Origin of the sequence: Spongiibacter sp. UBA1325, from assembly GCF_002306875.1 — a bacterium.
Lineage (GTDB): Bacteria > Pseudomonadota > Gammaproteobacteria > Pseudomonadales > Spongiibacteraceae > Spongiibacter > Spongiibacter marinus.
The window spans coordinates 1-57,671 of record NZ_DBTD01000006.1 but is presented as its reverse complement, the minus strand read 5'-3'; the positions used below and the strand labels follow the sequence as shown (position 1 = coordinate 57,671).

Sequence of the window (57,671 nt, the reverse complement as noted above, 5' to 3'; positions counted from 1 at the left end):
AAAGCGGGTGACCACCTCGCTCCCGATGCGGCGTCATTGCCTGAAGACACCCAACACCGCGAGATAGACGAGCACCCGGAATAACGCCGCGCGCTAGGCCAGCAGCGGGAGGTCGGTAAAGCCCACTTCTCGCTCTAGCTGCCCTGCCAAGCTAAACAACAACTCTTCTTCACACATACCGGCGATAAATTGCATACCAAACGGCAGCCCGGTGCTGGTTTTATACAGCGGCACCGACATGCAAGGCAGGCCCGTAATATTGCCAAGCAGGGTGTAGGCCATTTTCCCGAGCACCGGCAAGGCCATTTTTTCCACCAATCCGCTACGCATTAACGCTCGGCCTATATTCATACGGTGAGACGCCAGCATTTGTGCAGCCTCCCAGGGTGACGGCGGTAACTGACCGTGTGGCACAGCAGCGGTGGGCGTTGTCGGGCAAAGTATGACATCGTAATCGGCCATCAACTCACCCGCGGCACGTTGCACTTTGTGCCAGCCGTAGCGCGCCTCCACGAGGTCTGCCGCGGAAAAGGAGCGCCCCATCATTGCCAGATTTTTGGTTGAGGGTTCACAGCGGCGGATGTCACTGCCGGGGTAATCTCGTTGAATACGGCGCAGCAAACCGGCTACCTCTGCCCCGACAATAACCAGAAAGTCGCGCCACATTTGGTCTCGATCGACCGACAGCTCAGCTTCCTCCACCCGGTGTCCCAGCGCCGCCAGTTGCTCAGCGGTTTGTTCCAGCCCTGTCAGTACCTCGGGGTCAACATCGGTCGGCACCAGCGACTCTCGGCACAGGGCAATACGCAAAGGCTTTGGGTCCCGCTCAGCGGCCGCAAGGAAACTGCCCTCAGGCGGCCGAATATTGTAGGGCGCCCCCAGCTCCGGCCCGGCTGTGCAGTCGAGCATGGCGGCACTATCGCGAACGGTTCTACTCAACACATGCTCTGCCACCGCCCCCTGCCAATCCTCCCCCAGATCAGGGCCCATTGGGTTGCGGCCTCGTGACGGTTTTAAACCAAACACACCACACCAGCTCGCAGGGAAGCGAATCGAGCCGCCACCATCACCACCGTGGGCAATGGGTACAATGCCCGCCGCCACAGCTGCTGCACTCCCCCCTGAGGAGCCACCCGTGCTGTAACCCTGCCGATGCGGGTTGTGAGACGGGCCAAAACGCTTGGGCTCGGTGGTGATAATCAGCCCAAATTCCGGCGTATTCGACTTCGCAAAAATATTCAGTCCGGCCGCTTTATAGCGCTTTACCAGCTCGCTGTCATAACGGGGGGTATAGGACAACGCGCGACTCCCCATACAAATCGGTTCACCGGCGAACATCGCCATTAGATCCTTCAGCACAAAGGGCACACCTTGAAAGGGCCCCTCTGGCAGACCATCAATAATCTGCTGTCTGGCGCGATCGGCAAAACTATGGATCAGCACATTTAACTGCGGGTTACAGGCGGCGGCCCTGGCCAGTGCCGCATCCAATAATTCCTGTGCCGACACCTCTCCACGGCGCGCCAGAGCCGCCAATTCCATCGCGTCGAACTGAGAGTATTCGCTGAACATGATCGTTATCCTAGTTAGTGTCGCGGCCCGAACGCCGAACAATGGAAAAGTTGCTCGATGCTGGCTACATTGATTCAGGCCTGCCAGTTTTTGTTAATTTGGAGCCTTCGCCCATGAGAATGTCGGACAGTATCTTGCAAGAAATTCGTGTGCTTTCCCAGTTCAATCCCGCCTCGGGCCTGGAGGGCATCAAGGTCCATCACGATGCCGACCCCGCGCTGATTGCCGCGACCGAACGCTTGTTTAGCAAAGGCATCATCAGCCGCATAGACGGTGGCTATCTCACCGACGCCGGCATTGAGCTTATGCGTCACCTGGATAGCCTGACAACGGTCTTGGGTACCCATATGGAAAGCGCGTCGCTGCACTAGGTGTAACAATTCACTCACTGGCGACCACACTGGCGGAAATCGCGTTACACTGAGGGCTTTGCTTCCCTGAGCCTGATATGGATCCACTCACACAAGGGTTACTTGGCGCCAGCGCCGCGCAAAACCTGTCGCCACCGCGGCGCTATGCCGTTGCCGCCGCCACGCTGGGCTTCCTGTCTGGTATGGCGGCAGATTTAGACGTACTGATTCGCTCTCCTCACGACTCGCTGCTGTTTTTGGAATTTCACCGCCAATTCACCCACTCGCTGGTCTTCATTCCCGTGGGCGCCCTACTCTGCGCCGCAGTGCTGAGGCTATTCTTCCGGCGCCGGTGGCCAATTTCCTTCGGCCGCAGCGCACTATTCTGTTGTGCCGGCTACGCCACCCATGCGCTCCTCGACGCCTGCACGACCTATGGTACGCAGCTACTCTGGCCATTTAGCGACACCCGCATTGCGTGGAATATCCTGTCGATTATTGACCCCCTATACACCCTGCCCATCGCCGCGCTGGTCGCGCTGGCATGGAAGGGCAATCGCCGCTGGGCTGCGCGCCTTGCTCTGGCCTGGATACTCACCTACCCATTGCTGGGTGTTGTGCAGCGCGAACGCGCAGAGGCCGAGGGCTATCGGCTGGCAGCGAGTCGCGGCCACGAGGTCGAATCACTGGAGGCCAAACCCTCTTTCGCCAACTTAATACTGTGGAAAACGGTGTACCGCAGTCACGACCGCTTTTATGTGGATGCCGTGCGCGTGGCCCGGGATATCCGTATCTACCCCGGCGACTCGATTGCCGCGCTAAATATTCCGCGCGACCTGCCCTGGCTGCCGTCAGTCTCGCGTCAGGCGAATGACGTAAAGCGCTTCGACTGGTTTTCCAAGGGCTATACCGCCCTGCAACCCGGTAATCCAAGCAAGATCATCGATATTCGCTACTCGATACTACCCCACGAACTCGATGCCCTGTGGAGCATCCAACTCTTCCCCGATGAGCCACAACGCGGCGTTGAGTATCAGGCGCACCGAAATAGTCGAGAAAAAACCGCTCTGTTCTGGGCAATGCTTCGCGGTGAAGACCTTCCCTCTGCCCCGGGGCAATCGCTGGCAGCAAGTGGTAATGAAAACGCTGAGGAAAACAAAGCACTGTGACCAAGCTCTCCGTACTCGATCTGGCACCTGTCGCGCAAGGCAGCGATGTCAGTGAAACACTAGCGCGCAGCGCAGAACTGGCCCAGCGCTGCGAATCCCTCGGCTATCAACGCTACTGGATCGCCGAGCATCACAATATGCCCGGTATCGCCTCCGCCGCCACTGCCTTGGTCATTCAGCACGTGGCGGCAGCCACCTCGCGCATTCGGGTAGGCGCGGGCGGTATTATGCTACCCAATCACGCACCGCTTATTATCGCCGAGCAATTCGGCACGTTGGCATCACTGTATCCAGGGCGCATTGACCTCGGTGTGGGCCGCGCGCCCGGCACCGACCCCGCCACGGCTCGTGCGCTGCGACGCAACTTACATGCAGATGTTGAGCAATTTCCGCAGGATGTTGTCGAGCTGCTTAATTACTTCGACGGCGACCCCCAAGCAATGGTGCGAGCCATTCCCGGTGTCGGGCTGGATATTCCGGTGTGGGTTCTGGGCTCTTCGCTTTTCGGCGCGCAACTCGCTGCGCAACTCGGCCTACCCTACGCCTTTGCCTCGCACTTTGCGCCTGGGCAACTGCAGCAGGCTATTGCTCTGTACCGCCAGCAGTTCACACCATCAAAGTACCTCGATGCGCCCTACGCGATGGCGGGTTTCAATGTGTTTGCCGCCCCGGAGCAGTCTGAAGCAGAGTACCTTGCCAGCTCGATGCAGCAAGCCTTCGTCAACCTGCGTCGCGGTACACCTGGCCAATTGCCGCCACCAATACCCAACTACCTGAATCAGCTCGCCGCCCCTGAGCGCGCGCTGATTCAGTCAGTGATGAATTGCTCCGCAATTGGCGATGCCCAGACTATTGCCCAGCAGACCCGGCAGTTCATTGAAGAAAATAATGTCGATGAGCTGATTATCAGCTGCCAAATGCACAGCCACGACGCCAGAGTGCGCAGCTATGAAATACTGGCTACCGCACTCGCCGACTGCGTTTAGCCCTTGGGAATCGCGTAGCTGGCCGATGCATAGGCCACCGGGTGTTCGTCACCCTCAGAGAAAATTTCAACGTCGGCAACCGCAATGCTGCGCCCGCATTTAATTAGCCGACAGTGCGCCAGTAAGTCTTTTCCGGCGGCGGGCTTCTTTAAGAAGTGAATATTGAGGTTGGTCGTCACGGCCAGCGGCACAATGCCGATACGCGACAACACCGCCACATAGACAGCAAGGTCGGCCAGCGCCATCAATGTTGGCCCGGAAACCGTGCCACCCGGGCGCAACGAGCTGTGGTCAACCGCCTGCCGCACCACCGCTCGGCCGTCGCTCAGGTCTTCGATAACTGCGCTGCACTGGGGGAATTCCTGTAGCAGAAACTGACTTATTGCTTCCTTACTTGCCATGAATGGACGCTCCTTGGAAATGGGGCTTAGAGAAAAAACAGCGAGTAGACGACCACAACCCCGATCAGCACCAGCAATGGCACTTTGCCGCTACGCAGCGCTGCAAACAACATAATCGCCATCCCAATGCTGGCCGCCTCTCGGGGCAACTCTAGCAGTAAGGGGTCGACCCAGGCCGCAGCCAACATACCCACCGCCACCGCATTGACGGCGGCCACAGCGGCGCGCACCCGCGGCCGCGCCGCCAGCGTATGCCAGGCCCGCGACAAACCCAGCACCAACAGGAAACCGGGCAAAAAAATTGCCGTGCAGGCAGCCAATGCGCCAACGAGCGGTTGCGCCGGACTCAACATCGCCCCCAGGTATGCCGACATAGAAAACATCGGGCCCGGAACGGCCTGCGCCGCCGCATATCCCAAAATAAACTGCTCGCTACTCAGCGAGTCACCCACAAAGGCATTGAGCAGCGGTAGCGCGACGTGACCACCGCCAAAGACCATGCTGCCAACGAGATAGAATTCGCTGAACACGGCGTCGGGAATCAGTGCTGCCACCGCCAACAAGACAACAAATAACAGCAAGGGAATGCGTGCCGGCCGCGCCGAGGGTAGTGGATCGCGCTCGACCTTCGGCGACCGAAAATAGGCCACCAGCGCCGCGCCAAGCATTAGCGACAACTGCAAGGCAGGGTGCATCTTAAACAGCAGCGCCAGCGCACTTAGCGATGCGGTGGCCCAAAGCCAGGGCCCTGAACAAAATTGTCTGGCCATATTGATTAGCGCATCTGCGACCACCACCAGTGCTAATAACTTCATCCCTGCCACAAGGCTCTGCATCCACAGCGGTGTCTGCGCCAAGCTGAACACAGCAAGGCCGTACATTAATAGAAACGATGGCAGCGTAAAGCCGATGAAAGCGGCGAAAGCGGCAGGAACGCCGCCGCGTTGAAGGGCTATGGCAAAGCCGAGCTGGCTCGATGCCGGCCCCGGTAGAAATTGACACAGCGCCAACTGACGGGCGAAGTCTTCGTCACTGAGCCACTGGCGCTGCTGAACAAATACTTTGCGAAAGTAGGCGATATGCGCCGTAGGCCCGCCAAAGCTGACGCAGCCCAACAGAAGAAAGTGCAGAAAAATCCGCGCGCTCACAGCACACCCTCTCAAAAAACTCGCGGAGAGTGTACGTGAGCCGAGCGGCAGAACCTAGCCCCTAGTCTTTATTGCGGAGCTTGATCGGCCGTTTGCTAGGCGCTTTTCCCGTCGTTTTCGCCTTGGCGCCAGGCTTGTCAGCTTTGCGCGGTTTTTTGCCCGACGGAGACGGTCCCTTGCGGTGCTTGCGCACAGGGGTGTCTGGCAGTTCTCCGCTAAACCGAGACATGGTCATTGGCTGCCCCGCTACGCGAGGAGACTGCAAAGCGCTCAACACATCGTCGGGCATTTCCGCAGGCAGGTCGACCGTGCTGAAGTTGTCGAAGAGCTGGATACGGCCGATATAATCACTGTCGATCCCCGCTTCATTCGCAATTGCGCCGACAATGTTGCCCACACCAACACCGTGCTTGCGGCCCACTTCTATGCGGAAACGCTCCATCCCCGACTCCGGCCCGGCACCGCGAGGGCTGCGGCGCTCAGTGCGAGTGGCTTTACCAGGAGCAGGCTTGTCCGCCAGCGCTTTGCTGGGTTTCGGGTCGCCTTTAAGCAGCAGGTCTTTATCGCCTTGAGCCAAGCGAGCCAATGCTGCAGCAACATCCAGAGGATCGACACTGTGCTCTTCACAGAAAGTCTGCAACATCTCGCGATACAGGTCCTTATCCCGCCCTGCTTCCAGGGTCGCCAACAATTTTGCCTGGAAACGCTGTATGCGCAGGGCATTGATTTCGGCGGCACCGGGCAGGCCCATCTCTTCGATACGCTGACGCGTGGCACGCTCGATTGATTGCAGCATCCGACGCTCGCGCGGTGCAACAAACAGAATGGCATCGCCGCTGCGCCCCGCCCGACCAGTACGGCCAATGCGATGCACATAAGCCTCGGTATCGTAGGGAATATCGTAGTTAATCACGTGGCTGATGCGATCAACATCCAAGCCCCGCGCCACCACGTCGGTCGCGACCAAAATATCCAAGCGCGAACCCTTGAGCATTTCCACGGTGCGCTCACGTTGCGCCTGGGCGATATCGCCGTGCAATTCTGCCGCCGCATAACCGCGGCCCTGGAGCTTCTCTGCCAACTCGGTTGTGGCCAGTTTGGTGCGCACGAAAATAATAATGCCGTCGAAGTCTTCTGCTTCCAAGACGCGGCACAGGGCATCAAACTTGCTCGCACCACGCGCCAACCAATAGCGCTGACGAATGCTGACCGCAGTGCTTGTCGCAGTTTTGATCGTTACTTGTTCGGGGTCATTCAGGTAGGTATTGGCAATGCGTCGAACAGCCGCGGGCATTGTCGCCGAGAAAAGGGCTATCTGCCGGCTTTCAGGCGTTTGCGACATGATCCATTCAACATCGTCGATAAAGCCCATGCGCAGCATTTCATCGGCTTCATCAAGCACCAAGTGAGTCAACCCGTCCAGTTTGAGCGTACCGCGACGGATATGGTCCATAACCCGGCCGGGTGTGCCAACGACCACTTGGACGCCCCGCTTCAAGGCATCGAGCTGCTCTCGATAACCCTGACCACCATAGATTGAGAGTACTTTCAGACCTTTTAAGTGCTTACCATAGCTCTGAATCGCCTCGGCAACCTGAATGGCCAATTCACGCGTAGGAGCAAGAATTAACGCCTGGGTGGTTTTGCTTTTAACATCCAGCATGGACAGCATAGGCAGCGAAAACGCTGCCGTTTTGCCCGTGCCAGTTTGGGCCTGTCCCAATACATCACGACCTTCCAATAACAAGGGAATAGTCGCAGCTTGGATTGCTGATGGACGTTCATACCCCAACTCTGAGACAACCGTCTCAACAGCAGGATGGAGGCCAAGTTCGGTAAATAAGGGGAGTTCCGCGTCAGCGGTTACGGTGTTGCTCATAATGTGGACCTGATCTGGGGGTCGAGAGTGACGCGCGGTTAAATTCGGCGTCAGACGAACACAGTACCGGCGGGGGCGCAAATTATACGCGCTAGTGTCATTAAATACCCGAGCTAATCGACGCTGATTGCGGTATTTATGCGCAGCCCCTGCCCAATACGACTCACCCCTCTTTCACTATTTCCTTTAATGCACTGCGGCAATGTTCGGGGATCACTCCCTTTTGCTGAGCATCGTAGTCAAAATACACAAGTACAGCCGTTCCGCTTGCCGTCATTTCACCGCGCTGCCAAAGCTCATGACTGACCGTGAACGAGGTGTTGCCAACATGACTGACCCAGCTGCGGACTTCAACTGGATACTCGTGATAGGTTTGCGCGATAAACTCCACATCTATCTTGCGCAGAATCAGGTTCCATTGATCAAGGCTGAGCTCGGGGTTAAAGATTTTAAAAATCGGCGTGCGCGCCGTTTCAAACCACTTTGGCACGACCGTGTTATTGATATGTCCCAGACCATCGGTTTCGTAGAAGCGAGGCAATAATTCGCAGCGCAGCATTCATGACTCCTTAGCTTATAACGGCTTGCTGTAACCAGTAAGCAAACATACAAACCCAAAGCACCACCGCCATAACTGCTGCAGGAAAGGCCTTCTCCGCTATCTCGCTGCCCTGACGGCGCTGCTCGGCGGCATACAATAGCAGACATGACAACAAAACCTGCAGGGCCAGCAGCAGGGAGGCGCTTTTCCAGGAATACTCAAGCCCTGCCAAGTTCACCGGGTGCACAAGTACCAGGGCCGCGCTGGCCAGGCCCAACACCCCGATGCATTTTGCCACTAATACTGACATCGCCTTCATCAATACTCTCCAAACTTAGGGCTAGGCAACGACTAGTACCTATCTCGTCCATTACTGCCGTTAAATGCTAAACACCGCAAATAAAGATGACTACTTTTAGCCACACACATTACATACGATGCCCACAAAATAGGGGATTCTGTCGAAGAGTGGTAGGACATATAACAAGAAAGGCGCCAACAGCGCGCTGAGAAATGGAAAAGGGGCTCGCGCATTCAATGGCAGCGATGACAACTCAGAAACCGAAGCGCTTACCCTGCGCGCCGTTGCGCTAACTCGCCGCGCCCCTCAAAGAGCACCTCTAGGTGGTGGGCACCATTGGTGGAGATCACTTTACGAACGACAATATTGCCGAGCCGACCATCGCGCAAACGAATTCGATACTCCCCAGAACGCAGCAAATCGCCATTCTGGCGCTTGAGGTGCAAGCAGCCGCCCCACTGCGCATAGCCGTCGTCGGCCGAAATATACATGGGCACATTACTCAGCAGCTCTTTACCGCCGTCAAGCACATCGCCGTGGGTCAAATCCATTGACAACCTCCATGCGGATAGGGACTATCTCGTATCGCTTTATAGCAACACTTTTGTTATACCACGGCGGCCCTGACCGACCTATCACTTCCTTATATCAAAGGTTTTTAACGGCCGCCGTTAATATTCACTTTGCTGATCCCAGCAGACGAGCAATTACTCTGGGAAATAGCGGCTAATGGTGTCTACCACACAGGCTGGGCGATCGCCGCCCTCAATCTCAATGGTCACCCGTACCACCGACTGTACGCCGCCCTTCAACTCTTCTGCAGAGAGCAACTCGCCCACCCCGCGCACTCGCGAGCCAACCGGCACCGGCGCAGGGAAACGAATACGCTCGCAGCCGACATTCACGCCCATTGAAATGCCCTGCACATCGATAATTTGTGGCAGGAATAAATTCACCAGTGACAAGGTCAAATAGCCATGGGCAATACACTTGCCAAAAGGCCCATCCTTCGCGCGCTCTGGGTCAGTGTGAATCCACTGATGATCGCCGGTGGCATCGGCAAAAAGGTTGATACGCTGCTGGTCAACCTCCAGCCATTCACTGGCCCCCAAATGTTCACCCACTGCGTCCAACAGGGCCGAGGGTGTGGCAAAAACTCTACTCATAATGACATTCCCATTCTGCAAAACTGTGAAAGCAACACGCACAGTCGTATTCTCATGGCAATCACTTTACCATCGGCTACGCAACACTCGGCATCGTCTATGCGGGTGAAGGCCACGGCGTCGCGACTACTTGCATGAGGGCACATGGGAATCAGTGACTTTTTTTCGAGCAGCACAGCCTGGGTAGTGGCGAACCAGTCAGGGCTGGCGGCCGCTGTGGCTGCGTTTATTGCGCTGCTCGGTATACTCTCGGCTCTGGAAGCCATTCTTAAAACCCGCACCGCTCAGGGTGCGGTGGCATGGGCCATTGTGCTAATTGTTCTCCCCCCGCTCTTTGTGCCGCTCTACTGGATATTCGGCCGGCGCAAATTTCGCGGCTACGCGATCGCCAAACGCGGCGATACACGAGCGATCGAAGACTTGATCCGCGAGCTTGCGCCGCAGCTCTCAAATATCGAGACCTATCCGAGCCGCCAAGACTCGCGGCTGCTCGGTCTCAACCGCCTCAGCACCCTGCCATTCACTCGTGGTAATCACGCTCGCCTGTTGATTGATGGTGAACAGGCCTTCGCGGATATGTTTGCGCATATCCGCGCTGCCAAACACTATGTACTGCTTGAGTTCTACATTCTGCGCAACGACCGTATCGGTAATGAACTGGCAGAGATACTGGTAAAAAAAGCCGAAGAAGGCGTGTCGGTTTACTTTATTTACGACGAAATCGGCAGTCTAAAATTGCCGCGCCAATATGTGCAGAGACTTCGCGCTGCCGGCGTACAAATTGTCCCCTTCAATAGCACCAAGGGCGCAGGCAATCGCCTACAGTTGAACTTTCGCAACCACCGAAAAATTGTCGTTTGCGATGGTAACTACGCCGCCATTAGCGGTATGAACATTGGCGATGAATACCGTCATCAACACCCCGTCCTTACACCTTGGCGCGATACCGGCCTGGCAATAACAGGGCCAGCGGTGCAAGCCGTACAATTGAGTTTTGTCGAAGACTGGTACTGGGCACAGGAGTCACTACCACCTCTGAACTGGACACCTACACCCTGTGAGGCCGCACCCGGTGACCATAGCGACCAACAAATGCTGATTATTGGCACCGGCCCCGCCGACAGCATCGAAAGCTGCGCATTGTTTTTTGAAACGCTCATTCACCAAGCCCGAGAGCGCCTGTGGATCGTCAGCCCCTACTTTGTTCCCGACACCCCCATTATTCACGCCTTGCAATTGGCCGCGATGCGCGGCGTGGATTTACGCATTATGCTTCCCGAGCAGCCCGACAAACTGATCATCAAATTGTCGTCTTTCTCAGCAATTCGAGAAACCTTGCCCCACGGCGTGCAGTTTTATTACTACCAATGTGGCTTCTTGCATCAAAAAGTCATGCTGGTGGATGATGAGATTTCCGTCGTGGGAACGGCAAACCTGGATAACCGCTCCTTCCGGCTGAACTTTGAAATAAGTGCACTGGTCTATGATCAGGGTTTTGCGGGGGAACTCACTCACATGCTCGAAAATGACTTCAAGCAGTGTCGACAGCTGCTGCCAAGAGAGGTTGCCAGCTGGTCGCTGATCCGCCGCCTGGCTAGCCGCTGCGCCTACTTATTCGCGCCACTGCAGTAAACGCCAAACAATGACGCAACAACCCCACCTTCACGCCTGCCCCGACTGCGATTTGTTGCAAACGCTGCCACGGCTCGAAAGTAAAAAGCGCGCCCACTGCACGCGCTGCAATGCGGTCTTAGCTGAAGCGCTGCCACGCCTGCCACAGCTCAGTTTGGCCGCCGGTTTGTGTGGCCTGATTTTATTCATTCCCGCCACCTGCCTGCCACTTTTACAATTTACCCTGGCCGGGCAAACCGGCAGCAACACCCTTGCAGAAGGCGTACTCAGACTGTGGCAACAGGACTTCAAACTGCTGTCTCTGATTGTATTACTCTGTTCGCTGTTAGCGCCGCTAATGCATTTACTCCTCAATACCTTTATCGCCCTTTGCCAGCAACTTAACTACTGCCCGCCAAGCTTTTCTCGAAGCATCAAGCTCGGCAACTTTATGCAGGAGTGGAGCATGTTGGAGGTCTATGCGATCGGAATTTTAGTGGCCTACGTGAAGATGATGGACGACGGTGAGATACACATTCTCAGCGGAAGCTACTGCCTGGCCGGTTTAATGATCAGCCTTATCCTTTGCGCGCAGAGCTTTAATGCCGAGCAAGCCTGGCAGTTTTGGCAGCGGAGGCAGACATGAACGCAGCAACGGCCAAGCAACACGGGCTCGCCCGCTGCCAGCACTGCGGCTTACTCAGCGCCATGCCTGCGCGCGACCAACATCACCTGGCACGCTGCCCGCGCTGTCATGCCCACCTCTACTTCCGCCGCCATCACAGTCTGCAGCGTTCACTGGCGCTGTGCCTCGCCGCCGCCGTGCTGCTGATACCGGCGAATGTCTTAACCATTATGACGGTTGTCAATCTAGGACAGGGCGTACCCGACACCATTATGTCGGGGATCATTCGCCTATGGCAGGCAGATCTGCGAGCGATCGCCGCCGTTGTCTTTATTGCCAGCATCGTTGTGCCAATTATTAAAATCGTTGCACTGCTATTACTGATGATGGTGGTGCAGTTTCGCCTTTCGCTGAGCAAGCAGCAATGCACCGCACTCTACCGTTTTGTGCACCTTATCGGCCGCTGGTCGATGCTGGACCTATTCATGATTTCGATACTGGTTACTGTTGTCAGCCTTGGTAATATCGCCACCGTCGATACCGGCCCCGCCGCCACTGCCTTTGCTGGTGCGGTGGTATTGACCATGCTTGCCGCCAACAGCTTTGACCCGAGACTGATTTGGGATTTGGAACACCATGACAAACACTGAACAAAACTATCCCCAAGCCGAATTAAAAACCAAAAAACGGCTGTCGGCAGTGTGGTTACTTCCTGTGGTGGCCGCAGCCATTGCAATGTGGTTGCTCTACGAAAACCTGAGCAGCAATGCCCTGCAGGTGACCGTACACTTTGACAATGGCAGCGGCATTACCGCTGGCAAAACGCCCGTGGTATACCAAGGAATTACCGTGGGTAGCGTCAGTCAACTTCAACTCGACGACGCGCTAAAAGGGGTAAATGCCACGCTGGACCTGCAAACACAGATCGAGCCACTGATTAACGAGAACACCAAGTTCTGGCTGGTTAAACCGCAAATCTCGCTCTCTGGCGTCTCGGGGCTCGACACCCTGGTCGCCGGCAACTACATCAGTTTTCAACCCGGTGACGGTCAAGCGGCGCGCAGTTTTACCGCGCTACTCGAACCCCCGGCCACGCCTCGCAGCGACTCGGGGCTCCAAATCACCTTGCACGCCAAAGAGCTGGGCTCGCTATCTGTTGGCGCCCCCGTGCTCTATCAGCAAATCGACGTCGGTGATATTGAGGGTTATACACTGCTTGACGACGGTGTGGAGATTACTGCCCACATCGACCCACGCTACACCCATCTCATTAACCATCGCAGCCGATTTTGGAACCACAGCGGCGTTAAAGTCACAGCGGGGCTGCAAGGCGTCCAGCTTGAAACCGGCTCATTGGCGAGCATTCTTGCGGGCGGTGTGGCCTTCGACAGTCCCGAAGACGGCGACGCTGTCGACAGCGGTCACCGATTTACGCTGCATCAAAACCGCGCGCACGCCGAAGGCGGCAAGCGCATTGTGGTGGCCTTCGACAGCGCCGAGGGCCTGAGCCAGGGTGCGGACCTTCGCCTGCAAGGTATTCGCATCGGCAGCGTCGAGAACTTGCGCTTTAATGAGGCTGGCCCTACCGCCGGTGCCGAGGCCGAGCTGCGCATCAACGCCCCCTATTACGACTACCTCAATGAAAATAGCCAGTTTTGGCTAGTCAGCCCCAAAGTGTCGGGTTCAGGTGTTGAGGGACTCGACACCCTGCTGGGAGGACCGTATATCGCCGTGAATGTCGACGGCGAAGACGGCGAGCTGCAGGAACGCTATACGGCTCTGCGCGACGCCCCCAGTCAGCGTATCAGTGCACCTGGGATCAGGGTGGTGCTCGAGGCCGACGAACTGGGCTCGGTGAAAATTGGCAGCAAGGTGTATTTTCGCAAGATCGCTGTCGGACAAGTGGAAAGCGTGTCGCTGCAGCGCAGAGGCGTTGAAATCGGCGTATTTATTCATCAGCGCTACGCCCACCTATTGCACCGCGAATCGCTGTTCTGGAACGCCAGCGGCATTAGTATCAGCGGTGGCCTCGGTGGCCTCGACGTAAAAACCGAGTCGCTGGCGACCATTGTCAGTGGCGGCATTGCCTTTCACACCCCTGAAGTGGCTCGCCCGCAAGCCGCCTGGGAGGGACTGCGTTATACCCTGCACGAGGACTACGAAAGCAGCTTTGCCGACAAGGGCAGAGAAATTCGCCTGTACTTCTCCAGCGGCGCCAGTTTAAGCAAGGGAACCGAAATTAAATACGAGGGAATCAAGGTCGGCGAAGTGACCGCCGTTGAGCTGGACCAGAGCATGCAAGGCGTTGTGGTCAGTGCCCGCCTGGCGCCTTCGGCAAAAGCTATCGCCCGCGAAGGTAGCCGCTTTTGGGTGGTGAAACCGCAACTGGGCTTAGTGGGTACGCGCAATCTCGAAACCCTGGTAACCGGCGCCTATATTAGTGTGCTACCGGGCAGCGGCGACGTGCTCACAGAGTTTATCGGCTTGGAGCGCGCGCCACCGCTGCGGGCGCCCGCAAAAGGGCTGAATGTAATATTGAGTGCTGATCAGCGCGGCTCACTCAAAGAGGGTGTGAAGGTCTTTTATCGCGACATTCCTGTGGGTGAAGTCTACGGCTTTGAACTGTCTAGCGATGCACGCCGTACCTTAATCCATATTAATATTGAGCCCCGCTACGCCACGCTGGTGCGGCGCAACACCCGCTTTTGGAATTCCAGCGGCGTCGCCATTAATTTTGGCCTATTCAGCGGCACGACCATCCGCAGTAAGTCGGTCGAATCGCTGCTTGAAGGCGGCATCGCCTTCGCCACCCCAGAAGGGCGGGGCGAGGACGGCCTGGCACCCCCGGCAGAAGCCAGCCAGCACTTTCCGCTGCACGCCGACGTGGAACCGAGCTGGTTGCGCTGGGCACCCGCTATCCCGCTGGGCGACGAATAGTCGCCCAAAATGTGACAAAGACGCCGCTCTTACCAAGATTTCACACTGTTAGATGGCAGATAAGGCTAGAATAGCGCCCCAATAAACCATCGACTCGCCGGCGGCATTGCCGCCACCGACAAAAAGAGAACGTTGTTTTGCCTAATTTGCCCAAGCAGGCCATTGCCGTCGCGTCAATCATCGGCCTTTCCATTGTCGTTGCCGTGATCCTTTTCGCGCTGCGCCCAGCCCCCGAACAGCAGGACGTTGAGCAGCATTCACTGATCATTGACGTCGCCATTGCGACCAAACAGGCGCTGACGATCAACGTGAGTAGTCAGGGCACCGTGCAGCCGCGCACAGAAACCAGCCTGGTCACCGAAGTATCGGGGCAGGTCATGGACGTTTCTCCCAAATTCGAAAATGGCGGCTTGGTAGAACAAGGCGAAGTACTGTTGCGCATTGACGATCGCAATTACCGCGCGGAACTCAAACGCGCTGAGGCCGCCGTGGCCACTGCCCACAGCAACCTGCTCCAGGAGAAAGGGCGCGCGGCAGTCGCGAAGGAAGACCTACGCAAATACCCCCGCCGTCACGCCAGTAAAGAAGCGCGCGCCCTGGCACTTAGGCTGCCGCAATTAAACGAAGCCAAAGCCAGACTGAACTCCGCACTCGCGGACCGCCGTCAGGCCAAGATCAACCTGGACCGGACGCAAATCAAAGCCCCTTATCGCGGCTTGATTAAAATGCGTCAGGTCGACCTCGGGCAATTTGTTAGTACCGGTACGCCGGTCGGCCAAATGTTCTCCGTTGACACTGCCGAAGTACGGCTACCTGTGCCAACGGACCGCCTCGCTTATTTGGAGCTACCCAATAATAGCCAGGACGACACCTACCCCCGAGTCATTCTGGAAAATGACATTGGCGATCGCTGGCCCGCCGAGGTCGTGCGCAGCGAGGGCGTGCTCGATGAACGCAGTCGCGTGTTATTTGTTGTCGCCCGCGTGAATGACCCCTACCGCTTGGAGAACCCGGGCAAGCCCCTCCTCAATGGCAGCTTTGTAAAAGCGGATATAGAGGGCAGAAAAATCGATGGGCTGATCGCCGTTCCTCGGCATATCCTGCGCACCGGTAATCAACTGTGGGTGGTCGACGACAAGCAAACCCTGCGCAACCGCGATATCAAAGCATTGCGCACAGAAGGCAAGCTGGTCTACGTGTATGAAGGTCTGGAGGAAGGTGATCGGATCTGCCTGTCATCGGTGCCCAGCGCCATCAGCGGCACCCCCGTTAAAGTCAACAGCAGCATGTCGACCGCCGAACTGGTTAAGCCCCAGAGCGAATCAGGCATGGCTACCTTTACCGAGCTTAGCAGCGTCCAATGACTATTCCCGAGCACCTAGACACTCGCCGCGGCATCATTCCGTGGTTCGCACGAAACAGCGTTGCCGCCAACCTGTTGATGATCGTCATCTTGTGCGTGGGGATTGGCTCGGCACTGAATATTCAGCGCACCCTGCAACCCGACTTCGAAATCAACATCATCCGCATCACGGTTCCCTACCCCGGCGCAACGCCGGAGGAAGTTGAAGACGGTGTCATTCTCAAAATTGAGGAAGCGCTGCAGGACATTGATGCGATTGAGAGCATAGAGTCCACCGCCGACGAATCACTGGCAACGATCAGTGCCGACATCTACAAAGACTATGACATCTTGGCCGTGATGGACGAGATCAAAAGCGCGGTAGATGGCATTGTCAGTTTTCCCGAACAGGCTGAGCGCCCCATCGTAAAGCGCTTGGAGTTTCAGAAGCACACCGTCAACGTTGAGCTTTACGGCGACCTGGATGAGCGCAGCCTGAAATCGCTGGGCGAGCAGGTCAAACAGGAGATGCTGCAAGACCCCGACATCGCCTTTGTTCAGATCAACGGCGCCCGCGACTTTGAGATCAGCATCGAAATTCCCGAGCACCGCTTGCTCGAGTACCAGCTGACCCTCAGCGATGTCGCCGATGCCATTCGTCGCTCGTCGCTTGACCTGCCCGGCGGCACCATTAAAACCAGTAACGGCAATATTTCCCTGCGAACCCAAGGCCAGGCGCGCCAGCAGCAGGAGTTTGAGCGCCTGGTTGTAAAAAGCTTCCCCGACGGTACCCGCTTAACGCTGGCCGACATTGCGACGATTAACGACGGCTTTGAGGAAGTTGACGGCTTTGCATACTTCGACGGCAAGCCCAGCCTGGGCCTGCAAGTCTTCTCAGTAGGTAGCCAGGATTTAATCCGCGTTGCCGAGGCGGTAAGCCGCTATGTCGAAAACAAGCGCGAGCAATTGCCGGAGGGCGTTGAGATTGCGCAGTTTGCCGACATCAGCTACTACCTGAAAGGCCGTATGAGCATGATGCTCGACAACCTCAGTATGGGTGCCTTACTGGTATTTGTGGTGTTGAGTCTGTTCCTGAATATCAAGCTGGCGTTCTGGGTAATGGTCGGCTTGCCGATCTGCTTCCTCGGCACCTTCGCGCTGATGCCAATGGTCGATATCAGCCTGAATATGCTCAGCCTGTTTGGCTTTATTTTGGTACTGGGTATCGTGGTTGACGACGCGATCATCATTGGTGAAAGCGCCTACGCGGAAGCGGAAAAAAGCGGCCACTCCGTCGACACCGTTATTAAAGGTGCCTTGCGCGTAGCCACCCCCGCCACCTTTGGCGTACTCACCACCATTATGGCGTTTTCGCCAACCCTGTTCGCCAGCGGTACCTTCGCGCCTTTCCCGGAGTCCGTCGGTTGGGTTGTTATCCTGTGCCTGGCATTTTCACTGGTGGAGTCGAAGTGGATTCTCCCCGCTCACCTGGCACACAGTTCGCCCGGCACTGGGCCCATTTGGCAAAAGCTCGATCGCATTCCGGCAAAGTCCAATGCAATACTCAGTAATTTTGTCGAAAACACCTACCGGCCTTTTATTAAGCGGGCCATTGCCCAGCGCTATATCACCGGCGCGAGCTTCACCGCCATGCTCATCGTCACAGTGGGGCTGGTTGCCGGCGGAGTGGTGCATTTCGTCATGATCCCCGAGGTACCTGGCGACTTCGTTCAGGCAAATCTGGAAATGGTTGAAGGCACCCCCGAGGAAGAAACGCGCCGCGCCTTCGAACATATGGATAGCAGCCTCCGCAAGGTCAATGAGGCCTATTCCGCGGCCCATGCCAACGACGACAACCGTGCACTTATCAGCCACGTTGCCGCCTTTGGTCGCGGCGGACGTCACGTGACGTTTATGGCCGAGCTCACCAAGAATGACATGCGCGATATCGACGGTGCGGAAATTGCGCGGCGCTGGCGCGAAGAAATTGGTGATATCCCCGGTGCCAAGGTGCTGGCAGTGAGTATTGCCGACCAACAGATGGGTCCGTCGATCTCCCTAAAGATCAGCAGCCCCCATCCGGAAGACCTTACCGCTGCCGCATCACAAGTGGAAAATGCTCTGCGCCGTTATGAGGGCGTCTACGATATTCGCAATGGTGCCAGCGCGCTTCGCGATGAAATTGTCCTGGAAATTCTCCCCGAAGCGGAAACCCTGGGCCTCAGCTCAGCAGCACTAGGACAGCAGATTCGCGATGCCTTCTATGGCGCGGAAGCCCAGCGCGTGCAGCGCGGCAACGACGAAGTGAAGGTGATGGTTCGCTACCCGCGCGATGAGCGTGCGGCGGTGTCCGACCTGCAAAACATGTTTATTCGCTCCGCCGAGGGCGCCTTTGTGCCACTCTCTAACGTGGCGAAAATCACCATCCAGCCCGCCTACACAACCATGACGCGTATTGATGGCGAGCGCTCTATCAGTGTGACTGCCCAAGCCGATAAGTCACGTGTTGAGCCGGATAAAGTCACCTCCAGCATCCTTAAAAACCTGCTGCCCGGTTTGCAACAGCGCTACCCCGGCCTGGACATCAAACTCAGTGGCGAAAGTGAGGAAGTCGGCACGCTGATGGTCAGTCTACTGGTCGGCTTTGCCCTCGCCCTGTTTGGCATTTATGGCTTATTGGCCATCCCCTTGCGCTCGTATCTGCAGCCGCTAATCATTATGGGGGTGATCCCGTTTGGCATTATCGGTGCGGTGTTCGGCCACATTGTGACGGACCTGTCCTTCAGTATGATGTCGTTCTTTGGCGTTATCGCGCTATCCGGCGTTGTCGTCAACGACAGCCTGATTATGGTGGACTTCATTAACTCGGCGATCGACCGCGGCGAGCGCCTGATCGACGCCGTTGTCGACTCGGGCTGTCAGCGCTTTAGAGCCATACTGCTGACGTCGCTAACCACCTTCTTTGGTCTGTTACCCATGTTGATGGAAGACAGCTTGCAAGCCCAGTTTGTGATTCCCATGGCGGTGTCACTCGGCTTCGGCATCATCTTCGCTACGGTCATCACATTGATATTAATACCCTGCCTGTATATCGTACTTGAAGATGTGAAAGTGCTGTTTGGCAGTAAGTCTGCTCGCGAGCTCGAACCGGCACTGAGCGAGTAGCGCCCCGCGCACTCGCTCCGTTATTTCACCAGTAATTTTCCGACTGACCTGATAAGAACGCTTATGTCCTTTAAACGCATCTCGATCTCAGACGCCGAACAGCTGCTGCGCCAGCCCTCGACACAACTCGCCGACATTCGCGACGAGCAGTCCTACCAGCTGGGGCACATCAAGGGCGCCAGCCATTTGGACAACCACAACCTACAGCAGTTTATTGAAGACGCCGACCCGGACGCGCCGCTGATCATATACTGCTACCACGGTAATAGCAGCCAGAGCGCCGCACAGTTTTTCGTTGAGAAAGACTTTACCGAGGTCTACAGCATGGACGGCGGGTTTGAAGAATGGCGGCAGCACTACCCCCATCAAAGTGGCGAACAATAAGGCCTGAAGTCCACGCGGGTGCCCGGGCCCTAGGCGTGCTGCCGAAGGATGCGTGTCAGCGTATCAACGTGGTGGTCAATGTAGTCATTGGAATCGGGCCGCAGCCCCAACACACGCTCAGTTATCGGCGCAACGCTGACCAAATACAGCAACGCGCCGGACAGAATATGCAAAAGGTCCATCGCATCCACTTTTGGCAGTAAACCGTGATGCTGGCCCAGCTCTATCATTGCGCGCCCTTCAATAAAGTCCGTGCCGATAAATTCTTTGACGAGCCAATCTAAACGCGGCCCAGGCGCCGATGCTTCCTGAAACATTATTTTTACCCACTCGGGGTGAGCAAACGTGAAGTGCAGTATTTTTCGGCACAAGTCACGAATCATTTTTTCCCTGTCGTCGGGCGCACGCTGCAAGGAAATATCTTCAATGTAGCGCGGTAAGGCATTATTGCGCTGCAACCAAACATGCGACACAGCCGCCCGCCAGAGTACGTCTTTATTTTGGAAATGGTATTGAACAAAGGTTTTCTGTTCACCCGCTTTCTCTGCCACCAACGCAAACGACGTCCCGTCAAAACCGAGTTGTCCAAATAACTGCGCGGCTGCCCGGAGTACCCGCTCCCGGCGCTCATTCGTTTTCGGCGCTCCGCTACCGGCCTTCATCGGAATTTAACTTACCCCAATTCATTAGAAAAATGCTTTCAATTTTAAGAAGTTAGCACTGCCCTTGACACAAAGCCAACACTATACGATCGTATAGCAAAGATAAGCTTGACGCCATCACCGGTAGAAGCAACACCACACATAACAATAATGAGCTGAGAAAAACGATGATCACCGACAGTGTGACGACTATTCACTGGCTAAACGATACCGATACAAGCCAAGATGCATTGCTTGCCATGGGCGGTAAAGCCAGCGGCCTCAACCAACTGATGCGCTGGGGACTTACGGTGCCCAGTGGCTTTGTTATCGTTAATGCGCAATGTGGCAAGCACCCTGAAGCATTGGCCGATTATTACCAGAAGCTCGGTGGCGCTATGGTCGCCGTTCGATCATCGGCAATGGGGGAAGACGGTGCGGAGAGTTCCTTCGCCGGCCAGTATGAAAGTATCCTCAACGTCGAGGGACTCGACGACCTAAAAGCAGCAATAGACCGCTGCGTCACATCGCTACACAGCCAACGGGCAAGTGCTTACCAAGGCAAGAACAATATTCATGGCGTGCAAATGAACGTTGTTGTGCAAACCATGGTAGATGCCAGCGCCGCCGGTGTGGTATTCACGGTAGACCCGGTATCGGGCCGCCACGACCGGCTTGTCGTGAACGCCGTAGAGGGGCTCGGCGAATCACTCGTCAGCGGGGAAGCGACACCCGATCACTACGAATTTAACCGCAGTGGCCAGCTAAGCTACTCTGAGCTTATCGGCGATACGCCGATACTCTCCGACGCGCTACTCGACGCCCTCGTTGCTCAGGCCAAGCACGCTAGCCAACAGGCCGGTATCCCGCTTGACCTGGAGTGGGCCGCTGACAGCCAGGGCCGCATCTTCTGGCTGCAAGCTCGGCCGATCACCACCATCGGGACTGATCTGAACGAGTTAGATACACCAATCAACGCCACTGACGTTGTCACGCGCTGCAACGTCGGCGAAATGATGCCGGGCGCCGTCTGCCCCCTAACCTTTTCAACCACGGGGCGAAGCATAGAGAATGGCATGCAACACATGCATGTGAGTTATGCCGGTCGCAAAGCCGTAACCGATGACTGGACTCAAATAGCAATGAGTCACGGCAAGCTCTTCATCAACCTCAGCGGATCAATCGCTGCCGCTGCCAACGTACTCGGGGTGGACGCAAAATCTATGGGCTACAGCCTGTGCGGTGGAGTGGTGGAAGAGCTTCAAGAGCCCCCCAAGCGCCCCTGGTGGATACGTCTATTGGGCACCGTAAAAATGCTCCGGTATCTGCAAAAAGCCGATGACGTCATCGCAAGATTCAGCAAAAAAGCCAACGACTTCGACCTACCAATTTCTGGCAATAGCGTGGAAATCGCTCACGCGCTGGACACGGCCTTGCCCTTCTATTCCGAGGCAATGGCCGTCCACCTCCAATCTTCCACAACCTCAGGAGTGGCCAGCAATATCCTCCAATCCATGATCTCCGGGGGGCAGGAAAGCAACGCGGCAGAACAAGCACAAGCGGCAAACTTAATGGCTGGCGCAAGCGGCGTAGAAAGCGCCATCCTCGTCGAGCAGCTGGATGCCATTGTCGAAAAAATCGCTCAACATGAGCGCGACGCTCAGGCTTTCGTCGATGCCTCGCCAACTGACGCTGTCGAGTGGCTAGCCAGTAGCACAATAGTGTCTGACGACTTTAAGGCATTTTTACATCGCCACGGTCACCGTGGCTACCGGGAACTCTGCATGCGAGAAGCCTGCTGGGCAGATGCGCCCGAGACATTGGTCACCACATTGCAGGCCTCGGTATGCGCGCGCCGTTCAGGCAAGGCGGTGAACCCAAAGCCTCAGGCAGTCGACACTAGCCAACTGAGTCGAGGCGTACGCTGGATATTGCCCAAGGCGCACGCGGCTATTCGCCGACGAGAGGCAACGAAATCACTACTGGTCGACATCGCCAACCGTTTCAAGCGCAGCTACCGGGCGCTAGGTGAGCAACTTCACCGCGAAGGAAAGCTGGACGACGCCGATCAGGTTTTCTTTTTCACCCACGATGAACTCATGAGCGTCGTCCGCTCCGCTGACACAGCGCTGGAGAAAGAAAAAGCCAGCAATCGTCGATCCGCCCTCGCCTTTCAAAATAAACTCTATTTCAATGAAATCTGCGTGGGCCCTCCACAACCACTCGACCGTCGACTGCAGAGCGCGGACAGCGGTGGCGACATTCTCGGGCGGCCGGTTTCCTCTGGCCTGGTCGAGGGCAAGGCCAGGGTGGCGTTTAGCGTTAGCGATGCCGCTGGGCTTCAGCCCGGTGAAATCCTTGTGGCGCCCATCACCGATGTAGGCTGGACCCCGTACTTCAGCTCAATAGCCGGATTAATTACCGACGTGGGAAGCTCAGTCTCCCACGGCGCTGTCATTGCCAGAGAGTACGGCCTGCCGGCAATCGTAAATACCCGCGTTGCCACCCAACGAATAAAAACCGGTGACAGTATCCGCCTCAACGCTGATACCGGCGTGGTATCACTTTTGTAAGTGCGGCCTTGCTGATTGCCACAACCAAACACACTACCGAGAGCAGAGCACAATGCTAGACAATAAAACGCTGACGCAATTTGGTATTCAACTCGACGACGAGTTTCCACACCCTTTTAGCAGCGCTCACGCTGACTGGAATGAATCGTATTTTTTCGATTGGTATGACGCCAATGGCCGCATCGCCGGGCACTGTCGAGTTGGTTGGCACCCCGTACAACAACGCGTGCTATTTTGGCTGTATCTGCTCGATGGTGAAGAATGGTTAGCGATCGAAGAGTATCGCCTCCCCTTCTCGGCGTTGACATTACACAGCGACAAGCAGGTGTTTGCGTATGAGGGCTGGGGCTTAGCATTTAGTTATCAGGCCGGTGAGGCCCTGCAAACCGGAACGCTGAGCGTATCAGGCTTTGCAAGAGTCCTGTCGGGGCAACGCCAAGGCCTGGTGCTGCCGGTCGCCGTCCAGCTAACCATGAATGCCCTAGGCCCTGCCCACTCTCGCGGCGGTGGCACCGTTGAAGATCATCAAGCGGAGGGCTTTAGCACCAATCGCTATGAACAGCCAATCGCCGGCGCCTTGACGGTGAGCATCGATAAGCACACACAAGACGTTACCGTTAGGGGCGAACGCGACCACTCATGGGGCCCCCGCCCCTGGGATATGCAGTGGCAGTTTCTGGTCATTAATACGGAGAAATTCAGTTTGCAGTCCACCGTGGTGAATATTCCGGAGTGGCCGGAAATCAAGGTTGGTTACTTCCAGGAAAACGACGGCGAGATGGAAAATCTGGAGGGCGTTGAATTCGACCTCTCTTTTGATGCGACCTCCCCACATCGCTCCGTTGCCGGGCACTTCGACCTCGCCTGCAGTAGTGGTAGGCTGATCAGTGGTCGTATTGAAACGATCTCTGGTGTGGAAATCGATATTACCCACACCTTCTCACCGCCCAAGCACACCGAGTATCGACGCTCTTTAGTACGCTGCTATATCGACGATGAGGCGCCCGTCATCGGCTGGTTTGAATGCAATCGCGACAGCAATCCAAGTAAATAGAACAAGGTAAAAATAATGAAAATTGACGGCCCCTTTTATGCGCAAATGAGTGGCGCAGCGGCGGAAGCCAAACGCCTGGCAGCAATCGGCTATGACGGCGTGTATTCACTGGAGGGTAGCTGGGATCCGTTCTTCCCTTTAGCGCTCGCCTCAGAGCATGCCCCCGAACTGGATATTGCCACCGGCATTGCCGTGGCCTTCCCCAGAAACCCCTCTCACATTGCCTACCAGGCGTGGGACCTACAAACGTTTTCAAAGGGTAAATTCAGCCTGGGGATCGGCTCACAGATTAAAGCGCACATAGAAAAGCGCTTCGGTATAGACTTCAATCCACCCGCGGCGAGAATGCGAGAGTATATCTTAGCGGTCAAAGCGTTTTTCGACTGTTGGCAACATGGCAACAAACTCGACTTCCAGGGGAAGTATTATCGCCATACATTGATGACGCCGATGTTCAATCCCGGGCCAAATCCCTATGGAATTCCACCAATCATGCTGGGCGCACTGGGACCAAAAATGACCGAAGTCGCCGGCGAGGTTGCCGACGGTTTGATCGTCCACCCCTTCAACAGCCTGCCCTTTCTGGAGGAGAAAGCCTTACCTGCCGTGAAAAGGGGCTTAGAGAAATCGGCGCGCTCACTGGATGACTTCACCTTACAGGTTAATGCCATCATCATTACCGGAGAAACCGAAGAGGAATATGTTGCGGCGGAGAATAGCGTGAAGAGCTTGTTGGGGTTCTATGCCTCGACGCCAGCCTATGCCCCGCCGATGGAGGCGGTAGGCCTGGGCGACTTACAGCCGACAATGAATCGCCTCTCCAAGGAAGGCAAATGGGATGAGTTGGGCAGCTATGTGGACGATGATTTTCTCAACGCGTTCTGCACTCGCGGCAAACCTGAAGAGATCGCCGGTTTGCTGAAAAAGAAATATGCTGGCTATGCAGACCGATTGGCTATTTATGCTCCCTACGCCGCGCCAGATGCTATGTGGGCATCGATTATTCAGGAGCTAAAAGCCGAACAATAACTGGCAAAACAAAAACCTTATGCCCTTAACATCAATATTAAGGGCAGCACATTCCTTCCACATCTTGTTCTTCGCCAAATTTCACGCATTAAAAAGCCACCCGAAGGTGGCTAAAGCTCATCTGGATTTGGCGCCGTTATAGCGGTAAACACTGCCCACCCAGAACAGGTATTTCGTCTGGCAAACACATTGGTAAGCTGCCACTGTCGTTATTTTCACCGCACGCATCTGCGTTATCGTAACTATCATCGACCACATCATTGATCCACTGAGTTACTAAGTCAAAAGCTGCGCCGTGCACGGTGCTGCGCGCGATGGGAGGCATTCGCGCGGCCAATGTGTCGGCTTCTGGCCCTAAGCGGTAGGGTAAAATCGACTCTTGCGCATTACCCGGTACGATATCGTACTCTCGCCCCCCACGTCCCTCTGTACCACTTGCGGTTGGCCCTTTACAGATACCAAAGGTGTCATTGACCTTGCGGAAGACATCCAGATAGAAACCGGTATTCTGAGCCAACCCGCGAGGGTTGTGGCAGTGTGCGCAATTAACCTCTAGATATGAACGCACTCGTGCTTCGATGTCTTCATCACTGCCAGCATCATAGCCAGAATCACCGGGCACATTGAATATGGGGTTGCGCTCAACCGCACTCACATGCTGACTACTATCGGTTTCCATGTTCTCAGGGCAGTTCTTCATCAAACCATTCTGACACCAATAAACAATCTGGTTTACGCCGTTGACGGGGTGATTGTCTATCCCTGTTGTCAGTGGCGATTCACTCTTAAATGGTCGATTAAGATTGCGAACCTTCGGGCCGATAGGTGCTGCACCCGTTTCAGCATCGTCGTTAGCATGACAACTCTGGCATTGGTTCGCATTCGGCAACACATATTCATCGGTACTGCCTTGATAGTGCTCGCCACTATTGACGTCATGATAGTCCCAGCTTGCACTAACAACATCTCCCTGCTGAGCTAACCTAGCCACCTTCTCTCCGCCTTCAACGCCCCATTTATACTCTAAGGCGTCCCAGTAATACTGGCCGCTACTAGTTTGACGTTTAATAATTAAGCGAGTTTCCACAGGCGTTTCTTTGCCACTTGGCTCGTCGGTAAAGGAGAACGTTTTCGCCAAAATTGTGCCAAGGGGAAACAGAATAGTGGCGTTCGCGCTGTCATTACCGTCACGATAGATTGCCTGTGTACCTTCAGGAAGGTAGGCCACACGAAATTTTGTCGAATAGTCCGAGAAAAGCTTTGTATTCAATACAAAGGGAATACCCCTGCCATTAGGTAGGCTAGTTGGGTCCTCTTTGTCACTGAAGAGGTTATATTGATCCAGCCTTGGGCAGTTCACCTTGTAAGCACTCGCATTAATTTTACCACTCGCTACAGACTGGTTACAAAGAGACTCCACAAGCTCGTCAGACGGTGCAGGGTCAATCGTTCCGGAGGGTTCAAACTCGGGAATTACAATTGGCGGAAGCAAAGGCATATTACTACCGTACTGATCTTCACAGCGATGAGGCGTGATATCAGTATCAGCGGCAAAATTCGGCAAGCTGGTAACAATATCAACAAGGTCATCTTGATCTTCCGGAGGAAGGTAAAGAAGGGCTTCCAAGCCTTCGGTGCCATCGAAATTGGCAAAGGTCATACTATCACTATCAAAGCGATTGCTGTCATCGATACACGAAGACCACCAAAGCGGCTTGAGGCGCTCCCCAGCATCATTGAATTTATAAGCATTATAGCGGCAGCTCGGATTAGGGTATTGATTACCTGAAACTGGTTTGCCCTCTGCATCGGCTGGCACTGGCTGACCTTTATCATCAGTTGGATAGGGGCAATCTGCGTCATATTCGTCCAAGTAGCCATCCCAAACGATATGCGCTCCACGGTATTCACCAGCTCCAGCGAGCATCTTAAGGCCAACAAGCATTGGGAAGGCAGACGTAACCTGTTCTCCACCAGTTTCGACGATTGCCGCAAAATCTGGCATCGGAATGTCGTTCCCGTTGTTACGGAATTCGTTATTCCAAATGTGAACGCCCTCGCTGTACAGATCTAGTCGGCGATCACCCGGCACACCAAAGAGTTTATAGCTTGTGTGTACTATCCCTGCCGTGCCGTTATCTTCGAATACATTGTCGAAGATATCGATCTTATCGTAACCCATCGTAAGCATACCGGTGCCGCGGGGTACATTCGATACGATGCTGCCCGGTTCAGCAAAGTTGTAGGTATTGTTGTTTCGTGAAGTGTTTTTGTAGACACGTGTCCGACTTCCATAGCGGGTTAAACCGTCTAGATCGTAGACCAAAAAACCGCCTGTATTACACTCCGATAAGTTATTTACGTACTCACCGCCACGAACATTCTCTATTTCAAAGCCAAACACGTTGAACGCTGCCCGACTATTTTGAATGATCGCATTGTCAGTTTGACCAACATAAATACCTGCGTCTGACGCTCCAATGGCCTCAGCACCATCAACCAAGATATTTTGTGAATTAACAGGGTAAATACCATAGCGCCCGGAAAGCTTACTCACGTTATAGTCTGGAGAGCTGGTATCAGTCTCTAGCGGGTTTGGGTTATCGGGGTTATGGCGAGCAGGATCAGTACATGCGACTTTTAGCTTGGTTTTGTAGTTCTCTGCTGTCACTGTGTCTTCATTCGCAAGGTTACGCCCGCTCGACCAGAATGCTCGCACGCGGCGCAGGGTGCCATGATCTACCCCCTGTAATTTAAAAGCATCGCCCGGTGAATCCAGAACGGTGAGGTCCTCCACCGTAATGCCTCTAACTGTCGTTGCTAAAAAACCCTCTTGGGAACCACTGTTTTTAAACGAGAGGATGGTTTTATCCATCCCCTGCCCTTTCACCAAGATATTTTCGGTACCTGAAATCTGGATACCAGATGTCAGCTCGAAGTAACCTTCTGCGAACTCAATGACATCCTTCGGCTTGGCTTCAATCATCGCCAATACCATATCCGTTGTCGCGTCAGGGCCAGGCTGAATAAAAAACACCCTTCCCTGCGAGACATCGCCGGGCTCACTGCCACCAGAGGCAGAATTATTGCCTGAGCCACTACTAGAGCCACCACACGCCGCTAGCCATAATGACGAACAAAGAACAATTAAATAGACAAGTAACCTGCTAGCTTCGCGCATGCTTACGCCCCCTCGACAATAAATTCAGTTGCGAATAACCAAGTAATCCCAACCAAAAAAGGCTGGCATACGAAGCACACGAGTCTACGTTAAACTACTTACTTGACAACCGACTATCGTGCCTGTAATCCGTTAATTCGTGACAAGCAAATTTCGTGTATTAACAACTAACAGGCAATGGGCCGATATGACCGCACAGTCTGCCGCTGACGCGTGCGGACTGGAGGTAGCGTCACTCTTCCAAGAAGCAGGGATAGACAAACAGAGTTGGGATGCACAATCCCGCATCAATCAGGACGATTTGACAGCTCTTTGGAAAACCGCACACCGTATCGGAGGTCGCCCTGACGTCGGACTGCACGTTCTGAAGCACTTTCATTTCAGGACGGCAGGTACGCTCGCCTACAAAATGATGGCAGCGAAAACCTTTCGCCAATCAATTATTGAATCACTCCATCAAATTTCCGTCGTCAATCAAGTTTGGGACTTTTCATTATCGGAAAAAAACAACATGGGCGTAATGAAATTTTGGCCAATAGCCCCAGAGGCAGACATTACACACCACTCCTACGATGCCTTCATCGGTGCATGCACCAAGATAGTTCGCGACTGTTTCACCGAGGAGACATGTCAGCTGACACAGCTATGGTTTGCCCACCCGGACTTTGGTTTGAAGGAGCATTACGAGAAAGAGCTGGGGTGCGAATGCATCTTCGATACAGAGGACTACGCAGTTTGTATGACCTGGGACTTGATGGACCTGCCGCTGCCGTCCTCAGATCCTATTTTATATGAAACACTCGATATCCAATTAGCAAATCAGGCAGACAAGCTCAATAAAATAGCGGCTCAAATTGAGCAGGTCTTACTTGAGTTAATCCAGACAGGAAAAGCCTTTTCCAGAAGACAAGTCGCTCAAGAAATTGGTCTAGGTGAAAGAACCATGCTGCGCCGACTAAAAGAGGACTCCCTCACTTACAAAGACGTAGAAGAGGGAGTTTGTGAAAGCATTGCAAGACAAGGACTGCAACGAGGCAAAAAGCTGGAGCATATTGCGAGTAAACTCGGCTACTCCGACGCGGACTCACTGGCGAAAATGCTAAAAAGGCGTACAGGATTAGGGATTCGAGAACTCCGAAATCCCTGAAGCTAGCGTCACTCGCCCCCTCCTCTTTTGCCAACATCCCCGACCGCATATCGATCTACGGACTTACGCAAACAGGGCAATAAGCATACATACCACGCGGGTCGTTCAGCGTGGGGAGCGCTGCGGTCGCAGGCAGCCACTGCTGAATTAACGCAGAGAGAGACTGGGGGAGCAAAGGCGCTGCGACCCCCGAGCTTAGTATCCAGCGCATCAGCTCTTCTTCCGGGCTCATCGGCAAGCGCAATTCGCGGTGTCGGCTGTCACTCAGCCCGGCTAGTTTCGCGGCCGACTGAATGGCTTGTTCTAAGGTGCCCAGCTTATCTACCAAGCCGAGTTCATGAGCATCCATACCACTCCATACTCGCCCTTCGGCAATCGGCTCGACTTGTTCTGGCAGCTTGCCGCGGCCCTCGGCAACCACATTAATAAATCGGCGATAGCCATTATCGATACTGCTTTGAATGGATCTCGCCACAATAGGGTCTAGCGGGCGGTCAACACGCAGCTTTCCGGCAACTGCCGATGTGCCGACACCGTCGGTGTTTACACCCAGATCAGCCAGTAATTCCTCAACGGTGGGAAAAGCACCAAAGATGCCAATAGAGCCTGTCAACGTAGCGGGGCTCGCCCAGATCTCATCGGCACCTGCCGCTATCCAGTATCCACCTGATGCCGCCAGGCTGCTCATTGACACCACATAGGGCTTGCCCGCCTGTTGCAGGGCCTCAAGTTCGGCGCGAATAATTTCCGATGCAAAAGCGGAGCCCCCGCCGCTGTCGATGCGCAACACCAGCGCCTTAACACTCTCATCCAGCCGCGCGGTACGAACCAGACGTGCAAGGCTATCACCGCCAATGCTGCCCGCAGGCCGCTCACCATCCACAATATTGCCGCTAGCAACGATTAACGCCACACCCGCAGTATCGTCGGGTAAGGTTATGCCCCGCTTAAAGCGCAGATAGTGCTTGTAATAAACCTGGTTAAAATAGCCATCTTTATCCCAACCGACCTGCTCAGCCATCATTTCGCTGAGCCGCGGCCGACTGACAATACCGTCGACCAAGCCATAATCCAGGGCAGCTTGTGCGGCATCGCCACCACTACCAGCCAGCACGCGATCGATATGGTTCACGTAGTAATTAAAGTCTTTAACGGCAATATTGCGGCGCTCAACGACGCGGTCGCGGTATAGATCCCACAGCGGTTCCAGCCAGCCTCGGTTCGCTTCACGCGCTTCCGGCGACATATCATTGCGAATAAATGGCTCGAGTGCCGACTTGTAGCTTCCCACTTTAAATACGTGGAAGTTCACCTTTAGTTTATCAATCGCCTCACTCAGGTAGTTGCGTACCACGGCAAAGCCTTCCAGGCTGACGCCACCCATATTGTGCAGCAGTATTTGGTCAGCCTCGCTCGCCAACAAATACTTGTCCTGATCGTAGTGTCCCGACATCGCGACAATTTGCTTGCCCGACTCGCGAAAACGCCGCAGCGCATCTGACAATTCCAATGAGCGGGCCATACCGATGTGCTGCATATCATCGAGCAATAACAACAGTACCTGAATGCTGCTGTCCTCGCGGGCGTAATCCACACTATCGATCAGGTCTTGCAACAGGGTTTCTATCGGCAGACCACTGCCACTGATTTGCGTGAATGCGTCAACGGCGGTGTATTGCTCAACCACCACCCCCTCAGGAGCCAGTACCAGAACGCCACCGTTTGGCACTTCAACACGGAAGGCATTCACAATGTTGAACAGCAGCAAGCCGATAAACACCAAGAAGAACAGGTTTAAGGTCCAGCGGCGCACACCGTCCAGCACATTGCCCAAACGGTTAAAAAAACCGCGCTTATTTGCATCGCTCATACTGTGTCCTTACTCCTCATACTTCTTATGCGGCGCGCATTGCCTGCGCATGCCAGCGAATAAACGCCGTCGCGCTGCAGAACAAAATAACTACCAACGCCAGCTCAATATAATTGATCCAAATAACAAAGGGCGACATGGCCTCGGTAACCGCCGAGGCAAAATACAACAGGCTTACAAAACACATCCAGGCAATGCCTTTGAGCTGCTGGCGAAAAACCGGCAGCACAAAAATCAGCAGTGGCAACACGCGAATCAGCCAGATGGTAACGCTGGGCTGGCGTCCCTCTTGCACCCACACCCACGTACTCAAACTCAATGAAATTAACAAACCGACGTAGGAAAACTTCATCAAAGCCGCCGTGACGGCCGCGCGCTTTTCCAAACTTGTCATACCTGAAGTTTCCTTATGTAGAGTTAATCAACCAGTCGCTGAGCCAGTAACGCAAGACGCTTGCCCAGAGCAGTCGCCAACCCCAGCTCGGTGGCGTCGACATCGCGCCCGTCACTGCCGGCAACGTGGCTTGCTCCGTAGGGCGTCCCACCTGTGGTTGTTGTGCTCAGCGAGGACTCGCTGTAGGGCAAACCGGCGATCACCATACCGTGGTGCAGTAGTGGCAACATCATCGAGGTTAGCGTCGTCTCCTGACCGCCATGCAGACTGGCGCTGGATGTAAAGACCGCAGCGGGCTTCCCTATCAGAGCCCCACTCATCCACAACGCCGAGCTACCATCTATAAAGTACTTCAGCGGCGCCGCCATATTGCCAAAGCGCGTAGGGCTGCCCATTGCCAGGCCTGCGCAATCGCGTAAATCTTCCTGACTGGCGTAGAGGTGCCCCTCATCGGGAATATCCTCTTCGACGGCCTCACACACGGTGGAAATCGCGGGCACCGTGCGCAGCCGCGCTGCCATACCCGCCTGCTCCACACCACGCGCTATCTGCTCGGCCAAGCGCCGGGTTGCGCCGTGACGGCTGTAGTACAGCACCAAAATGTAGGGGCCATCTGTCATTGAAGATTCCTTAATCGATCAAAGCCAGTACGTTCTCAGGTGGACGCCCGAGCACCGCCTGATCGCCTTTTACGACAATCGGCCGTTCAATCAGTTTCGGCGCTTCAACCATCGCCTGAATTAAGACCTCATCACTGAGACTGTCATCCGCCAAGCCGCGCTCCTTGTATTCTGCCTCGCCCTTGCGCAACAATTGCCGCGGAGAAATACCCAGCTTCGCCAGCAAGTCTCGCAGCGTATCCGCACTCGGGCTGTCTTCTAAATACAGGACGACCTCTGGTGTTATCCCATTGTCTTCAAGCAACTGCTTGGTTTGACGTGACTTGGAACAGCGAGGGTTGTGGTACAGGGTGTAAACAGACATGGCTCATCCAGCGTAGTAAACGATAAGCGACATTATACACAGCGCATTGCTGGCCACCATTTGGAATAGGAAATGATACAACTGCGATCAATCTTGCTACTGCTTACCTGCTCTTTATTAATCGCCTGCAGCCGCAGCGAAACCAGCGCAGCGGGCTTGCCTGATACCGGCAACTGGGTACTGATTAATTATTGGGCGACATGGTGCGGTCCCTGTCGCGATGAAATTCCCGAACTCAATAAACTTGATGCCGAGCACAGCGACATCGACGTTTACGGCGCAAACTACGACCGCCTGCAGGGCCCGGCGCTAGACGAGGCCATTGCCGAGTTGGATATTCAATTTGAAAGTATGCTCGCCGACCCCGCCCAATTGCTCGGGCAAGAACGCCCTAAAGTATTACCGACCACCTATATCCTCAGCCCACAAGGTGAACTGCACAGTGTACTCACGGGGCCACAAACGGAAGCCAGTTTGCTCAAGGCTTTAGGCCGCCAGTAAACCCTAGCCGTGCGCTAAAGCCCGCTGCCAGTGGGCCAGCATTTCCGGGCTGAACGCCACCAGAAAGATCTGCCGGAGGCTGCGCGGCTCAAGCAAGGCCTCCCGTAAACTGGCCACCGCAATAGCGCAAGCCTGGTCGTGAGGGTAGCCATATACGCCGCAGCTAATGGCCGGAAAGGCCAGAGTAGCGAGCTCCAGTGCCTTGGCCTCTTCAATACAGCGGCGGTAGCAACTCGCCAGTTTATCGGCCTCGCCCTGATCACCGCCGTGCCACACCGGCCCTACCGTATGAAGAACGTATTGAGCTGGCAGTGCAAAACCGGGGCTGACTTTGGCATCGCCGGTCGCGCAACCCTGCAAGCCGCGACAGAATTCCAACAACGCCGGCCCCGCCGCCCGGTGAATGGCGCCGTCGACACTGCCCCCGCCGAGCAAACTGTTATTCGCGGCATTAACGATGGCATCAACCTTCAGCTCACAGATATCTGCTTCTAACGCTCGCAGTTCACAGGGCATCGTTACACCTCATCTTCGCGTTGAAGCTGAACCTGCAAACCGGAGTCGGAAGCCGACGCGGGCAGCTCCTCTATCGCCTGCGCCCAGCTATCAGCGCCCAGTGGCGCGTCGCCATCGCTCACGCTGACGCGCATGGGGCGACAGCAAACCTCGCAGTCTTCAACGTACGGCTCCCCTGCTAGGCTCGGGTCGATCAGCAGTTCGATACGCTCGCCGCAGTAAGGGCAATAATCTTTCCAGCTTTCCAACATGGTTCAGCGATCACAGTAAAACCACCATGCTGACATGTTATAAGCTGCAGAGGTAGGCCCGCCAGCCGCCAAAATGGCTGATGTCCGTCGCGCCATGAATCCCTGACTGCTCGCAGATAAAGCCCGGGCACAGCCGTCCGTCGGCCAGCCGCACTTTGCCAATGCCCAGCGGCGCCGGGATCCCGGCCACAAAACTGCCAAGTTCGGCGAGCGGCATCGACCAGACCTCCACCTCGATCGCCTGCCCCTGGCCGGACTCGGCCAGCACCATGGCCGGACGCAACGGCGGCCCACCGGGCAAGGCATAGAGCTGGTAATCAGGGGCTGACTGCGTGCACAGCTGTAAGGTGGCACCACGCTCACGAAGCTGCCAGTTCAGGGGCTGACCGTCCAGATGGGCGCCGCAAACCACCACGTCCACCCGCTCGGCCGCTGTCGAAGCATTCTCGGAAAGCGCTTCAAAAGCACGCTTTTCCGCGCCCAGCGGCAGGGCAAAACGCTGTTGCAGACGGTTACCAATCGACAGCAGCTTGCGGTCGCCAAAGGCCTCGGCAACCAGCGTCAGGCCAAAGGGGAAACCGTCGTCGGTAAACGCCGTAGGCAGCGCCAAACCGCAGAGGTCAAACAGGTTCATATAGTTGGTGTAGTAGCCGGTATTGCTGTTCAGGGCGATGGGGTCAGCGTCCAGCTCGGCAATCGAATAGGGCCGCGGCGCGGTGGGTGTGAGCAGCGCATCCACCGAATCCAGCGCGGCCTGCGCCAGTTTGCGCAAGGCTTTTAAACGATACTGAAAAGAGAAGGCATCCCGCGCTGACGGCGCTGCACCACCGCTGATAATCGTTCGGGTGACCGGCAGCAGCGCCTCGGGCTGCTCCTCAATCAGCGGTGAGCAGGCCAGATAGCGCTCCGCCACCCAGGGGCCTTCATAGAGGAGTTTGGCGGCATCGAGAAAGGCCGACATATCCACCTCGATCAGCTCGATCTCATCATCCTCGGTAATCGCCGCGAGGCTCTGCTGATAGGCCTGCTCGTAGCCCGCGTGACCGAAAAAGGCGAGTTGTTCCGCTGGCATCACGCCCAGGCGCAATTTGCCGGCATGTCGTCCGTAATGGCGAGAACGGTTGCCGAAGGGGTTGGCGCGGCTGTAGGCATCACTGGCGTCCTCACCCTCAGCCACCGACAGCACCGCGTGGGCGTCATCCACATTCAACGCAAACACTGTCATGCAGTCCAGCGAGCGGCAGGCGGGCACCATCCCCGTGGCCGACAACAGGCCGATACTGGGCTTGAGGCCCACCAGATTATTAAAGCAGGCTGGCACACGACCCGAGCCCGCCGTGTCAGTGCCTAGGCTGAAACAGGCCAGCCCCTTGGCCACGGCCACCGCCGAGCCAGAGCTGGAACCGCCACTGATCATGTCGGGGTCGACACTGTTTTTACAGGCGCCCCAGGGCGAGCGGGTGCCCACCAGCCCGGTGGCAAATTGGTCGAGGTTACTCTTGCCCACCGGAATCGCCCCGGCGGCAATCAGTGCTTGCACCACCGTCGCCGATTGCGAGGGGGTATAGCTGAAGGCGTCGCAGGCCGCCGTGGTCGGCACCCCCGCCAGATCGATATTGTCTTTAATGGCAAAGGGCAGGCCGAACAACGGCAGGCTGTCGGGACTGTGCCCGTCCAGCGTTTGCAGATACGGCTCCAGCTCCGCCGCGCTGAGGCGGTAAATCCAGATATTGTGGTCGTTGAGCGCGTCGCAGCGTGCGGCAATGTCGGCCATCAGCCTGCGCGGTGTCAGGCTACCATCGCGGTAGGCCTGATGCAGGCTGCGACGACTCAGTGTAGGCAAGGTCATTGGTCGCTCTCCCCTTCCAGAATTAACAGTGGCTGACCGGCACTGACGCGGCCGCCGGCTTTCACCACCACCGTTTTCACCCGGCCCGGCTGGCTGGCCAGCACGGCGACTTCCATCTTCATCGACTCCAGCAGCATCACGCACTGCCCGGCTTCAACGGTATCGCCCTCGGCCACATTCAGCTGCCAAACGCTGCCCGCCACCGAGCTGTCCACCACAATATCGTCGTCGCCAATCACCAGCGTATCGTCACTGACCTCGACCTCCGGTGCCTCGTAGTGGAACTGACCATCGGCATGCCAGCGCGCCAGCTCGTCGTCGAAGGCCTGCTCTCGGCGGCGAGTATGGGCATCGATTTCCGCCGCGTGCTGCGCAGTAAACGCTTCGTACTCCGCCAGCGAAAACTCGCCCTCCTCAGTGCGCAGCGGGTAATCGCCCAGCGGGAAATCACGACGGATTTTCGTGAGTTCATCGTGGCTGACTTCGTAGAAACGAATCTGATCGAAGAAGCGCAGCAGATAGGGCTCGGTAAACGCGGCCGTGCGGCGGTAGCGATTCCACATTTGCAGAGTGCGGCCGACAAACTGGTAACCGCCCGGCCCTTCCATGCCGTACACGCAAAGATAAGAGCCGCCGATACCCACCGAGTTTTCTGCGGTCCAGGTACGCGCCGGATTGTATTTGGTGGTCACCAAGCGGTGACGCGGATCGACTGGCGTGGCGACCGGCGCGCCCAGATACACATCGCCCAGGCCCATCACCAGATAGGCGGCGTCGAAGACGATCTTTTTCACCTCGGCAATGCTGTCGAGGCCGTTGATGCGGCGGATAAATTCCAGATTACTCGGGCACCAGGGCGCATTGGCACGCACTGACTGCTGATATTTATCCACTGCCAACTGGCAGGCCTCGTCGTCCCAGCTCAGCGGTAGCCACACCGTGCGCGATGGCACGTGCAGGGAATCCAAGCGCTGCGATAAACGCCGTTCGCGGCGCGCCAGCTCGTCCAGCAGCTCACGCAGCGGTAATTGCTGCGCGTCATAATGCAGTTGCAGTGAGCGAATGCCCGGCGTGAGTTCACGCAGCCCCGGCAATGGTGTCTGCTGCAAATCCTGCATCAAAGCATGGGCGCGAAAGCGCAGGCGAATATCCAGCTCCAGCGGGCCGTATTCCACCAGTAGGAAGTGATCGCCCGCTGCGCGATAAACCACCTCATCGCCCACCTCGTCCACACTGAGGCGTTGCACGATGGGCGACGGCAGAGCCCCGACAGAGACCGGCGCCACGGATTCGGCAGCAGCGTCGCTATCGCCAAGCTCATCACCGGCGAAAAAGGCCTGCTGGCAGCGCTCAGCCGCCACCGCCGCGTCAACGCTGACCGGCACAAAGCGCAGCGTGTCTCCAGCGCGCAACTGACCGAGTTTCCACAGGTCGGCGGTAATCACCGTAGCCGGGCAAACAAAGCCGCCCAGCGAAGGGCCATCTGGGCCGAGAATCACCGGCATATCGCCGGTGAAATCCACCGTGCCGAAGGCGTAGGCGTTGTCATGAATATTGGACGGATGCATGCCCGCTTCGCCGCCACTCTGGCGTGCCCACTGCGGCTTAGGGCCGATCAGGCGCACGCCGGTGCGGCTGGAGTTGTAATGCACTTCCCAGTCGGTGCTGAAGAACTGCTGGATATCGGCGTCGGTAAAAAAGTCTGGCGCGCCGTGGGGGCCATAAATCACCCGTAGCGACCACTGCGAGCCGATGTCCGGCAAAGCAGCCCGATCCGGGCTCAGCGCCAGCCCAGTGGATGCGCTCTGCGCCAGCGCCAACACATCGCCGGTGCGCAGCGCGCGGCCGTTATGACCGCCGAACTGGCCGAGGGTAAAGGTGGAGCGCGAGCCGAGGTACTCGGGGCAATCGAGGCCACCTGCAACGGCCAGATATGCCCGCGCGCCGCACTCAATACGCCCCATGATCAGAGTCTGCCCAGCGGCCACCTCCACCGGCGTGTGCATCGCCACGGGCTCGCCATCCAGACTTAGTGGAATGGCCGCCCCCGCCACCACAATGCGGGTCGGCGCACTGAATTGCAGGGTCGGCCCCTGCAGGGTGACTTCCAGTGCCGCCGCATCAGGCGTGTTGCCCAGCATCGCATTGGCGAGGCGGAAGGAATAATTGTCGAAGGGCCCCGAGGGCGGCACGCCCACATCCCAGTAACCGCTGCGACCAGGGAAATCCTGGATGGTGGTCTGAGTACCGCCCTGCAGTACATCGATACGCGCAGGCTGCCAAGTTACCTGCGCAAGATAGCGGGTTGTGACGTCGCCCTTCGCCACCACATCGTCATCCAGCAAGTAACGCAGATAGGCACCGTTGCTTTCAATGCCGTACAACTGCGTCTGATCCAGCGTCTCGCGCAGGCCTTGAATCGCGGCGTCGCGGTCCTCCCCTCGGTAGAGAATCTTCGCCAGCATCGGATCGAAGTACGGTGACACCTCAATGCCGCTTTCCAGCCAGTGTTCAATACGCAGGCCCGGCAGCGCTTCATCAGGCTGGGGAAATGCCACATGACTGAGCAGCCCCGCGCAGGGCTGAAAATCCCGGTAGGGATCTTCGGCATACACTCGCAACTGAATCGCGTGCCCGCTGGCAGACAGCCCCTGACGCAGCGCATCCAGTGGCGGCAGTTCCCCCGCCGCCTGTTGCAACATCCACTGCACTAGGTCCACCGACCAGACCATCTCGGTGACGCCGTGCTCCACCTGTAAGCGGGTATTCACTTCGAGGAAATAGCACTCCTCGGTATCGGCATCAAAAATGTACTCCACCGTCGCGGCATTGCGGTAGTTCACACTGGACAGCAGCGCCTCAGCCAGCGTGTAAAGCCGCTGACGCACTGGCTCGGGCAAATTCGGCGCCGGGCACTCTTCAATCACTTTCTGGTTGCGGCGCTGGGCGCTGCAGTCGCGCTCGCCGATGGCCAACACACCGCCCTTGCCGTCGCCAAAGGCTTGCACTTCAATATGCCGGGCGCGGGCAATGTATTTCTCCAGAAACACGCCGTCGTCGGCAAAGTTGTTCTTACCCAGTTGCTTGACCTTGTTAAAGGCCTCGCGCAGCACCGCCTCTGAATCGCAAACCTGCATGCCGATACCGCCGCCCCCGGCGGTGCTTTTGAGCATGACCGGGTAGCCAATATTCGCGGCCTCGGCACAGGCGGTATCCACATCCGCCAGCAAGCCCGAGCCCGGCGGCAGGGGCACGCCCGCGGCCGCAGCAATCTCCCGCGCGCGGTGTTTCAAGCCAAAGCTTTGCATCTGCTCCGCAGTTGGGCCGATAAAGACGATCCCCGCCGCCTCGCAGGCAGTGACGAAAGCCGCGTTTTCGCTGAGGAAACCGTAGCCGGGATGGATGGCCTCGGCGCCGCAGGCGCGGGCAATTTCCAAGACTTTGTCGCTGTTGAGATAGGTGTCAGCTGCACCGCCCTCGCCGAGGCTGTAGGCTTCATCGGCCTGACGCACATGCAGACTACGGGCATCGACGTCGGCGTAGACCGCCACGGAAGTGATGCCCAATTCGCGCAAGCTGCGAATAATGCGGGTGGCGATGGCACCGCGGTTGGCAATCAATATTTTCTTGAACATGCTGGTCCGTTGCGGGCCGTCCCGCTTGTGTCTACGACAGTGGTCGTCCACTGAAGTCGTTGGATCGCTTGTTAATCAGGCCGCCCAGATCAGGCACTCGACCGGGGTCGGGTTGTAGGCATTGCAGGGGTTGTTGAGCTGCGGGCAATTGGAAATGAGCACAATGGTGTCGACCAGCGCTTTCAGTTCCACATATTTCCCCGCGCCGGAAATACCGTCGGCAAAGCTCAGTTCGCCATTGGCCGTGACCGGCACATTCATAAAAAAGTTGATGTTGTGGCCGATGTCGCGCTTGCTCAGCCCGTACTCGGGGTGCTCGGCAATAGCGAGCATCCAACTGTCGCGACAGGCGTGCATGCAGCGTTTTTCCAGGTCGTAACGCACGGTATTGCTTTCGCTGGCGCAGGCACCACCCAAGGTGTCGTGACGACCACAGGTATCGGCCACTATTTCCAGCATCGGGCGGTTAAGGGTACTGCGTAGCACCGAACCGGCGCTCAGATAGACATTGCCCTGTTCGCGAATGGTGTCGGTGGCGCTGTAGCGCTCGGCGGGATCGTCGGCGCAGAAGAACAGCGTATCGGCCGCCTGATTGCCCTCCAAATCCAGAATGCGCAGCACTTCGCCGGCGCCCAGTTTTGCAATGTAGTAATCCCCGGCGTCGATCTGCTCGCGGCGCAGCGCGGTAGCGGCGAGGCGTTCACTGTGTTTAATCATGTTTCTCTCCTCAGGCGCCCAGGTAATACAGTGCGTTGTTGGCAAAGCCGCGACGGTTTTCGTCGCAGTGATTAAGGCAGATATCGTCCTCAGTCATCGGCTCGGCCACGCTCAATTCCACACCAATGCGGCAGCGCGGGTAGTCGGCAGCAGTGTTCAGCGGGTGAGGACAGGCGTGAATCAGCACTAGGCAATCCATCTCGATGCGCAGAGTCAGCGTGCTGCCCGGTGCACTGTGGTCGGTGGCCAAGTGCAGATTGCCCTCGTCGTCAGTTTCCACCTTGCTGAAGACATTGATGTTGGCGGCCATGTCCGCGGCGCCAAGACCGTATTTCGCCAGCTCAACCAGAAAGGCGTCGTGACCGTTCTGGTGCCAGTCGTTGCGGTCGTGTTGGTAATCGCGACGGCCCCAGCGCGCATCAATATGGCTGGCGTGGCTATTGCCACACACGGTGTCGTGCCAGCCCAGATCATCGTCAACGATCGAGGCAAAAATGCGTCCCATGTCCGAGTACAGACAGTTGCCACGAGTGAGTTTGAAGGTGTGCTGACACTTGAGCGTGTCCGGCGCGTTGTAGCGCTCGAGCAGGTTGCGCGGGTTATAAAACAACAGCCCGGCATTACCGTTGCCGTCGATATCCTGCAGCCGCAGCAAGGTGCCGCGACGCAGCTCCAGCGACCAGTGGCCGCCCGGCGCGATAGTGGTTTCATAATGATTCATGAGACTAACTCCTGGCCTGAGCTGCTCAGGCCACTGTCAATTTCTTGCAGTAATTCAGGCTCGCACTGCCCAACGGGTAGGTCGTAGGTAATACCTGCACCGAAGCGATTGGGCGCTTGCGGGTCGAGACGCAACTTGTCGAACACCCACAGACGGGTACCCAGATGAAAACCCTCGGCCAGGTCGTGGGTCACCATAAACACGGTGAGCTTGTGCTGGCGCCACAGCGACAGCACAAGCGCGTGCATGTCGGCGCGAATGCCGGGATCGAGCGCTCCGAAAGGCTCATCCAGCAATAAGATCCGAGGTTTTAGAATCAACGCCTGAGCAATCGCCAGTCGCTGGCGCATACCGCCGGAGAGTTCATCCGGGTAACGTGCCGCCATATGTGACAGCCCCACCGTTTCCAGCATTGCCATCGCTTCGTCGCGGGCAGCGCGCTTACGCTTGCCCCAGAGAAAGCCCAGGTGGGTCTTCTCAAACGCACGGGCGATAATGACGTTTTCCAACACGGTCATGTGGGGAAACACCGAGTACTGCTGAAAGACCACGCCGCGCTCGGCATCGGGCTCATCGGCAATGGTTTTGCCGTCCAGCAGAATCTCACCCTGATTGGGCACATCAGTGCCCAACAACATGCGCAGGAAGGTACTCTTGCCACAGCCCGAGGCCCCGACCAAAGTGATAAATTCGCCTTCAGCAACCGTGGCAGAAATATTTTCAAGAATGACGTTGTCGCCGTAGCGCTTCCATACATTGCGAATCTCGATCATGAGCGATTCTCCTGCCAGGGAAAGGCCCACAAACTCAGCTTGCGCAGCGCAAAGTCGATAACAAATGCCAGCAACGCGATCCAGGCAACATAGGGCAGAATCACATCCATCGACAGGTAACGACGAACAAGAAACACCCGATACCCGAGGCCATCGGTAGAAGCGATTGCTTCTGCGGCGATAAGGAACAACCACGCGCTCCCCAACGACAGTCGCAAGGAATCAATTAGCCGAGGCATCAATTGGGGGATCAGCACCCGCAAGACTATTTGCCCACTATTGGCACCCAGTGTTTGCGCTTTTACCAGCTGTTCCCGGGGAATTTCCAGACAGCGCTTTTGGATATCGCGCGCGACGAAGGGCGTTACGCCAATAGCAATAAGCGCGACCTTAGACACCTCCCCCAAACCAAAGACAATAAACAGTATCGGCAAAATCGCCATTGGCGGTATCAGTGATGCCACCGTCAGCAGTGGCGCAACACCGGAATAGGCCACAGGAAAGGCGCCGGTACTCAAACCGAGCAACATCCCCAAGCCAGCGGCAATTGCCATACCCAAACCCAGGCGCTGCAAACTGCTGAGAGTGTCCTGCCAAAACAGGTACTGCCCCGTGCGCTTACTCGGCTCAAACGCTAAGCGCTGCATCGCTTCGCCCATCTGAGAGAAACTGGGTAAAAGCTTGTCTTGGGGGTTTTCCGCCAAGCGTGCATCAGAGGCCGTGACGTAAAGCACCAGCAGGAATACAAAGGGCAGTAATGACAAGGCAATGCCCCATACCCGCGTCGGCTGCTGATTAATCAATCGTTTCATAGAAGCATCCCAGCTGAGAAAAATAGTTAGGGTGCCAGGCGCCACCCTCGGGCACGGTTTACAATTTGCCGTCAGCCGCCATTTGCATATAGCTGGGGTTAAAACGCAGTTTGATGTTTGCCGGATTACCATATACACCGACAGGCGTTTCGATACCGATGAAACCGGCGTCGGGAGCGCCGTCACCCAGCAAACCGTGGTTAAACGAGAATTCAGCCACACTCTGCATGGTTGACTTCAGGTCACTGCTGCGGGTGAAAGCGACCGCGTCGCTGGGCGTGTAAAACATTTTCGTACTGGCCAGCTGCGCATCGTAGCCGGCAGTGTCCGTCCCCGACGCAATTGCCATCGCCGTGCGAGCAGCGAGGCCTGCCTTTCCTGGGGCGCTCATGATCGCCATGATTTCATACCAGGCGCCAACTAACGCCTTACCCAGAGCAGGGTTTTTCTTTAATACCTCGGTGTTCACCACGAGCAGGTCGATAATTTCGCCGGGTATTTGAGAAGAGTCGAACACCTTGTTTGCGCCGGGCATGGTGAGAATTTCACTGAGTAATGGGTTCCAGGTCACCACAGAACTTACCCCCGCTGTTGGGTAGATAGCGACCATATCGGCGTCGGAGGTATTCACAACGGTAACGTCAGATTCGCTCATGCCGACGCTATCCAGTGCCCGCGCCAGCAAATAGTGGGAAACACTCAACTCAACTAAATTCACTTGCTGCCCCTTCACAGCCTGAAGTGAGTCGGTATTTTTCAGTACCAGCCCGTCATTGCCATTAGAAAAATCGCCGACAATTAGCGCGGTACTGTCCACACCACCGGCAGCGGGAATTGTCAGCGCATCCATGTTCGTCATGGTGCAGGCGTCAAACTCGCCGGTGGTGTATTGGTTTATTGACTCGATGTAGTCGTTGATCTGAACGACATCAATCTCAATGCCGTATTTCTTCGCCCATTTATCGACGATTTTTTGCTCGTCACCATAGCCCCACGGCATCCAGCCAACATAAATTGACCAACATACTTTGAAGCTGTCTGAAGCGAGACTAAAAGAGGAACATGAGAGAGTAAGTAGTAATGCGGCTATTCGTTTCATTGCCTGCCTCCGGCATCGTTACGCGGTAAATAGAGCACTCCTGGCAACTGGCTGCCGATCGTCTCCCGGGCTTTTGTCCCGCCGTGTAACCTATCCCGTGGCGAATCCAATCGATGAGGGAAGAGGTCGAAAGCTCTCGGACCAGACGTTGTGCAAGGTGCGCAACCGGAACCCTAGCTCTCCATTACCAAATTGTGATGCTTTGACAGCATGTCCTGCGATACCAAGAGTGCGGACACCGTGTTCTATACAGAATCCATGCCAACACTACTTCCACCGCCAATTCACGCTACTCGCCGGCCGCGGCGATCGAATCTGCCGCCACTACCGCCCTCCAATGAGGCGTAAAATGTTCTAACGCACAAATATGTCGCACTCAACCAGCCTGGTGGTTGTCACAAATTCGTCAACACTTCGACATGTTTTCTTTGTTAAACCGTCATAGTCCGTCCCTAGACTGGCCCCCCGTTATAACTAGACCAATCCACCTCTTTCTAGGGAACTGTTATGAACAAGAAGTTATTGAGCGCTTCCATTGCCGCTATTCTGGCTGCAACATTGTCAGCCTGCGGCGGCGATGACGGACGAAATGGTAGCGATGGCCAAGACGGCGCGGTAGGCCCACAAGGTCCTGCGGGCGTAGATGGAAGCAATGGTGCAAATGGCGCTGATGGGCAGGATGGCGCAGACGGTCAAGATGGTGCTGATGGCGTCTCTACGGTGACCCCTAAAGGCCTCAAACGGTTTGCTACCGCTCCGCTCGGCGCTGAGTTTACCGGGATATTCGTTAACGAAGACGGCAAGCTGTTCTCCAATATTCAGCACCCAAGCAGCTCTAACACAACCACCGATTCAGCTGGCAAGGTCTTTAACGTAGGTACCGTTGGCTACTTTAACGCCGACGTTAACAACATGGGCGATATCGCCGCTCTGGATTTCCCCATCACCGCGGCACAAAAAGAAACCGTACAAAGCGCCGCTGGCAGCTACATTGTGTTGGCACAGCAGGGTGACAACCTCGCCGATGGCAACAAAATGGGTGACATCCTCAGCGCTAACGGCAGTTTAATCAAAAGCTCTAACGACCCCGACTTTAACGGCGCCGTCTCCGATGGTGGCACCGGCTACTACCTGTATACCAACTGGGAAGACCGCCCAGGCAGCATGAGCCGTATTCGCTTAACGGATACCTACAGCCCGACCCAGGAAGGTATGCTGGACTTCTCCAGTGTCGACGGCACCTGGGTTAACTGTTTTGGCACCGTAAGCCCCTGGGGCACGCCGCTGTCGGCAGAAGAACTGTACTTTGACAATACAGCCGACTGGTTCAATGCCAATGCCAATTATTTCTCCAATGCCGAAGCGATTGCTGAATACAAAGGCTACCCGCTTGATCGCAGCGGTAACTGGGGCAACCCTTACGACTACGGCTACATTGTCGAGATCGGCACTAACAACACTGCAGCAACAGCCAATGTTGCCGATGTTGAAGTGAACAAACTTGAGCTGATGGGGCGCTTCTCACACGAAAACCCCGTGGTTATGCCAGACCGCCGCACCGTCTTCCTCAGCGACGATGGCACCGGCACAGTGCTGTTTAAGTTTGTGGCCAACGCCGCTAACGATATGAGCGCGGGCAAGCTCTACGCCGCAAAAGTCACCCAGTCCAATGGCATCACTGACCCAGCGGAAGCTGCCTTTGCTGTGGAGTGGATTGAGATCGGTGCTGGCAATGAGGCCGATATCGAAAACGCCATTGCGAGCTTCGACGGCACGTTTGCCGACGCCAAACACATTAGCGATGCGCAAATTCAGGCCTTCGCAGAATTCAAGTCAGGGCAAGATCTCGACAACAGCGGTAGCGTTGCCGCCAACCCCTTTGCCGACGAGCGTGTCGCCTTCCTTGAAAGCCGCAAACTCGCTGCCGCAATGGGCGCGACGGCTGAGTTCCGCAAGATGGAAGGCATCAACATCAACTTCGGCTTGGCCGACACATGGTGGAATAACGGCGCTGCAGATGGTGCTCAAGCCTACATGTATCTGGCCATGTCTTCGTTCGACGCCACTATGGCTGACGGCGCCGGAGACATTCAGCTAGACGGCACTCACGGCAAGTGTGGTGTGGTCTACCGCATGAAGCTCGTTGAAAAAGATGGCCTGGTGGACATCAACACCCTCACCCCAGCGCTTGTCGGCGGCCCCTACTACGGCGATCGCGCAGCAAACCGCTGTAACACAAATAACATCTCCAACCCCGACAATCTGGTGATCTTGGACGATGGACGAGTGTTGATTGGCGAAGACACTGGCAACCACGAGAACAATGTGATCTGGCTGTTTGAAGATCCTGCTCTGTAGTACGACGCGCGGCCGATGGGCCAAGCAACAGTAAACAAAAGGGGCGGATTCTTCGCCCCTTTTTTTATTAGTAAACATGTTGGTATCCGCAATGAAAAAAACCTGGATGATTCTTCTCAGTGCCTTGCTGTATGCATGCAGTGGTGACAACGCCCACACAACGGCGCCCCCTGGCCAGCAAGCGCCGGAGCAATCGGGGGACAAGCTCCCGGCGGCAGACCAGGAACTGCTGAGCAGTCTTTCGTTTCCAGGCGAGGTTGCCACCGCGTCACCAACACCGACCCTGCGCCAGCCCAAACCAGAAACCATTTACAATGCCGAGGCGGTTATCCCACCCCAGTGCTATACCAAGCACGAAGCCAAGTACAATCCTTGCATGACCTGCCACCAAACCTACCCCTATCGCAGCAGGCCCAACACCATGGACGATGGCAGTCAGCAGGTCGCCTACCTGTTCTCTGACATTGGCGAAGTTAACCACTGGACCAACCTATTTGAAGATCGCCGCGAACGCATTGAAAAAATCAGCGACCAGCATGTGCTGGACTATATTCATACCGATAATTACAGCCCGCTGATTGAACAACTTAAAAATACCCGCGACTGGCAGGGCCCCATTCCCGAGCTAAAAAATTTAGCACTGGGGGCAGAGGCTTTCGATGAGCTGGGCTTTGCCAAAGATGGCAGCCACTGGGTGGCCTTCAATTACAAACCCCTGCCCAGCACATTCTGGCCAACCAATGGCGCAACCGACGATGTCATGATTCGCCTGCCTGCCAAGTTTCGCCAAGCCAGCTGTGGCGGTGACGGCCAATATTCAAAAGACGCCTATCTGGCAAACCTCTCGATACTGGAAATGGCTATTAAGGATCTACACGATATTTCGACCCCGGACATCGATGAGCGGGCCTTTTGCGTCGACCTAAACGGTGACGAAGAACTCAGCGTAGTCAACCGTATCAAGCGCCCTGAGCACTATGTGGGTGATGCCGCCGATGAAGTGGTAGCAACCATGCTATACCCCCTGGGCACGGAATTTCTGCACAGTGTGCGCTATGTCGGTATCAACGAAGGCGGCGAGATCACCGTGCCTCCTCGTATGAAAGAGCTGCGTTACATGAATAAGTTTGTGTTCTATCCACCAGAGCACCTGGTATCGATGTACGGCAATGAGCGCCAGGAGAAAGTCGATGAGTTGATCCCGAAATATATCAACCGCGGAGACAAGGGTACCGATAACAGCTTTGGCTGGATGATGCTCGGCTTTATCGAAGATGAGCAAGGCAGCCTGCGGATGCAAAGTGAGGAAGAGAACTTATTTTGCATGGGCTGCCACACAACCGTTGGCACCACCATTGACCAAACCTTCGCCTTTGCTCGCAAGGTGACTGGGAGCAAGGGTTGGTCCTATATCAACCTGAAAGGTATGCAAGACGCACCTTACGTTGGCCAACAAAAGGTCGATGGCGAAGTGATCGGAGAAATCGCTGACTATCTGGCAACAGTGGGCGGTGGCAATGAGTTCCGAGAAAACGCCGAAATTCGTCAACGCTTTCTCAATGAAGATGGCAGCTTAAATACCGCTGCGCTGGCCGGTAAAGATGTTTACCAACTTATTACGCCCTCACTGCGCCGAGCACTGGACTTGAATAAAGCCTATATGACGATTGTTGCCGACCAAGACTTTGTGTATGGGCGCGACCCCAATATTGCGCCGGCGGTGAATGTCTACCGGGAGATCGACCCTGAAACAGCCAGCGTGTTACCCGCCGACAAAGTGCGGCATTGGGACCTGCGCCTGAACTGGCAAACGGAGCAAGCGGCGCCCTAGCCGCTGGGATTACCCCCTAAGCAGCCCTATACTTCGGTGCTATCTACCAGCTGCTCAGGGGGCGCTATGCGCTTGTATCTTCGGTTTGGGTTACTTCTCGGCGTTATTGCGGGTGTTGGCTGTAGCAAAACACCACCACCCCTGCACCTCTCATCACCACTGTTAGAAAATACGCTAACCAATCCCTGGTATCAGCAAGCGCAGCGCCAGCTCCTCGACAAAACAACCTATGCCCAGGCTCACGGCAAAGCCAAAAATATTATCCTGTTTGTCGGCGATGGTATGGGGGTTTCCACTATTACCGCCGCCCGTATTCTCGACGGCCAACAGAAGGGAATGCCCGGGGAGGAAAACAACCTGAGCTTTGACCGTTTTCCTTTCAGCGGCCTGGTAAAAACCTACAATGTGGATGCTCAAACCCCAGATTCGGCCGGCACCATGACCGCGATAGTCTCGGGCGTTAAAACCAATATTGGTTTGCTAGGCGTTGACGAAAATACTCGCCGCGGCGATTGCAGCAGCGCCACGGGAAATGCGCTAGTTAGCCTGCTCGAACTCGCAGAAATTGCCGGCAAGACCACAGGTCTGGTGTCCACCGCACGTGTTACCCACGCCACCCCCGCGGCGACGTATGCCAAATCGGCTGATCGTAACTGGGAAGACAACAGCACCTTGCCACAACAGGCAATTTCAGCTGGCTGTGAGGATATTTCCAGTCAACTAATCGGCTTTGAAAAAAACCTGGAAGCCCGCTTTGCCAATGTGGATGTTGACGGCATTGACGTGGTTATGGGCGGCGGGCGACGGCATTTTTTACCCGCCGGTATCGATGGGGGCCAGCGCACTGACGGGCGCAATTTACTCGCTGAGTGGCAGCAGCAATACCCAGCAGCACGCTACCTCGATAGTAAAGCAGCGCTGAATGCACTCGACTTAGCGGCCACAGAAAAACTGTTCGCGCTTTTCAGTGGCTCACACATGCAGTATGAGCTAGAACGCCGCGACGAACCTGACAACGAGCCATCGCTAAGGGAAATGACCGAAGCGGCCCTCGCGTTACTCAGCAAAAATGAACAGGGCTTTTTCCTTATGGTTGAAGCGGGACGCATCGACCACGGCCACCACGCTGGCAATGCCAGTAAGGCCTTGCATGACACCATTGCTTTATCTGAGGCGGTGGCACTTGCCGTAGAGCAAACCAGCCCCGAGGACACTCTCATTGTCGTCACAGCGGATCACAGCCATGTTTTCACGATTGCAGGCTATCCTCGGCGGGGCAACCCGATACTGGGTAAGGTGGTCAGCGTGGGCAGCAATACTCCAAGCACCGCGGCAGATGGCCTGCCCTACACAACCCTGGCTTATGCCAACGGCCCCGGCTCTGAGTATTTCAGCGCCCAAGAGCAGACGGCGGCTGGCAGTCGCCGCGATCTGCACGGCGTTGACACCCAGGACAGAGGATTTCAACAGGACGCTCTCGTTCCTCTCAGTAGTGAAACTCACGGCGGCGAGGATGTTGCTGTCTACGCCATTGGCCCCGGTGCAGCGCTGCTATCGGGCACAAATGAGCAGAATTTTCTCTTCCATGTAATGGCCTATGTCAGCGGCCTCTTGCCACAACCAGCGTACGTGGAATAGCCAGTCCCTAAGGAACCAAAGGCTCGCTGAGCCAGTCGCCATTGATCCGTCGATACAAGCGGCGCTGGTGTACCCCATCTGCTGCTGCGCACCAGGACTCCAGATAGTCCACTGCCAGAACCACTCCCCGCGCGTTACCGACAAAGGGAATATCGGCGCCAGCAAAGCGTTGTCGCAAGCCATCGAGCTCCTCTCGCAGCTGCGCAGCTGAGGTTAGCGTCGAGCTTTGCGGGAGGCGCTGGTACAGGTGATCCAACAGCTTTGCCGCATCGGGTTTGTTCTGCCAATGCTCAAGCATCTCGTCCTCACCCAGCACCTGCCATGTACCGCGCAGGCGGTATTGGCACATTTGCGAGGGCCAGAACAGCAATACCTCGCTGCCACCGGCCATCAGCACCGGCCACTTTGGCGAGCTATCGTTGATAAAAATCATTGGCCCTAAAGTGGTGATATCACGCAGTACCACCGTTCTTGTGCTCGCCTGCTGACCATCTACCGTCGCCACACTGCAATAACGTGCCGCCGTATCACTTTCAGCCAAGGCTAGGCGGTAATCGTGGATGAGTGACGCTAGGGGGCATTGCATACCAGCTCCTGATTTGTCATAGAACGACGCGTTGGCTTTATTGACTTTCCAGTCAGTTGATATACTGTATATACATACAGCATATAGATTCGCGCCATGTCCAATGCCTAGTAAAACACTTGAACAACTTATCAACCGACAGCAGCTGTGGCCAGCCAAACAACGTCGCCGCCACGCAGTAGGCGGCCAGAGTAACGCGACGGGCTTTGCTCCCTTAGACCGAGCCTTACACCAAGGTGGCTGGCCGAGCAGCGGCAGCAGTGAATTTTTGTGTGATACCCCTGGGGTAGGCGAGCTGGAATTGGTCATGCCTACGCTGAGCCAGCTCAATCGCGACCGCCCCATTGCCTGGTTAAACCCGCCTTATCTCCCCTTTGCCCCTGGGCTCGCTCAGCACGGCCTGGCTGCGCAACAGCAGTGGCTGATTCATGCCCATCGTCAACACCAGCTTTGGGCCGCCGAAGAGGCCTTGCGCAGCGGGGTCTTTTGCGCGCTACTCAGCTGGTCGGCAAATTGTTCGCCGAATGACAAGCAGCTACGGCGATTACATTTGGCAGCACGTGAAGGTCACTGCTGGCACCTTCACTTCCGCCCAAGCCGCTGCCAACCACAAGCCTCGCCTGCCCCGCTGCGCGTACAGGTCGAAGGGGGGCCTCGAGACATTAAGTTGGTCATTCTTAAACAATATGGTGGTCATGCCGGCCAGCAACTCACACTGCCGCGAAATAAACAGCTAACTGAAGCCCAGCGCCCTGTTAATGAGTGGCCAACAAACACCAACCCGCGGCGGCGCCTTGCGGTCAATCTCCATGTCGCTGGACGTCCGTCAACACCCTCTAGCCACTCAGTAATACGGTCATAATCCATGCTGTATGTGTGCTTACGGTTCCCACTACTGGGTTTGGAGGCCTTGCCCGGCGCACCGCTGAGCGAGCCCTGCGCCCTGATTGCACAGCAACAGGTAGCACTGGTGAACGCCGCTAGCAGGCTCGCGGGCGTTACCGAGGGAATGTCGTTAACCACTGCTTTAGCGCTTTGCCCCTCGCTCTACTGCCAACCGCAGCAGAGCGAGTGCGAACAGGCCCACTGGCAGCGCCTGGCTCTTTGGGCCTATCGCTTCAGCGACGACATCAGTCTATCGCCGCCCAACGCACTCTTATTGGAGGTGAGCCGCTCGCTCAAGCTATTTGGCAACTTGCAGCGTTTGTATCGCGCCCTGCTTTCCGCCTATCGAAAACGCGGCTTACAGTTAAATATTGGCCTGGGCAATACCCCTTTGGCAGCAGAACTCTTAAGCTTGCAAGGCATTCGCCCCGCTCATCTAGTAAATACCGAGGGCGAGCTCAAACGCGATCCACTAAAGCGCGCACTGGCGTCACTACCCTGCCGCCAGCTCCCGCTGCCAAGCGCCCAATTAGAAGCGCTGCACAATATGGGCCTGAGGCGACTAGGGGATGTTCTTAGCCTGCCGCGCAAGCAACTGTTGAGCAGCTTCGACCCGGTTATGGCCGACTTTGTCGCCCGCCTAACTGGGCGCAAGCAGGATCCAAGACAGCGCTACCAACCCGCTGACGTTTTTGTCAGTGAGCGTCAGTTTGATGGCGGCTTATTTCAGAGTGACCAGCTGCGCTTTCCGATGTCTGCCATGCTCAAAGAGCTAGAGGTCTATTTACGTCTGCGCCAGTGCTTAAACCGTGACCTGCACTGGACCTTCCACTATCTAAGCGGCGAACGCCAGCACTGGAAAACGCCGGTTAATCACCGCCACTTTCATCGCAAAAACCTTCTCGAACTCATTGCTCTGCAGCTGGAAGGGTTTACCTTAGCTGGCGCTGTAGAAGGCATTACTTTGGAATGCAGAGAGTTTGTCAGCCTGGAAGCCACCAAACAGCAACTTTTTGACGAGCATAGAGAAGCCACCGAGCAGAATGACGCCCAACTTCGCCTAATCAATAGCTTGCAGCTGCGCCTAGGTGACAACGCGCTTCAGCAGTTGAAGATAGACGACCGAGTGTTACCGGAACAACAAGGCGTTGCGTGCCCCGTCAGCGACTATAACTGCGAACACCGTGACCACGAGGCAAGCAGTGAAGCGCTCAGACCCAGTTTGCTGTTGCCGACGCCTCTGCCGCTTCAACGCACTACCACCGGATTGGTCTGGCAGGGCCCCCTTGAAATACTTCAGGGCCCGGAGCGCCTGGATAGTAATTGGTGGCAGCAACGCCAGGTTCGCGACTACTACATTGCCCGACACAACGACCACGGCCTGTGCTGGCTATTTAAAGACTGCCTCAGTCAGCAGTGGTACCTGCACGGCTTTTTTTCCTGAAAGCGCCATGGCCACACTGCTGAACTGTCAGAGTAACTTCAGTTTCTTACGCGCGGCATCCCACCCGGAGGAGCTGGTTGCCCAAGCCGAGGCGAATGGCTACAGTGCAATCGCCCTGTGTGACGAAGCTTCTCTGGCGGGAATAGTGCGGGCCTGGCAAGCGGCCAAAGACGCAAATATCAAGCTGATATGCGGCGCACGCTTCCAGTTTCAAGAAGGATTCCAACTGCTACTCGTCGCGCCCTGTCGGCAAGCTTACAGCGAGCTATGCTCACTCATCAGTTACAGCCGTTTGCATAGCACCAAAGGCAATTATGCCCTGAGCGTGGAGGCACTTCAGCGCTTCAACCGGCACCTACTCGCGATTTATCTTCCTGAAAGTAAATGTGGCGCAACTGGTTTGAAGGACTTAAAGGCCTTGTTCCCTACGCGCTTGTGGCTGGGTGTCGCGCTGCACTGCACTGCCCAACAGGAAGCGTATTACCTCAAACACTATGACCTGGCGTGCCGCTACCAAATTCCGCTTGTGGCCGCCCCCCATATTTTGATGCACTGTCGCAGCCGCCACCCCCTATTCGATGTGCTTCGCGCAATTCGCCTGCATTCAACCGTTGGCCAACTCGGCCGCAACACCTTGATGAATAGCGAATACTATATAAAACCTCGGGAGCTATTATCGCGCGACTACCCTCAGGCCTTGTTAGACGAAAGCGACAAACTTGCCGCTCGCTGCCAGTTCGACCTAAAAGAGGTAAAGTACCAATACCCCACCGAGCTGGTACCCAAGGAAAAAAGTGCCACCGTTTTTTTGCGCGAGCTAACCCAAATGGGCGCCGAGAAACGCTGGCCGCAAGGCATTCCAGGCGATGTTCAGAGCAGTATTGATAAAGAGCTAAGCCTCATTGCTGAGCTACGCTATGAGCACTATTTCCTCACTGTCTACGACATCGTCCAGTTCGCCCGAAGCCAGGGCATCCTCTGCCAGGGCCGGGGCTCCGCGGCAAACTCAGCAGTGTGTTATTGCTTATTCATCACGGAAGTCGACCCAAGCCGGAGCGAGCTGCTATTTGAACGCTTTATCTCTCGGGAGCGCGATGAACCTCCGGATATCGATGTCGATTTCGAACACGAACGCCGAGAGGAGGTGATTCAATACATTTATCGCAAGTATGGTCGCAGCCATGCTTCTTTGGCTGCCACCGTTATTAGCTACCGGCGCCGAAGCGCTGTGCGCGATGTGGGCAAGGCACTGGGCTTGGACACCCAGCTCATCAACCAGCTCAGTAAAAATATGGCGTGGTGGGACAACCAAAGCAGCTTAGCCCTGCGCCTCAGTGAGCTGGGTATAAGCACATCGGACCACCGCGGCCAGCAATTCATCGATGCGGTCAATGCCCTTATCGGATTCCCCCGGCATTTGTCTCAACACGTTGGCGGCTTTGTTATCAGTCGTGAGCCGATCAATACCTTGGTGCCCCAGGAAAATGCCGCCATGCCCGAGCGCACCATTATTCAATGGGACAAGTCCGACCTGGAAGCCTTGGGCATGTTGAAAATTGATATCTTGGCCTTAGGAATGCTAAGCGCCTTACGCCGAAGCCTGCGGTATATCAGTGATGCCGCGGGCACAGATATCAGACTAAGTGATATCCCTGCAGAAGATGCAGAGACTTATGCCATGCTCAAACGCGCAGACAGCATTGGGGTCTTTCAGATTGAGTCCCGGGCACAGATGACCATGCTTCCCCGCCTTCAACCTAGCTGCTTCTACGATTTAGTGATTCAAATAGCGATCGTACGTCCTGGCCCCATCCAGGGCGGTATGGTGCACCCCTTCCTTCGTCGCCGGCAGGGTTTAGAAGCTGAGCACTACGCAAATAAGGAGATTGAAAAAGTACTCAAGCGCACTCTCGGGGTGCCCATATTCCAGGAGCAAGTGATTCAACTTGCCATGGTCGCCGCTGGCTTTAGCGGCGGTGAAGCCGACCAATTACGGCGGGCAATGGCAAGCTGGGGGAAGAATGGCGACTTAGCGGGTTTTAAAGATAAATTGGTGAACGGCATGCTTGAGCGCGGCTACGACCTCGACTTTGCAGAGCGCTTATTCAGCCAAATGAAAGGGTTTGGTGCCTACGGTTTTCCAGAGTCACATTCAGCGAGCTTTGCTCTCCTCGCCTACGCCTCGGCTTGGATCAAGTGTCACCATCCTGCCGCTTTTTACTGCGGCTTACTCAATAGCCAGCCGATGGGCTTCTATTCTGTTTCTCAGCTTTGTCAGGACGCTCAGCGGCACGACGTAGCCATTCTCCCAGTCTCTGCCTGCCACAGTGACTGGGAACACCGTGTGGTGTTTAAACAAGAAAGCTCTGCAATTCGCCTCGGCTTGCGAACCATCAAAGGCCTGTCATATGAAAGCGCACAAGCACTTTGCCAGCTACGCCAGCAACAAGCGTTTACCTCAGTGGAGAGCTGCCTTCAGCGACTTCGCAGTGAGGGGAATTTCAGTACAAGCCAGCTCAACCTACTTGCGCGCAGCGATGTGTTTCACGACTTCGAAATAGATCGCTACCGCAGCTATTGGTACATACAGCAGCACCGCGGTAGCGGCCAGCTAGTCAACACCCACAATACTGAAGCACCCGCTACCCTACCGATACCCTCGGAGAAGGAGAACATTCAACATGACTATGCCTACAACTCACTAAGCCTCCGTCGCCACCCTATGGCGTGGCTACGCAGTGAAGGGTATTGCGGACACTATCAGCAAGCGGCTCGCCTGAGCGATATTAAAGATGGCCAATGGCTGACCGTTGCGGGCATCGTCAGTTGCCGGCAACGCCCCGGTAGTGCTTCTGGCGTACTGTTTATGACACTCGAAGATGACACCGGGAACATCAATGTCATTGTGTGGCCAGCGAAACAAGCGGAAAACCGCCAGGCCATCCTGTCGGCGCGAATACTGGAAGTGACGGGTGAAATACAGCACAGTGACCAGCAGACAGGTAGTAGAGTGACGCACATCATCGCACACACCCTGCGTGATATCGGTGCGCTCTTCCCGCTACACGTGGACTCTCACGACTTCCATTAAGGCCTTATTCGGTAAGTACAATTCCCAGTTAAAGCCTTGCGGGACAAGCACTAAGCTCGAATGACACCGTGGCAACCCTATTGATTGTATGATCTGAATTCGATGCCAAAACCCGATGCTGTCACAGATTTGCTAAATCGTAGCAAGGCCATTCTAGAAACGATGGTCGACGGCGTTATAACGATTAATAATCAAGGACTTATCGATACCGTAAACCCTGCTGCAGAGCGGATATTTGGCTATCAAAGCCAAGAATTAATTGGCCGCAATGTCAGTATGTTGATGCCGAGTCCCTACCGTGAAGAACACGATGGTTACATTCACAGTTACCTGACCACTGGCACCAAAAAGGTCATTGATATCGGTCGAGAAGTACGCGGCCAACGCAAGAACGGAGATGTTTTCCCGATGGAGCTCGCCGTCAGCGAGATGCTGATCAAAGGCGAACGAATGTTTACCGGCATCGTTCGCGACATTTCAGAACGCAAGGACACAGAAGAAAAGCTGCGTGAGGCGATGCGGCGTGTTCATGAGCAGCGCATCAAAGACGAATTCATCTCGACAGTCAGCCACGAACTACGCACGCCCCTGACGTCGATCAAGGCTTCTCTGGACATTCTCAAGTCAGGCGCGTTGACCAATGATCCTGAAAAAAGTGAAGCACTCATAGATATCGCCCAAAAAAATAGCGAGCGCCTGCTTTTACTCATTAACGACATCCTCGATATCTCTAAAATCGAGTCGGAGAAGATGCAATATCGCATCACCCGCATCCCGCTAAGATCCTTTTTGGAAACCGCTATCAGTGACAATCGTGTTTACGGTGACAAATACCAGGTGCGCTATGTGCTGGGCGAGTGCCCCGACCACCTGAGTATCGATGTCGACCCTGACCGAATGATGCAAGTAATGAGCAACCTATTGTCTAACGCTGCGAAATTCTCACCGTTGAACACCGAAGTGTATGTCTCAGCAGAAGAGACTGAACACGGCATAAGAATCGTCGTGAAAGACCAAGGTAAAGGTATACCCGAGGAGTTCCAACCTCATATTTTTGAAAAGTTTACCCAAGCGGATAGCTCCAACCAACGCGCTATCGGTGGTACTGGTTTGGGGTTGCATATATCTAAAGCGATTGTCGAGCACCATGAAGGGGAACTCAGCTTCAATTCCAGTGTAAAAAACGGCACAGAGTTTTATATCGACTTGCGTAAAAAGGACCGGACAGGGGCTTAAAATGTCACACAATGAAAGCCTAGAACGCGTACTTTATATTGAAGACGAAGAGGACATTCGAATCGTCGCCGATATCGCCTTAAAAACGATAGGCGGCCTCGACACTCGCTGCTGTGCAAGCGGACCAGAAGGCCTCGCTACACTGGAAACATTCCCGGCCCAGCTAATACTATTGGATGTCATGATGCCCGGCATGGACGGCCCCAGTGTACTGTCAGAAATTCGCAATAACGAGCAATATCAAAACACACCTATCGTATTTATCACCGCGAAGGTGCAAGCTGACGAAGTCGACCAGCTACTCAGCTTGGGCGCAAATGCAGTGATTAGTAAGCCCTTTGAGCCAATGGATATGGCGCAAAAATTGAAGGATATATGGGAGGATTTTCACCGTGCCTAACCCATCACACCAAGATATAAATGAAGAGTTGCGGCAACTACAACGCGACTACATTAAAAAACTACCCGGGCGAGTAACGCAATTGGTTGAGGCCTGGACGAGTAACTTGGCTCAACCGAAGGAAGAGACATTACAAGATATCTATCGCCAAGCCCATACGATTGCCGGAACATCTGGGGTACTGGGAATAGATGAAGTCAGCCAAGCGGCACGCGCTATAGAGCAGGTAATCAAAGAACGAGAAAGTAACGACTCATTGAGTGCAGAGGAGACCAGTGCTGCCCAGCACTCTATCGATATTCTTCGTGAACTCTCTACAAGTAGTGAAATTAAAATCCGCGAAATTAACCTACAGCGTCGCTAGGTAAAGTTAGCGATTTATCCGTCTGTGCCCCCCTAATTCTTTCTATCCCGCCTTTTATCCGAGCTATTTATCGAAACGCAGGACGCTGTATAGCGCCTTGTTTTTAACAACCTGGCGAGTGCTTTGGCCACTTTGATTAAGGCCTGGCTAGTGCCGTGGCTTAGACAGAATGGTCCCACAGCGCTTCGCGGGACAGACTGCGATCGCCGGCTGCCCCACTTTTTCAGGCTACATAGCAAAGCGCCCCAACCCTGTACCTTCGGTACGTGGCTTGTCACATGGCAGCTCTGCGAGCTGCGTAACGGAACAGACGGTAACCGCAATCCCAAATAAAAACCCCGGACAGCTAATGCTGACCGGGGTGTCGGTGTGGTCCATGACTAGAAGGAGTGCTTTGGCCATGACCTACTTTGACCAGAGGCGGCGCCTCTGGCCCTTCGGGCGCCTCCACTGCGTTGCGGCGTCCAACGCGGTTCCTGCGGAACATCGCGTTGTCACATGGGCCCAATATTTA

Annotated in this window: 49 protein-coding genes and 1 riboswitch (1 of these 50 running past the window's edge); of the genes, 25 read left to right on the top strand and 24 right to left on the bottom strand. The window is 55.7% G+C overall.

From position 1 onward, the window contains the following. Nucleotides 1–84: the final stretch of a succinylglutamate desuccinylase/aspartoacylase family protein gene (locus B3K78_RS06035; protein ID WP_286694722.1), read on the top strand. The gene continues 1,359 nt to the left of window position 1, outside the view; the window shows 84 of its 1,443 coding nt (coding positions 1,360–1,443); the start codon falls outside the window, past its left edge; it ends in the stop codon at nt 82–84. 9 nt (nt 85–93) lie between these two features. Here the strand turns inward: B3K78_RS06035 and B3K78_RS06030 are convergent, their stop codons facing one another. Continuing rightward, entirely contained in the window at nt 94–1,572 is a 1,479-nt protein-coding gene (locus B3K78_RS06030) for an amidase (RefSeq protein WP_286694721.1), read from the bottom strand. A 113-nt stretch (nt 1,573–1,685) separates the two neighbouring features. Here B3K78_RS06030 and B3K78_RS06025 point away from each other — a divergent pair, with 113 nt between their 5' ends. From B3K78_RS06025 to B3K78_RS06015, 3 genes are all read left to right on the top strand, one after another. Further along, the gene (locus tag B3K78_RS06025; RefSeq protein ID WP_204996860.1) at nt 1,686–1,943 is read left to right on the top strand and encodes a TIGR02647 family protein; all 258 of its coding nucleotides are present in this window, start codon (nt 1,686–1,688) and stop codon (nt 1,941–1,943) included. A 77-nt stretch (nt 1,944–2,020) separates the two neighbouring features. Then, on the top strand, nt 2,021–3,091 hold the full coding sequence (locus tag B3K78_RS06020) for a metal-dependent hydrolase (RefSeq protein WP_286694720.1): 1,071 nt from the start codon (nt 2,021–2,023) through the stop codon (nt 3,089–3,091). After that, a complete protein-coding gene (locus B3K78_RS06015; RefSeq protein ID WP_286694719.1) occupies nt 3,088–4,077 on the top strand; it encodes an LLM class flavin-dependent oxidoreductase in 990 nt (329 codons plus the stop codon). The genes B3K78_RS06020 and B3K78_RS06015 overlap by 4 nt, the downstream gene beginning before the upstream one ends. On the opposite strand, the gene B3K78_RS06010 is transcribed toward B3K78_RS06015, so the two are convergent. The 7 genes from B3K78_RS06010 to B3K78_RS05980 form a co-directional block, all read right to left on the bottom strand. Further along, nucleotides 4,074–4,478, bottom strand: coding sequence for a PaaI family thioesterase (locus B3K78_RS06010; RefSeq protein ID WP_286694718.1), 405 nt, complete (start codon nt 4,476–4,478; stop codon nt 4,074–4,076). The two genes, B3K78_RS06015 and B3K78_RS06010, sit on opposite strands and share 4 nt — an antisense overlap. Before the next feature lie 26 nt (nt 4,479–4,504). Next, complete coding sequence (chrA, locus tag B3K78_RS06005) at nt 4,505–5,626, bottom strand: chromate efflux transporter (protein ID WP_286694717.1); 1,122 nt, start codon at nt 5,624–5,626, stop codon at nt 4,505–4,507. A 61-nt stretch (nt 5,627–5,687) separates the two neighbouring features. Further along, nucleotides 5,688–7,505 carry a DEAD/DEAH box helicase gene (locus tag B3K78_RS06000; protein WP_286694716.1) on the bottom strand — a complete coding sequence of 606 codons (1,818 nt, stop codon included), beginning with the start codon at nt 7,503–7,505 and terminating at the stop codon, nt 5,688–5,690. A gap of 163 nt (nt 7,506–7,668) precedes the next feature. After that, entirely contained in the window at nt 7,669–8,064 is a 396-nt protein-coding gene (locus B3K78_RS05995; RefSeq protein WP_286694715.1) for an acyl-CoA thioesterase, read from the bottom strand. 10 nt (nt 8,065–8,074) lie between these two features. Then, on the bottom strand, nt 8,075–8,365 hold the full coding sequence (locus B3K78_RS05990) for a hypothetical protein (protein ID WP_286694714.1): 291 nt from the start codon (nt 8,363–8,365) through the stop codon (nt 8,075–8,077). 251 nt (nt 8,366–8,616) lie between these two features. Then, entirely contained in the window at nt 8,617–8,898 is a 282-nt protein-coding gene (locus B3K78_RS05985) for a hypothetical protein (RefSeq protein ID WP_204996852.1), read from the bottom strand. Nucleotides 8,899–9,054: 156 nt separating this feature from the next. After that, nucleotides 9,055–9,513, bottom strand: a complete 459-nt coding sequence (locus B3K78_RS05980) for a MaoC family dehydratase (protein WP_204996851.1) — start codon at nt 9,511–9,513, stop codon at nt 9,055–9,057. 144 nt (nt 9,514–9,657) lie between these two features. On the opposite strand from B3K78_RS05980, the gene cls reads away from it, so the two are divergent. From cls to glpE, 7 genes are all read left to right on the top strand, one after another. Beyond that, nucleotides 9,658–11,145, top strand: a complete 1,488-nt coding sequence (gene cls, locus B3K78_RS05975) for a cardiolipin synthase (RefSeq protein ID WP_286694713.1) — start codon at nt 9,658–9,660, stop codon at nt 11,143–11,145. A 10-nt stretch (nt 11,146–11,155) separates the two neighbouring features. Continuing rightward, nucleotides 11,156–11,770 carry a paraquat-inducible protein A gene (locus B3K78_RS05970; RefSeq protein ID WP_286694712.1) on the top strand — a complete coding sequence of 205 codons (615 nt, stop codon included), beginning with the start codon at nt 11,156–11,158 and terminating at the stop codon, nt 11,768–11,770. After that, a complete protein-coding gene (locus tag B3K78_RS05965; RefSeq protein ID WP_036255498.1) occupies nt 11,767–12,399 on the top strand; it encodes a paraquat-inducible protein A in 633 nt (210 codons plus the stop codon). The genes B3K78_RS05970 and B3K78_RS05965 overlap by 4 nt, the downstream gene beginning before the upstream one ends. Next, complete coding sequence (locus tag B3K78_RS05960) at nt 12,386–14,686, top strand: PqiB family protein (protein ID WP_286694711.1); 2,301 nt, start codon at nt 12,386–12,388, stop codon at nt 14,684–14,686. The genes B3K78_RS05965 and B3K78_RS05960 overlap by 14 nt, the downstream gene beginning before the upstream one ends. Nucleotides 14,687–14,823: 137 nt before the next feature. Next, nucleotides 14,824–16,050 carry an efflux RND transporter periplasmic adaptor subunit gene (locus B3K78_RS05955; RefSeq protein ID WP_286694710.1) on the top strand — a complete coding sequence of 409 codons (1,227 nt, stop codon included), beginning with the start codon at nt 14,824–14,826 and terminating at the stop codon, nt 16,048–16,050. After that, entirely contained in the window at nt 16,047–19,193 is a 3,147-nt protein-coding gene (locus B3K78_RS05950; RefSeq protein ID WP_286694709.1) for an efflux RND transporter permease subunit, read from the top strand. Before B3K78_RS05955 ends, B3K78_RS05950 begins: the two co-directional genes overlap by 4 nt. A gap of 63 nt (nt 19,194–19,256) precedes the next feature. Beyond that, nucleotides 19,257–19,577, top strand: a complete 321-nt coding sequence (gene glpE / locus B3K78_RS05945; protein ID WP_286694708.1) for a thiosulfate sulfurtransferase GlpE — start codon at nt 19,257–19,259, stop codon at nt 19,575–19,577. Between the two features lie 29 nt (nt 19,578–19,606). Here glpE and B3K78_RS05940 read toward each other — a convergent pair whose 3' ends face one another. After that, a complete protein-coding gene (locus tag B3K78_RS05940) occupies nt 19,607–20,239 on the bottom strand; it encodes a TetR/AcrR family transcriptional regulator (protein WP_204996844.1) in 633 nt (210 codons plus the stop codon). Between the two features lie 167 nt (nt 20,240–20,406). On the opposite strand from B3K78_RS05940, the gene B3K78_RS05935 reads away from it, so the two are divergent. The 3 genes from B3K78_RS05935 to B3K78_RS05925 are packed head-to-tail and all read left to right on the top strand — an operon-like array spanning nt 20,407 to nt 24,874. Further along, nucleotides 20,407–22,791: a PEP/pyruvate-binding domain-containing protein gene (locus B3K78_RS05935; RefSeq protein ID WP_286694707.1), complete on the top strand. Its 2,385-nt coding sequence runs from the start codon at nt 20,407–20,409 to the stop codon at nt 22,789–22,791. A gap of 52 nt (nt 22,792–22,843) precedes the next feature. Next, the gene (locus B3K78_RS05930) at nt 22,844–23,845 is read left to right on the top strand and encodes a DUF7064 domain-containing protein (protein ID WP_286694706.1); all 1,002 of its coding nucleotides are present in this window, start codon (nt 22,844–22,846) and stop codon (nt 23,843–23,845) included. A 15-nt stretch (nt 23,846–23,860) separates the two neighbouring features. Beyond that, nucleotides 23,861–24,874 (top strand): TIGR03617 family F420-dependent LLM class oxidoreductase, encoded by a 1,014-nt coding sequence (locus tag B3K78_RS05925; protein WP_286694705.1) that lies wholly within the window; start codon nt 23,861–23,863, stop codon nt 24,872–24,874. Between the two features lie 136 nt (nt 24,875–25,010). Here the strand turns inward: B3K78_RS05925 and B3K78_RS05920 are convergent, their stop codons facing one another. After that, the gene (locus tag B3K78_RS05920; protein ID WP_286694704.1) at nt 25,011–28,055 is read right to left on the bottom strand and encodes a parallel beta-helix domain-containing protein; all 3,045 of its coding nucleotides are present in this window, start codon (nt 28,053–28,055) and stop codon (nt 25,011–25,013) included. Nucleotides 28,056–28,242: 187 nt separating this feature from the next. Between B3K78_RS05920 and B3K78_RS05915 the strand changes: the two genes are divergently transcribed. Continuing rightward, nucleotides 28,243–29,202, top strand: a complete 960-nt coding sequence (locus tag B3K78_RS05915) for an AraC family transcriptional regulator ligand-binding domain-containing protein (RefSeq protein WP_286694703.1) — start codon at nt 28,243–28,245, stop codon at nt 29,200–29,202. Nucleotides 29,203–29,257: 55 nt separating this feature from the next. Here B3K78_RS05915 and sppA read toward each other — a convergent pair whose 3' ends face one another. Genes sppA through arsC form a run of 4 tightly spaced genes read right to left on the bottom strand, consistent with a single transcriptional unit; the run spans nt 29,258 to nt 32,450 of the window. Then, nucleotides 29,258–31,072: a signal peptide peptidase SppA gene (gene sppA, locus B3K78_RS05910; protein ID WP_286694702.1), complete on the bottom strand. Its 1,815-nt coding sequence runs from the start codon at nt 31,070–31,072 to the stop codon at nt 29,258–29,260. A gap of 25 nt (nt 31,073–31,097) precedes the next feature. Beyond that, on the bottom strand, nt 31,098–31,466 hold the full coding sequence (locus B3K78_RS05905; protein ID WP_286694701.1) for a DUF2069 domain-containing protein: 369 nt from the start codon (nt 31,464–31,466) through the stop codon (nt 31,098–31,100). A gap of 23 nt (nt 31,467–31,489) precedes the next feature. Continuing rightward, a complete protein-coding gene (gene wrbA / locus B3K78_RS05900) occupies nt 31,490–32,086 on the bottom strand; it encodes an NAD(P)H:quinone oxidoreductase (RefSeq protein ID WP_286694700.1) in 597 nt (198 codons plus the stop codon). Nucleotides 32,087–32,096: 10 nt separating this feature from the next. Further along, nucleotides 32,097–32,450 carry an arsenate reductase (glutaredoxin) gene (gene arsC / locus B3K78_RS05895; protein WP_204996837.1) on the bottom strand — a complete coding sequence of 118 codons (354 nt, stop codon included), beginning with the start codon at nt 32,448–32,450 and terminating at the stop codon, nt 32,097–32,099. Between the two features lie 72 nt (nt 32,451–32,522). Here arsC and B3K78_RS05890 point away from each other — a divergent pair, with 72 nt between their 5' ends. Beyond that, nucleotides 32,523–32,951 carry a TlpA family protein disulfide reductase gene (locus tag B3K78_RS05890; RefSeq protein ID WP_286694699.1) on the top strand — a complete coding sequence of 143 codons (429 nt, stop codon included), beginning with the start codon at nt 32,523–32,525 and terminating at the stop codon, nt 32,949–32,951. Between the two features lie 3 nt (nt 32,952–32,954). Here the strand turns inward: B3K78_RS05890 and B3K78_RS05885 are convergent, their stop codons facing one another. From B3K78_RS05885 to B3K78_RS05845, 9 genes are all read right to left on the bottom strand, one after another. After that, entirely contained in the window at nt 32,955–33,467 is a 513-nt protein-coding gene (locus tag B3K78_RS05885; protein ID WP_286694698.1) for an O-acetyl-ADP-ribose deacetylase, read from the bottom strand. 2 nt (nt 33,468–33,469) lie between these two features. Further along, nucleotides 33,470–33,718, bottom strand: a complete 249-nt coding sequence (locus B3K78_RS16870; RefSeq protein ID WP_414711285.1) for a CPXCG motif-containing cysteine-rich protein — start codon at nt 33,716–33,718, stop codon at nt 33,470–33,472. A gap of 37 nt (nt 33,719–33,755) precedes the next feature. Then, nucleotides 33,756–35,567 (bottom strand): allophanate hydrolase, encoded by a 1,812-nt coding sequence (gene atzF, locus B3K78_RS05875; RefSeq protein ID WP_286694697.1) that lies wholly within the window; start codon nt 35,565–35,567, stop codon nt 33,756–33,758. After that, complete coding sequence (uca, locus tag B3K78_RS05870) at nt 35,564–39,202, bottom strand: urea carboxylase (RefSeq protein ID WP_286694696.1); 3,639 nt, start codon at nt 39,200–39,202, stop codon at nt 35,564–35,566. The genes atzF and uca overlap by 4 nt, the downstream gene beginning before the upstream one ends. A gap of 75 nt (nt 39,203–39,277) precedes the next feature. Next, a complete protein-coding gene (locus B3K78_RS05865) occupies nt 39,278–39,919 on the bottom strand; it encodes an urea amidolyase associated protein UAAP2 (protein WP_286694695.1) in 642 nt (213 codons plus the stop codon). Between the two features lie 10 nt (nt 39,920–39,929). After that, nucleotides 39,930–40,640: an urea amidolyase associated protein UAAP1 gene (locus tag B3K78_RS05860; RefSeq protein WP_286694694.1), complete on the bottom strand. Its 711-nt coding sequence runs from the start codon at nt 40,638–40,640 to the stop codon at nt 39,930–39,932. After that, entirely contained in the window at nt 40,637–41,413 is a 777-nt protein-coding gene (locus tag B3K78_RS05855) for an ABC transporter ATP-binding protein (protein ID WP_204996829.1), read from the bottom strand. Before B3K78_RS05855 ends, B3K78_RS05860 begins: the two co-directional genes overlap by 4 nt. After that, a complete protein-coding gene (locus tag B3K78_RS05850; protein WP_286694693.1) occupies nt 41,410–42,225 on the bottom strand; it encodes an ABC transporter permease in 816 nt (271 codons plus the stop codon). Before B3K78_RS05850 ends, B3K78_RS05855 begins: the two co-directional genes overlap by 4 nt. Nucleotides 42,226–42,283: 58 nt before the next feature. After that, entirely contained in the window at nt 42,284–43,324 is a 1,041-nt protein-coding gene (locus B3K78_RS05845) for a putative urea ABC transporter substrate-binding protein (RefSeq protein ID WP_286694692.1), read from the bottom strand. Nucleotides 43,325–43,384: 60 nt separating this feature from the next. Further along, nucleotides 43,385–43,512: riboswitch (guanidine-I (ykkC/yxkD leader) on the bottom strand. Between the two features lie 319 nt (nt 43,513–43,831). On the opposite strand from B3K78_RS05845, the gene B3K78_RS05840 reads away from it, so the two are divergent. From B3K78_RS05840 to B3K78_RS05830, 3 genes are all read left to right on the top strand, one after another. Continuing rightward, nucleotides 43,832–45,682, top strand: a complete 1,851-nt coding sequence (locus B3K78_RS05840) for an alkaline phosphatase PhoX (protein WP_286694691.1) — start codon at nt 43,832–43,834, stop codon at nt 45,680–45,682. A 91-nt stretch (nt 45,683–45,773) separates the two neighbouring features. Continuing rightward, the gene (locus tag B3K78_RS05835; RefSeq protein ID WP_286694690.1) at nt 45,774–47,513 is read left to right on the top strand and encodes an Aq_1262 family (lipo)protein; all 1,740 of its coding nucleotides are present in this window, start codon (nt 45,774–45,776) and stop codon (nt 47,511–47,513) included. Nucleotides 47,514–47,579: 66 nt separating this feature from the next. Beyond that, nucleotides 47,580–49,151 (top strand): alkaline phosphatase family protein, encoded by a 1,572-nt coding sequence (locus B3K78_RS05830; protein ID WP_286694689.1) that lies wholly within the window; start codon nt 47,580–47,582, stop codon nt 49,149–49,151. Nucleotides 49,152–49,158: 7 nt separating this feature from the next. Here B3K78_RS05830 and B3K78_RS05825 read toward each other — a convergent pair whose 3' ends face one another. Continuing rightward, entirely contained in the window at nt 49,159–49,737 is a 579-nt protein-coding gene (locus tag B3K78_RS05825) for a hypothetical protein (protein WP_204996823.1), read from the bottom strand. Nucleotides 49,738–49,840: 103 nt separating this feature from the next. Between B3K78_RS05825 and imuA the strand changes: the two genes are divergently transcribed. From imuA to B3K78_RS05795, 6 genes are all read left to right on the top strand, one after another. Continuing rightward, a complete protein-coding gene (gene imuA / locus B3K78_RS05820) occupies nt 49,841–50,599 on the top strand; it encodes a translesion DNA synthesis-associated protein ImuA (RefSeq protein WP_286694688.1) in 759 nt (252 codons plus the stop codon). A gap of 3 nt (nt 50,600–50,602) precedes the next feature. Continuing rightward, nucleotides 50,603–52,066, top strand: coding sequence for a Y-family DNA polymerase (locus B3K78_RS05815; protein ID WP_286694687.1), 1,464 nt, complete (start codon nt 50,603–50,605; stop codon nt 52,064–52,066). A gap of 7 nt (nt 52,067–52,073) precedes the next feature. Next, nucleotides 52,074–55,157: an error-prone DNA polymerase gene (locus B3K78_RS05810; RefSeq protein ID WP_286694686.1), complete on the top strand. Its 3,084-nt coding sequence runs from the start codon at nt 52,074–52,076 to the stop codon at nt 55,155–55,157. 102 nt (nt 55,158–55,259) lie between these two features. Continuing rightward, entirely contained in the window at nt 55,260–56,393 is a 1,134-nt protein-coding gene (locus B3K78_RS05805; RefSeq protein ID WP_204997557.1) for a sensor histidine kinase, read from the top strand. A gap of 1 nt (nt 56,394) precedes the next feature. Continuing rightward, nucleotides 56,395–56,793 (top strand): response regulator, encoded by a 399-nt coding sequence (locus B3K78_RS05800; protein WP_204997556.1) that lies wholly within the window; start codon nt 56,395–56,397, stop codon nt 56,791–56,793. Further along, the gene (locus B3K78_RS05795) at nt 56,786–57,157 is read left to right on the top strand and encodes an Hpt domain-containing protein (RefSeq protein ID WP_204997555.1); all 372 of its coding nucleotides are present in this window, start codon (nt 56,786–56,788) and stop codon (nt 57,155–57,157) included. The genes B3K78_RS05800 and B3K78_RS05795 overlap by 8 nt, the downstream gene beginning before the upstream one ends. Nucleotides 57,158–57,671: the final 514 nt, after the last annotated feature.

Bases quoted from the DNA above. Each gene is read 5' to 3' on its own strand.
- B3K78_RS06030 (WP_286694721.1), bottom strand. From the start codon at position 1,572: ATGTTCAGCGAATACTCTCAGTTCGACGCGATGGAATTGGCGGCTCTG.
- B3K78_RS06025 (WP_204996860.1), top strand. From the start codon at position 1,686: ATGAGAATGTCGGACAGTATCTTGCAAGAAATTCGTGTGCTTTCCCAG.
- B3K78_RS06020 (WP_286694720.1), top strand. From the start codon at position 2,021: ATGGATCCACTCACACAAGGGTTACTTGGCGCCAGCGCCGCGCAAAAC.
- B3K78_RS06010 (WP_286694718.1), bottom strand. From the start codon at position 4,478: ATGGCAAGTAAGGAAGCAATAAGTCAGTTTCTGCTACAGGAATTCCCC.
- B3K78_RS06000 (WP_286694716.1), bottom strand. From the start codon at position 7,505: ATGAGCAACACCGTAACCGCTGACGCGGAACTCCCCTTATTTACCGAA.
- B3K78_RS05995 (WP_286694715.1), bottom strand. From the start codon at position 8,064: ATGCTGCGCTGCGAATTATTGCCTCGCTTCTACGAAACCGATGGTCTG.
- B3K78_RS05990 (WP_286694714.1), bottom strand. From the start codon at position 8,365: ATGAAGGCGATGTCAGTATTAGTGGCAAAATGCATCGGGGTGTTGGGC.
- B3K78_RS05985 (WP_204996852.1), bottom strand. From the start codon at position 8,898: ATGGATTTGACCCACGGCGATGTGCTTGACGGCGGTAAAGAGCTGCTG.
- B3K78_RS05980 (WP_204996851.1), bottom strand. From the start codon at position 9,513: ATGAGTAGAGTTTTTGCCACACCCTCGGCCCTGTTGGACGCAGTGGGT.
- cls (WP_286694713.1), top strand. From the start codon at position 9,658: ATGGGAATCAGTGACTTTTTTTCGAGCAGCACAGCCTGGGTAGTGGCG.
- B3K78_RS05970 (WP_286694712.1), top strand. From the start codon at position 11,156: ATGACGCAACAACCCCACCTTCACGCCTGCCCCGACTGCGATTTGTTG.
- B3K78_RS05965 (WP_036255498.1), top strand. From the start codon at position 11,767: ATGAACGCAGCAACGGCCAAGCAACACGGGCTCGCCCGCTGCCAGCAC.
- B3K78_RS05960 (WP_286694711.1), top strand. From the start codon at position 12,386: ATGACAAACACTGAACAAAACTATCCCCAAGCCGAATTAAAAACCAAA.
- B3K78_RS05950 (WP_286694709.1), top strand. From the start codon at position 16,047: ATGACTATTCCCGAGCACCTAGACACTCGCCGCGGCATCATTCCGTGG.
- glpE (WP_286694708.1), top strand. From the start codon at position 19,257: ATGTCCTTTAAACGCATCTCGATCTCAGACGCCGAACAGCTGCTGCGC.
- B3K78_RS05940 (WP_204996844.1), bottom strand. From the start codon at position 20,239: ATGAAGGCCGGTAGCGGAGCGCCGAAAACGAATGAGCGCCGGGAGCGG.
- B3K78_RS05935 (WP_286694707.1), top strand. From the start codon at position 20,407: ATGATCACCGACAGTGTGACGACTATTCACTGGCTAAACGATACCGAT.
- B3K78_RS05930 (WP_286694706.1), top strand. From the start codon at position 22,844: ATGCTAGACAATAAAACGCTGACGCAATTTGGTATTCAACTCGACGAC.
- B3K78_RS05925 (WP_286694705.1), top strand. From the start codon at position 23,861: ATGAAAATTGACGGCCCCTTTTATGCGCAAATGAGTGGCGCAGCGGCG.
- B3K78_RS05920 (WP_286694704.1), bottom strand. From the start codon at position 28,055: ATGCGCGAAGCTAGCAGGTTACTTGTCTATTTAATTGTTCTTTGTTCG.
- B3K78_RS05915 (WP_286694703.1), top strand. From the start codon at position 28,243: ATGACCGCACAGTCTGCCGCTGACGCGTGCGGACTGGAGGTAGCGTCA.
- sppA (WP_286694702.1), bottom strand. From the start codon at position 31,072: ATGAGCGATGCAAATAAGCGCGGTTTTTTTAACCGTTTGGGCAATGTG.
- B3K78_RS05905 (WP_286694701.1), bottom strand. From the start codon at position 31,466: ATGACAAGTTTGGAAAAGCGCGCGGCCGTCACGGCGGCTTTGATGAAG.
- wrbA (WP_286694700.1), bottom strand. From the start codon at position 32,086: ATGACAGATGGCCCCTACATTTTGGTGCTGTACTACAGCCGTCACGGC.
- arsC (WP_204996837.1), bottom strand. From the start codon at position 32,450: ATGTCTGTTTACACCCTGTACCACAACCCTCGCTGTTCCAAGTCACGT.
- B3K78_RS05890 (WP_286694699.1), top strand. From the start codon at position 32,523: ATGATACAACTGCGATCAATCTTGCTACTGCTTACCTGCTCTTTATTA.
- B3K78_RS05885 (WP_286694698.1), bottom strand. From the start codon at position 33,467: ATGCCCTGTGAACTGCGAGCGTTAGAAGCAGATATCTGTGAGCTGAAG.
- B3K78_RS16870 (WP_414711285.1), bottom strand. From the start codon at position 33,718: ATGTTGGAAAGCTGGAAAGATTATTGCCCTTACTGCGGCGAGCGTATC.
- atzF (WP_286694697.1), bottom strand. From the start codon at position 35,567: ATGACCTTGCCTACACTGAGTCGTCGCAGCCTGCATCAGGCCTACCGC.
- uca (WP_286694696.1), bottom strand. From the start codon at position 39,202: ATGTTCAAGAAAATATTGATTGCCAACCGCGGTGCCATCGCCACCCGC.
- B3K78_RS05865 (WP_286694695.1), bottom strand. From the start codon at position 39,919: ATGATTAAACACAGTGAACGCCTCGCCGCTACCGCGCTGCGCCGCGAG.
- B3K78_RS05860 (WP_286694694.1), bottom strand. From the start codon at position 40,640: ATGAATCATTATGAAACCACTATCGCGCCGGGCGGCCACTGGTCGCTG.
- B3K78_RS05855 (WP_204996829.1), bottom strand. From the start codon at position 41,413: ATGATCGAGATTCGCAATGTATGGAAGCGCTACGGCGACAACGTCATT.
- B3K78_RS05850 (WP_286694693.1), bottom strand. From the start codon at position 42,225: ATGAAACGATTGATTAATCAGCAGCCGACGCGGGTATGGGGCATTGCC.
- B3K78_RS05845 (WP_286694692.1), bottom strand. From the start codon at position 43,324: ATGAAACGAATAGCCGCATTACTACTTACTCTCTCATGTTCCTCTTTT.
- B3K78_RS05840 (WP_286694691.1), top strand. From the start codon at position 43,832: ATGAACAAGAAGTTATTGAGCGCTTCCATTGCCGCTATTCTGGCTGCA.
- B3K78_RS05835 (WP_286694690.1), top strand. From the start codon at position 45,774: ATGAAAAAAACCTGGATGATTCTTCTCAGTGCCTTGCTGTATGCATGC.
- B3K78_RS05830 (WP_286694689.1), top strand. From the start codon at position 47,580: ATGCGCTTGTATCTTCGGTTTGGGTTACTTCTCGGCGTTATTGCGGGT.
- B3K78_RS05825 (WP_204996823.1), bottom strand. From the start codon at position 49,737: ATGCAATGCCCCCTAGCGTCACTCATCCACGATTACCGCCTAGCCTTG.
- imuA (WP_286694688.1), top strand. From the start codon at position 49,841: ATGCCTAGTAAAACACTTGAACAACTTATCAACCGACAGCAGCTGTGG.
- B3K78_RS05815 (WP_286694687.1), top strand. From the start codon at position 50,603: ATGCTGTATGTGTGCTTACGGTTCCCACTACTGGGTTTGGAGGCCTTG.
- B3K78_RS05810 (WP_286694686.1), top strand. From the start codon at position 52,074: ATGGCCACACTGCTGAACTGTCAGAGTAACTTCAGTTTCTTACGCGCG.
- B3K78_RS05805 (WP_204997557.1), top strand. From the start codon at position 55,260: ATGCCAAAACCCGATGCTGTCACAGATTTGCTAAATCGTAGCAAGGCC.
- B3K78_RS05800 (WP_204997556.1), top strand. From the start codon at position 56,395: ATGTCACACAATGAAAGCCTAGAACGCGTACTTTATATTGAAGACGAA.